Genomic DNA, 57,671 nt, shown 5'->3' with positions numbered 1-57,671 from the left:
TAATAAACCCTTAATAACAGCAAGGTGTTTTACACTGCGATCGTTTGCAAAATGGCAGCACGCAATTCTTCCAAACCGAATGCTTTTTCTGAGGATGTTGCAAGAATTTCAGGATAAGCTGCTGGACGTTTGAGAAGCTTTGTTTTTGTGGTTATTATGCGTTGTTCAAGAACGCTTGATTTTATTTTATCACTTTTGGTCAAAACAATCTGATAAGAAACGGCTGCTTTATCAAGAAGCTCTAGAATCTCTGCATCATTCTTTTTAATACCATGACGTGAATCAATCAACACATAAACACGTTTTAGTGTTGTGCGCCCCCGTAAATAACTATAAATCAAATCTGTCCATGCATCAACCAAATTTTTAGGAGCTTTTGCAAAACCATAACCCGGCATGTCCACCAGTGCTATAGGGGGGAGATCCTCTGGGCGCCCACTGAAACCATCAGGTACAAAGTAATTAAGTTCTTGGGTACGTCCTGGCATATTTGAGGTACGCGCTAAACTTTTTTGTCGGACGAGTGCATTGATCAAAGATGACTTTCCCACATTGGAACGTCCGGCAAATGCGATCTCTGGTGGTCCTTCGGGAGGAAGAAAACGTATTGTAGGGACACCGCGAATAAAAACCCAATTGTGAAAAAAAATTCCAGAAAGGGAAGAATATTCTGTCATTCATGCGCTTCTTTTTTGGGTGATTTTCTCCACATGGCTTTAAGATTATCAAAAAGCTCAATTTTTACACCTTGACGTTTCATCATAATACCTTGCTGAATCATAGACAATATATTGTTCCATGCCCAATAGATGACTAGACCAACAGGGAAGGATGCGAGCATAAAGGTAAAGACAATTGGCATCCATGCAAAGATCATAGCTTGCGTTTGGTCTTGAGGAGCCGGGTTCATACGCATTTGTAAAAACATTGTTATGCCCATGATCAAAGGCCATGCACCAAGCATCAGAAATGCCGGAACTGTATAAGGCAAAAGACCAAACAGGTTAAAAAGAGAAGTTGGATCGGGTGCTGCTAAATCTTGAATCCAACCGAAGAAGGGTGCATGCCGCATTTCAATGGTGATATACAGAACTTTATAAAGAGCAAAAAATATTGGAAATTGAACCAACATTGGCCAGCAACCTGCAAGAGGATTGATTTTTTGGGTTTTATATAATTCTATTATTGCTTGTTGTTGTTTGGTTCGGTCCTCTGGATATTTTTCTTTTATTTCCAGCAACATCGGTTGTATGAGTTTCATACGCGCCATAGATTTATAAGATTTATTTGCTAGCGGAAAGAGAAGTGTTTTCAAGAGCACTGTGACAAGAAGAATGGCTATACCAAAATTGCCTGTTTGTTTATAAAGAATATCAATGAGCGAAAACATGGGTTTGGTTATGAAATCAAACCAACCCCAATCGATTAAAAGAGCAAATTTCTTAATTTTCAGGTCATTTTGATAGTGATTAATAATTTCAACTTGTTTTGCACCGGCGAAAAGACGATTTGTAATAGTTTTTGTCTCATTTGGAGCAACTGTTAAAAGCGAACCGAGCAAGTCAGATTGATAATGCGTTTGTAGGCGATCAAAATAAATAAAGCGGCTTGTATATTCTTTATCTTGTGGGGGAATAACCGCTACAGCCCAATATTTATCGGTAATACCAACCCAACCTCCTATGACTTTGGAGAAAGTCATACTTTTTTGACCATTATCGGGGTTTGGATTAAGTTCTGCTAAAGTTTTATATTTTTCCGTTTTGAGAGAATCGCCAGCGATCCCTATCATACCTTCATGGAGCAAATAGGTTGCATTTGTGTGTTCTGGAGGAGCTGCACGTGCAACGCGCGCATAGGATGAAAGATATATCGGTTTATCACTTTCATTTGTAATAGAATCCTCAATGGTAAACATGTAGTGGTCATCGATGGAAAGAATGCGACGAAAGGTTTGACCTTGTCCGTTATTGTAAATTAAAGTGACGGGTGTTGAAGGGGTGAGTGTTGTATTGTTTCCTTCTATGTGCCACCGTGTATCCGATTGTGGCAAAGCATCTTTTGACAAGGATGAACTTGTAAAACCAAATTCAGCAAGATAAGTTTCTTTGAAGCCTTTGGGGTTTAGTAAAGCAATTTCTGACGATTTTTTATCCACTGTCAGACGATATTTTTTAAGCAAAAGATCATCAAATTGTGCGCCAACAAGATTAATAGACCCTTCAAGTTCATTGGTTTTTATGGCAACACGATTTGTTTTGGCTAATTCAGCATCACGAATTTCAGGGCTCATTGGATGATTAATGATAAGTGCTGATTCATGCGTTGATGCACTGTCAGAAAAATTTGCAGTTGGAGAAGAAACTGCTGACTGTTGTTTTAACAGTTGCTGTGCGATTAATTGTTTTTGTTGTAACTCAGTCTGTTTGGGAGCCACATAAAAAAAATGCCATGCGATAAGCACTCCAAAAGACAATCCAATGGCGATAAAGAAATTCCTGTTATATTCCATTCGTATTACCCTGTTGCCGTTTCTGGTGTTTTGTTTTTGGTTTTATCCGCCGGCTTAATTCATTGACTAAAGATGTAAAAGGTGCATGAAGCGCATCAGGATGCGCTACAATAACATAGTCTGTTCCTGCTTCCATATCGTCTGTTAAACCAACCCTTACTGCTTCGCGCAGACGCCTTTTGATACGATTGCGTTTGACAGCATTGCCATTTCTCCGTGTAACAGTAAAACCTACACGTGCAACAAGAGAAGATTCCCTTTCTGCTGTTTGTTCCCTCGACTTAACTTCGAGCAAAAATAAGGGACCACGTCGTTTTTCTCCTGTGCGTACAGCCAAAAAATCCGCTCTCTTGCGAATGCGGCAGGGATGTTTTTTCTTCATAAAAAGCATTTCGCAATTTTACTAAATGCCTGCAAAAGCAGGCATTGAAGGTTCACAACAAAAATTTCACAACGAAGAAATAAATAAGGACTGTTCAATGGTTGTGAAAATTTAAATGCTTAAGCGGATAACCGCTTACGTCCACGAGCACGCCTTGCTGCAATGACTTTACGTCCACTCGCTGTTGCCATACGTGCACGAAAACCATGGCGGCGTTTACGGACAAGTTTAGAGGGTTGGTAAGTACGTTTCATTTATTTAAATACCGCGGAGTACGGCCCTTCTTAGCTCTATGAGCAGTTATGTGCTAGATGAAAAAACTAATCCTATTATAAGACTGTTAATCCATAAGGAAAAACATAAAAAAAGTCAATCTTAGATTATTTTTCTCTCTCTTGAAACAATACAAAAAGCTTCGTGATGGATATACATTTTGTTCATGACACTTTAAAGTTTAAGGAAGATAATACGTGGTTGTAATAACTTGGTTGATCGTTATCTCTTCTGTACCGCAAGTGAACGACCAAGAAGCAAGGAGTAAAGAAAGAAGCGTGATTTTCTGTTGGATGATTATAATTAAAGTGTTCTTTGAGGTAATTTTAACATGAGAAGTTTGCCAAGTCTTATAAAAAAAATTTGTGAAGTGCTTGTACGACAAGCATGTTTGATGGGAATTTATAGAAGTTTTGCGCTTGAGTTTTTTTAATTTAAGATTGGTTTCGTGTTTTAAAGAGATAAGGTATTAGATATTTACACTTTAATAAGGCGCATTAAAGTGGGAAATTTTGGATGATTAGTTTTAAATGCTGTCCTATTGTTGTGTTCGTTGGCATTTGTAGAGAGAGGGAAGGGCGTGGTTTCTATCACAAGCGATGCTATTCGCAATGCGTTACATAAAGTTAAAGGACCGAATTTTGAAAGTGATATCGTATCTTTGGGGCTTCTTTCAGAAATATTGGTTGTTCATGGCAAGGTTTTCTTTTCCATTACGGTTCCTGATGGACGTGTGCAAGAATGGGAATCGTTGCGCCGTTCTGTCGAAGAAGTGGTCTCTGCTTTGGACGGGGTTGAAGCTGTTTTTGTCACACTTACGACAGAAAGAAGACCAGAGATGTCTTCTCAGTTGCAGAGAGATGAAGTTTTTTTTGCACCAAAACGGAGAGCAAATAGATTGCTTGAGAAAATGCCGATAGAAGGTGTACGGCATGTGGTTGCGGTTGCTTCTGGAAAGGGGGGGGTTGGTAAATCTACAATGGCGATAAATATCGCTTTAGCTTTACAAGATTCTGGTTTCAAAACAGGTTTGATGGATGCGGATATTTATGGTCCTTCTTTGCCACGTTTGACAGGACTTGTTAACCAAAAACCACAGTATATTGACGGGAAAAAGCTTCATCCTCTTGAAAAATTTGGCCTTAAATTGATGTCGATGGGATTTTTGGTGGAGGAGGAAAATCCCGTGGTATGGCGTGGTCCCATGGTGATGGCTGCTGTAACACAATTGCTAAGAGATGTTTTATGGGGGCCTCTTGACGTTTTGGTGGTTGATATGCCACCGGGTACAGGGGATGCTCAATTGACGCTTGCTCAACAAGTACAGTTGACGGGGGCACTGATTGTTTCTACTCCGCAGGATCTTGCTTTAGTTGATGCTCGTAAGGCGATGGAAATGTTCATGAAAGTCAATGTTCCCATTTTAGGACTCATTGAGAATATGAGTTATTTTATTGCTCCTGATACAGGGAAACGCTACGATATTTTTGGTTATGGTGGTACGCGTGCAGAAGCCAGACGTCGAGGAGTCCCTTTCTTAGCAGAAGTGCCGCTTGATGCAGCTTTACGATCTTCTTCAGATGACGGTATCCCCATCTTTGTTGCTAAGCCTGATGAGGAGCATACTAAGCTTTATCGTTCGATTGTTGGGCAAATAAAAAACAAATTTTTTTAAATTTATCTTTTTCTCATAGGTTTTGCTAGGAGACAATCACTCAAAACATAAACAGTTGTTTTGTTGGTAACTGTAATGTGCGAGTGTTTCATTGTTGCTGAGAGGGATAAAGGTTAAATAAATTGCAAAACTGTCACGTAATTGGGTGACTTAAAGGGGGGTAAATCATATAAATTATATAGATAATGCAGTGAAATGGAGAATAAAGAGAATTAGTATTTATGTCAAAGAAAACTATAATGAGAACAGTTTAGACTAAATTGTCTAAATCGTAAAATATTTTTCCAAATAGAGAGTTTTAAAGCGGTCAATTAAAGAAAAGAACAATATATTTTAGATGTTTATAAAATAAAAAACACCTTATTTAGGTATCAATAAAATGTTTTTCCTCTATGAAATATTACTGGATATTCATCAGAGCTTTACGAAGGTTTTTGAGAATCTTGCAAAATTTAAGAATTTTAAGAGTGCGTTTATACTTTTTAACAATGATGCAAGCAGTTGTTCGTGTTGCTAAAAGGAACGATTCATCTTTATTGGGGGTAATATTTTTTACATCAATGAATAAGGTAGGTTTGAAAAAAGTCGGTTATAGGCATGTGCTGTAAAACTTAGTCTTAAAAGAGTCGAATAAGCGTAAGAAATAGAAATGGGAAAAATTGTTGCTTTGCCTTTTAGAGAAGAGGTTTTGTGAAAAGTTATGGGGGTTGATATGGCGTTGATTACATCAAAAATTTATTCTACTGGACGCAATAATGATCATCAAAATGGGTTATAATGCCAAAAAAGGCATTGGATTTTGAGGAAAGTCATCTTATTGGAGTGCATGCTTCGAGCTGTTGATATTTTGGGGGCGGTAAAGAAGATTTTGGTGGATATAGCTTAATTAGGTGCAAAGCTTATAGCCACGAGTTGAGGGAGAGAGGTTAAGTGGATATGAAAGAAAAACATGCGTGAAAGAGCATATTTTATAGGTGCTCATGCTTATTCTGCACCTATTATAGAACCAGCGCTTTATCTTGTTGCAACGCCTATAGGAAATCTTGCAGATATCACTCTTCGTGCTTTACAAGTGCTTGCAGGAGTTGATATTCTAGCGTGTGAGGATACGCGGGTAACGCGTGTTTTGTTGGAACGCTACGGTATTCAGAAAAAAACCTTTCTTTATCATGAATATAATGCACAAAAAGCAGGACCCAAGTTATTAACAGCTTTGGAAGAAAATAAAGCTATAGCGCTTGTATCCGATGCGGGAACACCGCTTATTTCTGATCCTGGATTTCGACTGGTAGAAGAAGCACGCAAAGCTGGTCACAAAATCGTTCCAATTCCTGGCGCATCAGCTCTTTTAGCAGCTCTTGTTGCGACGGGGCTTCCGACTGATAGTTTTTTCTTTGCTGGTTTTTTGAGTGCGCGTAAGGCACAACGCCAAAAGCGATTGGAACAATTAAAAACCATCCCTGCGACTTTGGTGTTTTATGAATCACCCCATCGTCTTGTCGAGACTTTACAGGATATGGTTGCTCTTTTTTCGGCTGATCGTCCTGCTGCAATCTGCCGTGAATTAACAAAAAAGTTTGAAACAGTCGATGTTTCCAATTTAGGTAATTTGTCGGAGAGTTACGGGAAACAAGCCCATATTCGTGGGGAAATTGTTGTGCTTGTTGGACAAAAACTTTCCTCTTTGAATGTGATGAGTGATCACGAAATTGATGAAATGTTATTAGAATTGGCGCGTACTTATTCTGCTGCTAAGGCGGCTTCTTTGGCGTCAAAGAAAACGGGCTTAAAAAAGCAAGAACTTTTTCAGCGGTTAAATTTTTTAAAAGATGCATAAAACAATGGGAAAGACTACGCAAAAAGGACATAGACAAAAGTCTTTCTATCGAGGCGTTCGTGCAGAAAAATGGGCAGCTTGGTGGTTGCGTTGCAAAGGGTTTCATATTGCTGAAATTCGTTTTAAAACGAAATGCGGTGAAATTGATTTAATTGCGCGGCGTGGAAATCTTGTTTTAATCGTTGAGGTAAAAGCGCGTTCAACACTAGCTGAAGCGATGGCTGCTGTTTCTCGGGTGAATGAGAGGCGCATTGAGGCCGCGGCCGATATTTGGTTGGCACGGCAAAAAGATCGTGCTCTTTTATGTGTACGCTTCGATTTGATCGCCATTTTACCGTGGCGTTGGCCGCAGCATATTCCAGCATTTTTTATGTCTAATAAATAAGAGTTTCTCTATCGTTTTAACCATGGTAGATGGAAAATATCTTGTTTATACACATGCGTTAGAAAAAGTGCCTAATAATTTGAGCGCTATGAGGAGTGAAAGATGGATGATTATGAAAAGTTTGCAACGGGTTTGTTGATTGTTTTTGGGGCGCTGATTATTGGTGGTTTAATGGCAATGCATATCGTGCTTATGAATAAACCAGGTTTTTTATTTGCATTAGCGGCTGCGATTGTTGGTTGGTTTTCCGCTTTTGCGGTGCTCTTTGATAAACCTAAAGTTTATTTGACATTGATTATTCTTGCCATGCTTTGTGTTGCATCTTCAATTAGTATCTATGTAAGTTAAAATGGCAAAGCGTTGGTTGGGTGTCCTTGGAAATTTTGAGAGCGAGGAGTAAAAATGACAATTGGCTTTTTAGGAACAGGTAAAATCAGTGCTTCAATGGTTGATGGTTTAATGAGAAGCGTTTTTGATGTTCCTTCCATTATCCTCTCACCACGCAATGCAAAAAGAGCAGAGCATCTTTCACGCAATTATGATAAGGTTATCATTGCTGAGAATAATCAAGCGTTGTTAGATGTCTGTGATTGTGTTTTTCTTTGTCTTCCCAACCAAATTGCAGAAGAGGTCTTGCGTTCTCTTCGTTTTCGTCCAGAGCAGCTTGTTGTTTCCGTGCTTGCCATGGCAAAAGCAGCAGAAGTTGAAGAGTGGATCAACCATAAGGTTTATCGTGCTGTTCCACTTCCTTTTGTGGCAGAATGTAAAAATTTGACGCCAATTTATCCTGATCATCCATTTTTACGAAGTTTATTTGATGCCTTGGGTGGGACATTGGTGTTGGATGCGGAGGAGCAGTTTAATCTTTTCATGACGGCTGGTTCACTTATGGGCGTTTATTTTAATTTTATAGAAACAGCCCATAAATGGTTTATAACACAAGGGTTAAAGAAGCAGCAATCAGCAGATTTTCTTGCTATGATGTTTGGAAACCTGACTGATGAAATGCGTAAGATTATGGATCAGGATTGTTCTACATCTCTTGATTTTGCACTGCTTGAGAAAGAATTTTCAACGAAGGGGGGAACAAATGAGCTTTTGTCACACTGTTTTTCTCACCAAGGGGGAAGAAGTGCTTTAACTACAGCTCTTGAGACTACTTTGCAAAAAATAAACGCTCCATTTACATATTAAAATGTTGGATAAAGATTTGCTTTCTGATCTCAGGAAAGCGATATTGCTGCGTTTGTTTCAACCTTACGTGAATACAAGATCTATAAAATTGTCTGCTCTATATATTTTCAGAGTAAGCAGATTGATATTCAGAATTTTTCTACAGTAATAAGTCATTTAGAAAGATCATTCATTGTTTGCTGCTTGCGTAAAACGCTTAATACAGTAAGATTTTCTTATTTCAATTTCTCTTATCATGAATCAAAAAGACGTTTGCTTGTACGTTTACAAGAGGGATAAATGTATGGATAAAATTGTTTAAAGATGCAAAATATGCTTTTTATGGACTGACTGTATGCAAGAGAAGGACCAACATTTTGAATTGGTAATCATATATTTTATCACATTCAAGCACTAAGAGATTTTAGTGATGTTACAACTGGTCGATCTTAGAGAGTTTTATTGAAAAGGAAAACAAATTTTCTCATGAAGTTTGTGTTTCTGAAAATGCCAAGGTCTATGATAACACTGCTATAAGGTGGTGAGGTTTTTAGCAAATCATGTATGTATGTCCATGCCAATGTTTATGATTATGCGTTGATTTTAAATTATGTACGTATCTAGATAATGCTGTTATTGACGATAAAGTTTGGTAAGACTGAGATTTAAAAAATAAACCTTATTGGAAAAAATATCCTTGTGAAAGTCTCACAAACGCTCCAGGTGATGCGGAGCGTTTCTTTCTAAAATTTTCTATTAAAACTTTACCAAATTATATTGCAACTTTATTTATGGCTAAAAAATATGAAATCGAATAAATTAAAGATGCCACAATATATTAACACCCTTTATTGTATTAAAATCTTAAAAGATTTTGCTGATGTTAAGGCGCGTGGCCTTAGGGGCTTTATTGAAAAGGAAAGTAACCTCTCTCATGAGGGTGACTGTCGGGTTCATGAGTACGGCCGAGTGTTTGGTTTTGTCCGGGTTTATGAAAATGCAAAAATATGCGGCAATATTAGGATTTGTGTTCAAGTTTATGGTCATGCTGAAATTTTTGGCAAAGTTTTCATCTCTAAACATTTGAAATTTTATGACAATGCTAAGGTCTATTATGATACCAGGATTTTAGGCTTTGTTTGTGTTTATAGGCATGTAAAATTTATGATCATGCTAAGATTTCTAGCTCTGTAAAGGTTTGAGAGAGACTATGAGGATGCAAAACAAGCAAATACACTGAGATAAGATATGTGGACATAAATCGTGAAGCTTAGAAGGGCGATAAGAGGGTAAATTTTGGTCATAAAGAGAATAAATGATAGATGCAGGGGGATTTTTTGTATATCATCATATCCATGAAAAAACGCGTATATTAAAGATATTGAGTGGGATTCTCATTTGAGAGAGAGGAACAATATTTACATATTGAGATAAAGTGGTCCCTCATTGCCTTGTGGACAGGTCCAATTAATATTTTGATTGGGATCTTTGATGTCACAGGTTTTGCAATGTATGCAGTTTGAAGCGTTGATCATATAAGTTTTGTGATCCTTATACTCTGACCATTCGTAAACAGCAGCAGGGCAATAGCGGGTGGAAGGACCTCCATAGATTGCATATTCAGAATTTTTTTGTTTTTCTAATGAGGCTATTTTTAAATGGCAAGGTTGGTTTTCTTCATGGTGTGTATGAGAAAGCGCAACACTGGAAAGGCGGTCAAAAGTTACCATACCATCTGGTTTTGGGTAAGCAATGGGTTGAAAATTTTCCGCTGGCTCAAGACATGCGTAATCTGCTTTTCCATGTGAGAGTGTCTTAAATAAGGAAAATCCAAATAATTGTTGCCACCACATATCAAAGCCGGCGAGCTTAATCCCGTATTTTGTGCCGTACTTTGCCCAGAGAGGTTTGACATTTCGTGCTTTATAAAGATCCTTGCCAATAGGACCTTTGCGCCAGTCTTCTTCGATTTCTTTGACTTCATCATGGGCGCGACCTTGCGCAAGAGCTGCTACAATTTTATCGGCTGCCAATATGCCAGATAAGATGGCATTGTGTGATCCTTTGATCCGAGGGACATTGACCAAACCAGCCGAACAGCCAATAAGTGCTCCGCCAGGAAAGGTCAGTTTTGGAACAGATTGCCAACCACCTTCGCTGATAACACGTGCACCATAGGAAAGGCGTTTTGCTCCTTTGAAGATTTCATAGAGTTTGGGATGTGTTTTAAAACGTTGAAACTCTTCAAAGGGAGAAAGGTAAGGATTTTTATAATCTAAATGTACAACAAAACCAACAGAGATCAGATTGTTTTCTTGGTGATAAAGAAAACCACCACCACTAGTATTATTATCTAAGGGCCAACCGGCAAAATGTTGAACTAAACCAAGCTTATGTTTTTTGGGATCAACTTCCCAAAGCTCTTTGAGACCGAGACCAAACTTTTGTGGTTCACGGTTTTTGCTAAGATCAAATTTTTGTATCAGTTGTTTTGCGATGGAGCCACACGCTCCTTCCGCAATCAGCGTATATTTTGCTAATAACGCCATACCAGGCGTATAATTTTTTCCAGGAGTTCCATCTTTGTTTAAGCCTACATCACCTGTGAGGACTCCAATGATGGCTCCGTTATCGTTTTCTATGGTTTCCGATATGGAAAAACCAGGATAGATTTCAACACCGAGCGCTTCGGCTTTTTTGCTTAGCCAGCGACAGACACTCCCGAGCGAAACGATATAGCATCCGTTATTTGATAAGATTTTTGGATTAAAAACATTGGGAAATAATGTAGCATGTTTGGGCTTTAGAAAAAAAAACTGATCACTGGTGACCGGTGTCTTGAAAGGATGATTCTGTTCCTTTCTCCATTCTGGCAAGAGTGTATCAATACCGATAGGATCAACAACTGCACCAGAGAGAATATGTGCACCAACTTCAGTGCCTTTTTCAACGATTGTGACAGAAAGTTCTGGATTAATTTGTTTCAGACGAATTGCAGCGGAAAGTCCTGCAGGGCCGGCTCCCACAATTACTATGTCAAATTCCATGCTTTCGCGTTGATGCATAGGTGCATTCATGGTTTATAAAGCTTTCTCTAATTCAGGAAGAATTTGGTGAAGATCGCCTACAAGGGCGTAGTCAGCAATTTGCATGATAGGAGCTTCCGCATCTTTATTAATAGCTACAATAACCTGTGCATCCCTTATGCCGGCTAAATGTTGGATTGCACCGGAAATGCCAACTGCGATATAAAGCTTAGGGGAAACAACTTTGCCTGTTTGTCCAATTTGCCAATCATTGGGAGCATAACCTGCATCAACTGCTGCACGGCTGGCACCCAAAGCAGCTTCTAATTTGTTTGCAAGTGGTAGAAGGAGTGCCATAAACTGCTCTTGTGAACCAAGACCACGTCCGCCTGATATGATAATACGTGCTGAAGTAAGATCAGGGCGATTGCTTTTATTGGTTTGTGCTTTTACGAAAGAAGAAAGGTTTGGATTAAGAGCTGGTGTTATTGTTTTAATGGGAGCAGCATTGTTTTGGGAAGATGCTGGGGTGAAAGAAGCAGTGCGGACTGTTATAACTTTTTTATTATCATTGCTACGTATAGTTTCAATGGCATTTCCTGCATAAATTGGTCTTTTGAAGGTATCGGATGCAACAACGGCGATAATCTCTGAAATTTGCATAACATCAAGAAGAGCTGCTACGCGCGGCATGACATTTTTTCCGATGCAGTTAGAGGCGGCTATGAATACATCATAATCATTCGCTTGTTTGATGATCGTGTCCGCTACAGGTTCAGCTAATTGATGTGTTAAATAATCAGCTTCAGCGACAAGAACTTGCCGCACACCAGTGAGTTTTGCACTGTTCTCGGCGATTTCTTGAACATTTGTTCCACAAACTAAAATATCGATATCGTTGCTGATTGCGTGAGCAGCGTTTAGCGTTTTTGCCGTTTCTTCTGTATTATGTTCGGCCAATAAAAGAATTGCCATACGTTTTACCCTTTTATGCAGTGTTGCATTTGATCCATTGATTATCGAATATTAAATGCAATTTGTTTGTTTTAGCGCACTGACCAGCTCTGCTACATTTGCTACTTTAACACCGCATTGACGAGGTTTTGGTTCTTCTACGCTTAAGACCGTTAAACGTTTCCGTGTTTCTAAGCCAAGATCAGAGAGAGCTTTTTGTTCAATGGGTTTTCTTTTTGCCTTCATAATATTAGGCAGAGAAGTATAACGCGGCTCATTTAATCGTAAATCAGCCGTCATGACGATGGGGAGGGGTAAGGAAAGGGTTTGGGTTCCATCATCGACTTCGCGGACGACTATAGCATGTCCATTTTCTATGTCTAAGTTTGAGGCAAAAGTTGCTTGCCCCCAACCAAGAAGGGCGGCTAACATTTGACCGGTTTGATTGCTCTCGTCATCAATGGCTTGCTTGCCTAAAAAGACCATATCTGGTTTTTCTTCCTGGACAATGACCTTGAGAATTTTAGCAATTGCTAAAGGTTCGAGTGTTTCTTGTGTTGTTACAAGGAGTGCGCGATCGGCACCCATTGCAAGTCCTGTTCGTAGGGTTTCTTGTGCTGCTTCTGGTCCAATTGAAACAAGAACAACTTCTGAAATTTTGCCGGATTCTTTTTGGCGGACTGCTTCTTCTACGGCAATTTCGTCAAAAGGGTTCATAGACATTTTTACATGGGATAGATCAACGCCTGTGCTATCCGGTTTGACGCGTATTTTGATATTATAATCAACAACACGTTTGACAGCGACAATTATTTTCATGATGATCCTCTTTGTTTTTATGATCACAAGTTTATAGTAAGAGCAACAAGAAGCCAAATCGTTTAAAACTGAACTTCACTTATAATTGGTTTTTTCATGCTATAAACTTTCTCTGTTTTCTTGTACTCTTTTTTCATTATTCCCAATCTCCATTTTGCATTTTCTTGCGTTGTAATCATTGCCTTTTTTCCTTGAATAAAGAGTAAAAAAACAATGTGCATTTATTTTCAATGAATGTGTTTATCATAGTTTGTAAAATAATTTTGTGAAAAGAACCTGAAAGAAAAGGAGTATAAAATGATTAAATGTTATACAAATAGAAAAATGAGAATATCCTTTTTTAGTTGCATATACTTAGTTTATAATGAGGCAAGAGGTCTTTAATGTCATGTAAAAAGAGAGAAAAAAGTAAAAATGGGGCATGATTTTTCAATTCAAATTTTGAGAACAGGAAAATTAAATATCACTCTTTCAAATTATTTTTGAAAGTTTTTAAAGCTCTATTTACTAAAATAGAACATACTTTTCACTCATTTGTACGATTCTTTGCAAAAAATTAATGCGGCTTAGCATTTGTTGAAGACAATGAGGGGTAATTTTTGTGAATAAGAAGAGCCATATTACAAAGCAGGTGAGGGATGATAAACTTTCTTCTTTTGTTGTGGAGCAAAAGGAGAAGGCGTACACACCTGCTGAAGTAACAATGTCCGACATCGCTAAGAAATTACGTTCTGTTCATACACAAATGCAGATGAAGCATTCGCCTCATAATGTGATATCGCGCAGTTTCATGGAAGAAAGTTTTAAATCTTACTTGGATGATATTAGTCGGGCAATTTTAGCGGAGCATTATATACGCCGCCAAAAAGAAAAAAAGCTTTTTGAGTCTTTAGAGAAGATTATAATGCTTGTTCAGAGCTTGCAGAACCAAAAGAAAAGCATAGAAAAAACAATGGGAACAAGGCTTATAGACCGTTCAAAATCGCTTGTTTCTGTTGTGCAGAAGCTTGCTGATATAGAAGGTGAAGGGAAGCAAGAATGCTCGCTGCTCCAAGAGATATCAAATTGTTCAAAACAAAACAGCATAACTGCAAGCCAAACAAATTTTGAAAATGCGTTGCAACACGAAAATAAAAGCTCTTTACAAAATGATGCTCTAAAGCCTTTTTCAAAAAAAACTGGAGAGCTCGCAACACATTCTACAATAAAAAAAAGGTATTCTGATGTTAAAGAATCTGGTCATTGCATTGAGTATGATCGCTCGCTTTCCTTAAATATGAAACCTCAGAGAACTTTCTTTTTTTTGTATTCTTCTCTTAAAAAAATTTTTCGGTGTTTTTTAATCATTGCATTTATGGCAACGATAGCGTTATGTTTTTATAGCTTTTTAAGAGGAGCTCGTTTTTTTGATTTTTGATGTTAGATACAGTGATATGAGACGTGTTACACATTCGTGATTTTATAAAGGTATGTGGGGTATCTAAAATTATCCTTTTAAATACGTGACAATAACTGTTGTAGAAGAGGCTTATTGGAGAGGAGCTCTCGAATTATCTAAAAAATTCAAATTATCTTGAAGGTTCTGTAAGTGAGTATTTATTTACCAATTGCTGAAATGTCTCTCAACATGCTAATCTTGATTGGCATGGGGGTCGTTGCTGGTTTTTTTTCAGGTCTTTTTGGCATTGGTGGTGGTTTTCTCATTACGCCTTTATTGATTTTCTATAATATTCCTCCTGCTATTGCTGTTGGAACAGGGGCTAATCAGATGATTGCTTCCTCTGTGACAGGAGCGATTACACATTTTAGAAGACGCACTCTTGATATCAAACTTGGTATTCTTTTAGCGATTGGGGGGGGGGTTGGCTCTTTAGTCGGGATTCAGATTTTTTCTGTTCTGAAAAAATTGGGACAATTAGACTTAATGATTTCATTTCTCTATGTGCTTCTTCTTGGAAGTGTGGGAAGTTTGATGATTATTGAGAGTTGGCGCGATATGCTGCGTCAACGTAAAGCTCAAAAAGTCAATACTCGTCTTATTGGTCGGCATAATTGGATCCATCGGTTGCCGTTAAAAATGCGTTTTCGGACATCAATGATCTATATCAGCATTATTCCAGTTTTAGGGATTGGTCTCATTGTTGGATTGTTGTCTTCTGTTATGGGAATCGGTGGCGGATTCTTCATGATACCAGCATTGATTTACCTTTTGCGCGTTCCAACTAGTGTGGTGATTGGGACTTCACTTTTCCAGATTACATTTGTATCTTCTTTTACTACAGTTTTGCAAAGTGTGACTAATCAGTCAGTGGATATTGTTTTGGCTTTTTTACTGATGCTTGGGGGAAGTATTGGTGCGCAATATGGAACACGGGCTGGAAGAAAATTAAAGGCTGAACAATTACGCTTGGCGCTCGCATGTTTGGTGTTGATTGTATGTATGCGTCTTGCTTTCCAGTTATTTATACGCCCTGATAATCTTTTCTCTCTGGATATTGTGATGAGATAAAAATGGGTAGATTATTTTCTTTATGCATCATTGCAAGCTGCTTTTGTGTCGTCTCTTTTTCTACGTGGTCACATGTTGGCGCAAAAGCTGCATTCATTGAGCAAGTTGATCACGAAACTATCCAAATTATCGTAACAACGAATAAAATTACGGTTGATGCACATTTTGATGGTCGTGATCTTTATATTGCTGGTGTTTTGGAAAATATCGATCCTTTATATTCTCGACAGAACCGTTATGATATTGTTGTGAGCTTGGAGGGACAAACTCGGCCAATGGTTATGCGGGAAAAGAAACGTAATGCTGGTGTTTGGATTAATGCAGACTCCTTGATTTTTAAAAATGTTCCTCTCTTTTATTCTATGGTCACAACGCGTGAGATTGATGATATTACAAATAGTGAAGGTTATAAACGCTTAGGGTTGGGATTATCTTATTTGTTGCTGCAAACGGATGAACAAGATCAAAAAAAAGTGCAAATCTTTCGTGATGAACTTATAAGGTTACAAAAAGCTAAAAATCTTTATCATGAGGAGATAGGCGGCGTTCGTTTTGGCTCTGGTGCACTTTTTACAGCACATTTTCGTTTGCCGGCAAATACGCCTGTTGGACATTATCGGGTTCGTGCTTATCTTTTTCGCGATGGGCAGTTTATTGATAGTACAACCACAACTCTTGAAATCGTTAAAGCCCATATTGCTTATACAATTTTTCATGCAGCGCACAAATATAGCTTTTTCTATGGTATTATTGCAGTGATTGTGGCTGTTAGTACAGGCTTGTTATGCCGTTTTGTTTTTCGAAAAGATTAGTGAGAGAAAAACTCTATAGTTTTTATTTTTTGCGGAAAATACGTAGAAAAAGAAAAGTAGGGACAACAACGATTGCTCCCATTACAACCATATGGAAGAAGTTGGAAAAAGTTGTAAATCCTGTTGCCCATAAAAATTTAAAAAATTCTATTATCTTTTGCACAAGACCAAGAGGTGTCCAACCAAGAAGTTTTAACACGATACCAACAAGGAGTGAAAGAAGGAGTAATTTTAGAAATACATATCCTAATGTTCCTCCAAGAAATGAATGAAAAGAATTGGACAACTTTTCCCTTTTTTTCATTATAATATACTTTCGAATATATTACATTTTAGCAGTATAATTGTTATAAAGGAAGCAAGAAGGAAAGCTTTCTATTTATTTTCCTTTTTCTTTACTTTCCTTTCAAGTTTACCGCCTTGCAATACTGGTGTAACATCTGTGCTGGTTTCTGAAACGCGTTCGTGTTCTGTTGGCATTTTACGTAATATTTTCATAGTATTCCTTTCATGAAATTTAGGGATATTCTTTTGTTGGACAAGAATATGCAGGAAGATATTTAGAACATTTCGACATTTTGCATGATAGTAAAACTTTTTCAGTACGTCGAAGGTTTCATATAAATTAATATGTTGTGTATAGAATGGAATTTCAAGATATCTTATTTTAGAGAGAGGTTATCCATCTTTATAGAATACGTAATATATACATTAAGATTGCATATTTCAATCTATATGAAGAGATGATAAAAAATAATAAGTTTGTTTATTGAGAAAACAGGCGCAATAGGTAGAGCAGAATTTAGTGTTTCTGAAAGAGCGTGGGGCTTTAAAGTGTGTTGTTGAAGAAAAATTTGGTTATATGCAGGTACGTGGGAGAATATCAGGTTACTGTGGAGTTTATGCTTCAAATTATTCCATCTTTCCTTAAAAGATGATGAAGTGTGGTTGGGGAGAGTTCTTCTTTAGTACTGGTTCATGGAAAAGCTCGAATTTTCCTCTGAAGAAGGGTGAACATGGCCATTGTTAGCAGCTACACTTATCTAGAATCATCAAAATATCAAATTGTTATTGAGGTTTTTGAATCAACCTGAGTTGGTGCTTTGATGATTTTTCTCAAAAATCGCAAGAAGAAGTCTTGTTTGATGAGACAAAGAAGACTTCTTTGCCTAATATGTTCTAGAATTATAGTCGTTGTGATATCCTCAGTGGTGACGGTTATTTGTGTGGGTATCATTCATCGTACCTTAGATCGTTTTTCGTCGCATATTTTTGTTTAGCCTATACGGGTTTAGGGGGTGAGATGTTATTGTTCTTTAATGTTTTGATATGTTATCTCTGAGAGGTATGTTTTCAAACCTGATCTACTGATTTATGGGGGAATTTATATAATAAACTTTAAAAGGAAAAATCTATGAACTTGAAAAGAAAGATATTAAAAGGGAGAAAATCTTTTGTTTCTGCTATTATTGCAATGGGGATGTTTGTGCAACAAGTTTCAGCAAAAACACCTGCAGATACTCTCGTGATGGCTTTGAATCTCGATTCAATCGAGACCTTTGATCCTGCACAGATCAACGAACGTTATGGAAATGAAGTTATTACCAATATTTGTGATAATTTAATCGATTCCGCTACAGACGATCCAGCTAAAATAGTTCCTTCTTTAGCAAAGAGTTGGGATGTTTCAAATGATGGACAAGGTACAGTAATTACTTTTCATTTGCGCGATGGTTTGAAGTTTAATGATGGTCGGCCTGCTGATGCCCATGATCTTGTTTGGGGCATGAAGCGGGTTGTCAAATTAAAGTTGTCTGCAGCGGCAATATTTAACGAATATGGAATTACAGAACAAAATATTGATTCTACTCTTCAAGCACCAGATGAGAAAACCGTTGTGATGAAATTTGACAAGCTTTATCCAGCAGAGATCATTCTGGGTCATATTGTTACTGGTCGTGTTGCTGCCTTGCTTGATCGTGAGACAATTATGAAACACGAACAAGATGGTGATATGGGGGATCGCTATTTGGCAAGTCACGCTGCTTGTGTTGGTCCTTATCAATTAAGTAGTTGGCGTTCTGGGGAAGCGATTTTTTTGCGTGCAAGTTCCAATTATTGGGGAGCGGCACCCAAATTGAAGAAGATTTTAATTCGCCATGTTGCAGAACCAGGAACGCAGCGTTTATTATTGCAAAAACACGATATTGATGTTGCACGTAATTTGATGCCAGAAGATATTGCAGATCTCCAAGCAACAACAGATATTAAGATTGAAAAAAGATTGACACCCTCCGTAATCATGTGGGGATTTAATACGACAAACCCAATTTTTGCTAATGAAAAAGTGCGTTTGGCAATGCGCTATCTTATTGATTATGAAGGTCTTGGAAAAACCCTTCTGAAAGATGTTGGTATTCCACGTGCAAGCTTTATTCCCATTGGGAATCTTGGGGCTTTGGATGAAAAAGAAGGGCAACCCTTTAAACTTGATCTTCAAAAAGCTAAACAGCTTTTAACAGAAGCAGGTTATCCAAATGGTTTTGAGGCTAATATTTTTGCAGGGAAGTCTCCTTATCCTTTTGCTTTGCCTATGGCTCAGTCTATACAAGACAATGCAAAAAAGATAGGAGTGCACTTTAAAATTGAAAATTTTGTAGGAACGCAGTTGTTCTCAAAACTTTATGCACGTAGCTTTGATACCATTTTTATGGGATGGAATAACGATTCTGCGGATCCTTATACAATGGCTTCACGCCTTATTTACAACCCTGATAATCGGTTTGAGGCTAAAAATACGGGCTATCCTAGTTGGTGCCATGGGTATTTTGATCAAAATATGAATCAAAAGGTTGAAGATGCGTTGTTTGAAAAGGATTCACAAAAACGGGCACAAATCTATGCGGATTTGCAGCGTGAATTTATGCAAAAAGGACCCTATGCTTTTATTTATCAGACATATAATATTATCGCTATGACAACTGATGTCAAAAAGTGGGTTTGGAATAGTGCCCCACGTATTTTTTATAGTGCCATTGAAAAATAAGCACAGTGTAGGCAAGGTAAAATATAAAAAAGCGTGATTATGATATCTTCGGCGTTTCGCATAGGGTTAAAAACTTTGCAATACGTCGAAGGTTAACTGTGATAAATTAAAGTTCCATAATCGGTTAATATATTGTGTATAGACTGAGATTTTGAGCCATCCTGTTTTAGAGAGACTATTCATTCCGATAAAGATGTGTTTGTGTGGCTGTGAGGATTGAATGTTTCAACGTCTGTGAATGAAAAAAATGATGAATTTGTTTTTTGAAAAAACAGGAGCAACAAATGTAGCAGAATTTAGTGTTTCTGAAATAGCGGGTGCTTTAAAACGCGTTGTTGAAGAAAAGTTTGGTTATGTACGGGTGCGTGGGGAAATATCAGGTTATCGTGGTGCTCATGCTTCAGGTCATGCTTATTTTGCCTTAAAAGATGATAAGGCGCGGTTGGAAGCTGTTATTTGGCGCGGAATTATGGAAAAGCTTAAATTTCCTCCTGAAGAAGGGATGGAAGTGATCGCTGTTGGCAAGCTTACCACGTATCCTGGGTCATCAAAATATCAAATTGTCATTGAAGCTCTTGAGCCAACAGGTGTTGGCGCTTTGATGACTCTTCTAGAAAATCGCAAGAAGAAGTTTGCAGAGGAAGGCTTATTTGACGAAGAAAAAAAGAAGCCTTTGCCTTATATGCCTAAAATTATAGGCGTTGTGACATCGCCAACAGGTGCTGTCATTCGTGATATCATTCATCGTATCTCGGATCGTTTTCCGTTGCATATCTTGGTGTGGCCTGTACGGGTTCAGGGGGAGACAAGTGGTCGTGAAGTGGCCGCTGCTGTTAAAGGTTTTAATGTGTTGCCTTTAGAAGGGCTTATTCCAAAACCTGATCTCCTTATTGTTGCACGGGGAGGAGGAAGTTTAGAAGATTTGTGGGGATTTAATGATGAGGTCGTTGTTCGTGCTGTTTATGAATCTTCCCTTCCGGTTATTTCTGCTGTTGGGCATGAAACGGATTGGACCTTGATTGATTATGTCGCTGATTGGCGCGCTCCGACTCCCACAGCAGCAGCAGAGAAGGCTGTGCCCGTCAAGATTGATCTCGAAGTATATGTGGTATCGCTTGGTGCACGTTTGCGCACCGGACTTGCACGTTATTTTGATTTTCATCAACAAAAATTGCGGGCTATTATACGTGCGCTTCCCACTGCCGACCAACTTTTTGCTCTACCACGGCGTGGTTTCGATGAAATTTCAAGTCGATTAGAGCGTGCTCTTTGTGTAAGCTGCGATAAAAAACGTCTTTATTTTCATACACTTGCTATCCGTTTTACTCCGCGTTTACTGAATACTGAAAAAGCTCAACACAGTGCAAAGGAATATACTGCACGTCTTCATCGTGCTTTTGTGCACATTGTGGAAAAACAACGCGCTCAATTAGAGATCGCGTTTAGGCTTTTAAAAAGCACTTCTTACCAGAATATTTTAGAACGTGGCTTTGTTTTGGCTTTGGGGCAAAACAATAAACCCATTAAACGGTTGGCGCAGATTCCTGAAAAAGAGCAGATAAATTTACGCTTTTTTGATGGTGAGATCAGCGTTATAACACAGGAGTCTTTTTTCAATCGATCTTCAAAATCTAAACGGATCAAGTCGAAACAAGATGATCAAGGAACGCTCTTTTGATACGGTAAATATACCGCTTGCTGAAGGACTTCTCATGGGAACAGATGGGAAAGTTCGTTGTTCATGGGCTGGTACAGATCCACTTTATTGTGCTTATCATGATAATGAATGGGGAAAACCTGTTTTTGAAGATCGCCGTTTGTTTGAAAAAATTTGTCTTGAAGGTTTTCAAGCAGGACTGTCTTGGTTCACAATTTTGAAAAAAATCTCTTCTTTTCGCGATGCATTTGATCACTTTGATTTTGAAAAAATTACTCGTTATGATGAAGTAAAAGTGCAAATCTTAATGCAGAATAAAGATATTGTTCGTCATCAAGGGAAAATTCGATCGGTACTTAATAATGCATTGAGAGCACAGGAACTTATAACAGAGTGGGGGAGTTTATCTCAGTATTTTTGGTCTTTTCAACCACCACAATCGGAGCGTTATGAAGCAGTAGATTTTCAGACATTCTTGGCTAACCCTATAACACCTGCTTCTCTTCGTCTTTCTAAAGATTTGAAAAAACGCGGCTGGACATTTGTTGGTCCTACAATTTGTTATGCTTTTATGCAGTCTGTTGGGATTGTTAATGATCATCTTGAGGGATGTTTTTGTCGATAAGGGTGAAAAGCCAACTTTTTTAGAGGGGAAGTTATTCAGTAGAACAATAAAAGAATGGGGAACAGTTTTTTGATTGTTTAATATACTTGTTGTCATTGGATTATCGCTTCTGGGTGCAGTGGATGATGTTGGATTTTATCAGAGTTAGCAATATGGTTTCAGGAAAAGTGAAGAAAAATTCAGTGAGTTATTTTTCAAGAATAGTGTTTTAAAATTTTTTATTTCTGAAATCATTATAAGTGCAATTTGTATTATCAGTTTTAAGTCCTTATTATTGATATGGCAGTTATATAAGGTAAATATCAAGCTCTTTTATTCATGGTTTTTGCTGAAGGTAAAGTAGTTTTCAGTGTATTGTTCTATTTTTGTATGGTGTTCTCTTCTCAAATGCTTGTGCATGTAATACAGAACAAAATGGTATTATGGAAAACAGGTTTTAAATCGCTTAGGTTGCTTGTGTTACGCTTTATTATTTGATAGCTTTCTTTTTCCGGAAGTAATTTTACTACATATGAGTTCCAGTTTTTTAGGAGAAGTTTAAGATCAGATAAATTTGTATCCATTATTTAGTTCATTTCTAAAATTTTCTTTTGGAAACAATATTTTCCAGTGGAAGCGATGTTGAAGGAATGTATGATTTTAATGGATATACAGCGATGATGAACGTCAAAATTGGAAAGGACCTATAGTTAGTCATGTCTTTTTGGGGGTAGATAATGAATAATTTTGTTACTCATGAAAAGATTGCGTTTATTATGTACTTTCTCATTAGCTCTGACATCCTCAGAAAGATGGAGTTTAGAAAAATCGATATTTCTCATTGGAGTTTTATCTCTGTAGGTTTGTTTTGTATTGTAGATAAAAAAGAAAGGTTTCTTTTTAAGCGGAGCTTTCAAAAGATTAAACAGCTTTTTACGATGGTAGAGTTCTAACAAGGATGTTTTCTTTTGTTTTGCTGTCTGTTCAGTTCAGTCTTGAAGAAGGTATATGGTAAGGGTGAGTGTGCACTTTAAGATTGGGTGTCTAAGGGGTAATTGTTTTTAAATTTTGTACATTAATTATTTTTGATATAGTTTAAGGAAATGATAAATCTACAAATTTTTGTACGATGGCTTTTCACTTGGCTTACACCTTGGATAGTGGGGTTGAGTCTGAAATGTGGCTTATTATAGAGGGGGAAAAGAGATGTCATACGGATGTGATATTAGTTGCTTGAAGCTATGTTGCATATTTGTATAGTTTAATTGCAATGTAAGCTAGTGAATTTAAACGTGAAAGTTTCTGTAGGGGCGTCAAAGCGTATTTGTTCAGTCTTTATTGTTATATACTATCTTATTTCAAAATAATTAATCGTCGCAATAGATTTAAAAGGAAAAATTTATGAACTTGAAAAAAAAGATATTGAAGAGCAGCAGTTCTTTTATTTCTGCTCTTGTTGCAATGGGAGTCTTTGTGCAAGAAGTGCAAGCAAAAACACCTGCCAATACCCTTGTGATGGCTTGGAATATTGATGCAGTCGATACATTTGATCCCGCTAAAATCAATGATGTTTATGCAAATGAAATTATTCTTAATGTTTGTGATAGTTTGGTTAGTGCTGCTACAGATGATCCCGCTAAAATGATTCCTTCTTTGGCAACACATTGGGATGTTTCAGGTGGTGATCATAATACAATGATTACTTTTCATTTGCGCGATGGTTTGAAGTTTAATGATGGTCGGCCTGCTGATGCTCATGATCTTGTTTGGGGCATGAGGCGGATTGTTAAATTAAAGATGGCCAATGCCGCAATATTTAATGAATATGGTATCACAGAACAAAATGTTGATGATGCTCTTCAAGCGCCAGATAAGAAGACGGTAGTCATGAAATTTGATAAACCTTATCCTGTAGAACTTATTCTTAATAATATTGTCGCAAGTCGTGCTACTGCTTTGCTTGATCGTGAGACAATTATGAAGCATGAAAAAAATGGTGATATGGGAAATCAATATTTAGCTAATCATGCTGCTTGTGTTGGTCCTTATCAGTTAAAAAGTTGGCGCCCGGGGAAGCTATTTTGTTACGTGCAAGTTCTCATTATTGGGGAAAAGCGCCTAAATTGAAGCAGGTTTTAATTCGTCATGTTGCTGAACCAGGGACACAACGTTTATTGTTGCAAAAGCATGATATTGATGTTGCACGTAATTTGACTCCTGAAGATCTCGCAGATCTCCAAGCAAAAACAGATGTGAAGATTGAAAAAGTGTTGGAACCGTCCATGATGTATTGGGGATTCAATATGACTAATCCAATTTTTTCTAATGAAAAAGTGCGCTTGGCGATGCGCTATCTTATTGATTATGAAGAACTTGGAAAGAGTCTTCTCAAAGGTGTTGGTGTTCCACGTGCAAGCTTTATTCCCATTGGGAATCTTGGCGCTTTGGATGAAAAAGAAGGACAGCCTTTTAAACTTGATCTTCAAAAAGCTAAACAGCTTTTAACGGAGGCGGGTTATCCAAATGGCTTTGAAGTGAATTTTTTAGTAGGGAGCTCCCCTTATGCTTTGTCTATTGCTCAGTCACTTCAAGATAATGCAGAAAAAGTGGGGGTACACCTTAAAATTGAGCGTTTAGCAGGTACGCAGTTGTTTTCAAAACTTTATGCACGTGCTTTTGATACGATTTTTGTCGGATGGAATAATGACTCTGCCGATCCCCATACCATGGCTTCACGTCTTATTTACAACCCTGATAATCGGTTTGAGGCTAAAAATACTGCCTATCCTAGTTGGCAGTATGGGTATTTTGATCAAAGTATGAATCAAAAAGTTGAAAGTGCGTTGTTTCAAAAGGATTCAAAAAAACGAGCGCAAATCTATGCTGATTTGCAGCGAGAACTTATGCAAAAAGGACCTTATGCTTTTATCTTTCAGAAGTATAATGTTGTCGCTATGACATCTGGTATCAAAAAATGGGTTTGGAATAGCTCACCGCGTATTTTTTATAGTGAAATAGAAAAATAAACGCGTCTTAAGTACTGTAAAATATAAAAGAAAGTATAATCATGATGTAATTGATGACAATATTCTCCTGAATGAGAGTGGTTTTAACGCTATTTAACGTATAAAATTGGAGGGAATTTGTTATCAAGTACTGTTAAAGTGCAAGTTTATGTGTAGGGGTGGTCGATATTAAACAGTATGAAGATAATTTTTGAAGATATTTATTGACTGTGATACAGGTATAAACATCTCAATTATAGGTTTATGTTTGAGAATCTATCTTAATCGAAGTTAGACAGGAGAGTTAGCAGTTATGCTATCTATGCTGTTGAAAGATGAAATCGATACATCGGAAATATTTTAGGTGTGCAAAAGGTAAAATAAAATGCAAAATACAAAAAATGAAAAATAAGGAAGGAAAATGAGAAAGAAAGGGATGTTGAAGAATTTTTGTATTTTATTAGGGGCAATTGGGTGTTTGAATATATTCATACCAATAGCACTTGGTGCATCATCTAAAGATAGATTGGTGATGGCTTGGAATATTGATTCAATTAGCAGTTTTGATCCAGCGCAATCGGTTGAGGTTGTAACAAGTGAATTGTTGACAAATATTTGTAGTGCCTTGGTGCAATATGATCGGAATGATCCTACAAAAGTGCGTCCTGCTATGGCTCAGTCGTGGAATGTTTTTGATGGCGGAACGAGAATTGTTTTTCATCTTCGTCATGATTTAAAGTTTAATGATGGAAGGAAGGCTACTGCGCAAGATCTCGCTTGGTCAATGCAGCGTATTGTTAAGTTAGGGTTGGGCTATGCCCAATCTTTGATAAACTATGGGTTTACTAAAGACAATGTCGAAACAAATATTCAAGCTCTTGACGATAAAACTTTACAACTAAAATTGGATAAGCCTTATCCTATCCAACTTGTCTTGACTGTGATTGGACAGTCTTATGCCTCTGCTTTGCTTGATCGCCAAACACTTGAAGCAAAGAGTGTTGATGGCGATATGGGCAATGAATATTTAGCAACGCATTCGGCTTGTGTTGGCCCTTATAAATTAGAGCGTTGGATTCCAGGGGAGAAAGTTGTCTTACAGGCTAGCCAATATTATTGGGGAGATGACGTACCCAAAACTAAACAGATTGTAGTGCAGCATGTCGCTGAATCAGCAAGCCAGAGATTGCTTTTGGAAAAAGGTGATGTGGATATAGCGCGTGATCTCTCTTCAGAGGATATCTTGGATATTGAAAAAAAAGGCGGGCCTGTCAAAATTAGTCGTGTTTTACGACCGCAGTCTATTTATTTATCGTTGAACAACAAAAATGCAATTTTTGCTAACGAAAAAGTAAGATTGGCACTTCGTTATTTGGTTGATTACGAGAGCCTTGGAAAAACTGTTTTAAAGGGTGTTGCAATTCCACGTGCAAGTTATATGCCACTGGGTATACCTGGAGCTTTGGATGAGAAAGAGGGATTGCCGTTTAAATTGGATTTAGAAAAGGCAAAGCAATTAATAAGTGAAGCAGGTTACCCTAATGGTTTTAAGGCTAATCTTTTAGTTGGTAGTCTTACATATATGTCATCTGTTGCGCAGTCTATCCAAGAAAATGCACGCAAAGTTGGTATTGAGTTTACAATTGAAAAAATGGCACAAACCCAATTGTTAAGCCGCGTGCGTGGTGGAAATTATGATACGGCTATTATGGGTTGGGGGAGTGCTGATCCTGATGGACATCCTGCTTCATTAAATCATGTTTTTAATCCTGATCCAACATTTACAAAAAAGCACAATATGTATTTGGCTTGGCGTGCTGGTTATTATGATGAAAATGTCAACAAAATGGTGATGGATACGTTGTTTGAGCAAGATCAAAATAAGCGTATTACACAATATCGTGCTTTACAGCGTTATATGCTTGAGCACGGTCCTATGGTTTATTTATTTCAGACATATTATACAGTTGGTATGGGCCCAGCAGTAAAAAAATGGGTTTGGAATAGTTTTAGGCTTTACTACAATGATGCAGAAAAATATGCGCAGTCATATAAGTAAAGAGTGTGTGGAGTGCTTGATTATAAATTTTTGACTGTGTGGCAAGAGGGGTGCCACACTAATATTTTATTAAGTGTATGGGGATTTTATCAAGATGATTTTATCATTTCCAGAAGCAAGTGGAGAAATGTCACTACGGCAGAAAAATCTGCATGTATGGGCATTTTTTTTCAAGGCATTTAAGCTGTTGGCTTCAGTCTTTATTACGTTGCTTGGTTTGGTGACTATTACTTTTTTTATTGGTCATCTTCTTCCTTTAGATCCAGTTCTTGCTATTCTTGGTGATAATATCAGTCAGGAAGCTTATGATGCAATGTTTTATAAGTTGGGTCTTGATAAGCCATTGATTGTCCAATATTGGAATTATCTTCATAATATAGCTTTGTTTGATTTTGGTGATGCTTTAACTTCGGGGCGTCCTGTCTTAACAGATATTATGCGTGTATTTCCTGCAACCTTAGAGCTTGCAACAGTTGCTATTGTTATTGGTACGAGTTTTGGTATTCCGTTTGGTGTCTTTGCCGCGATGTATCGCGATTCATTTATCGATTATTTTGTTCGTGTTTTTACACTCCTGAGTTACTCAACGCCGACTTTTTGGCTTGGATTGATGGCGTTATTGGTATTTTATGCTAAGCTTGGTTGGATTGGTGGACCAGGCCGTCTTGATTTTCTTTACGAATATTCTTTTGAACAGAGAACAGGCTTTTTTCTTTGGGATACTGCAATGCAGGGACAGTGGGAGGCTTTTGGCAATGTTTTTAGTCATATTATTATGCCTGCTTTAATCTTAGCTTTCGGTGCTATGGCCTATATTAGTCGTATGACTCGTGGATTTATGATTGAACAACTTAATCAGGAATATATTATTACTGCACGTGTGAAAGGATTATCTTGGATGCGAACGGTTTGGTTCCATGCTTTCCGCAATGCTGCTGTTCAGATTATCACTGTTGTTGGGCTTTCTTATGCTTTTTTATTAGAAGGTGCCGTATTGACAGAGACAGTTTTCGCTTGGCCTGGTTTCGGACGTTACTTGACCAATGCTCTTTTGGCAGGAGATATGAATGCAGTTGTTGGGTGCACGCTGCTAGTAGGGGGGCTCTTTGTTGCCATTAATTTATTTTCTGATTTACTTTATCGCATCTTTGATCCAAGGACACGCTGAATATGACTACTTCAATGAATCATCATAAACCGCAATCTTCATTTTCTTTAAGTTATTGGTTATATGAAGCTGTTCCGCGGTCAATAGTTCAAGCGAACATACAAAAAATTTATCATTCAGTGATCAAATTCTTTCATAATTTTTCGGCCGTATTCGGTCTAATTATTATTTTTGTTATTATTTTATGTGCAGTTTTTGCTCCTTGGATTGCTACCCATGATTTTATGAGCAATGATCTTGCTCATCGGTTGCAGCCACCATCTATGTTGCATTATTTCGGAACAGATGAATTAGGGCGTGACATTTTTAGTCGTCTCGTTTTTGGTGCGCGGATTACTCTTTATATTGTTTTTCTTACTACAATTATTGTGGGGCCGATAGGGCTGATTGTTGGAACTCTCTCTGGTTATATAGGGGGATGGGTTGATACGCTTCTTATGCGCATGGTTGATATTTTTCTCGCTTTTCCAGCTTTGATTTTAGCTCTTGCTTTTGCAGCAGCATTGGGACCCGGCATTGAAAATGCATCCATTGCTATTTCAATTGCAGCTTGGCCACCAATAGCCCGTTTAGCGCGTGCTGAGACTTTGACGATACGTTCATCTGATTATATTTCTGCAATTCGCTTGCAAGGAGCATCTCCTTGGCGCATTATTTTTTTTCATGTTATGCCGATGTGTATTCCTTCAGTGGTGGTACGGTTAACATTAGATATGTCTGGAATTATTTTAACGGCTGCGGGTCTTGGTTTTTTAGGGTTGGGAGCTCAACTCCCAAGTCCTGAATGGGGAGCAATGCTTTCGACCGGTCGTGAGTTTATGATGACAAGTTGGTGGTTGGCAGCAATGCCCGGGTGTGCAATATTGTTTGCAAGCCTTGCATTCAACCTTTTAGGTGATGGACTTCGTGATATATTGGATCCACGCAATGGATAAAAAATTATTAGAGATAGAAGATTTACGTGTTTCTTTTCCTACAACGCGCGGCGTTTTAGAAGCTGTACGTGGCGTTAGCTTCTCCGTGGGGAAAGAAAAAATCGGAATTGTTGGGGAGTCTGGGTCTGGAAAATCAATGACTGGACGCGCAATACTCAAATTGAGCCCAAGAGCAGCAATCGTCAAAGCTAAAAAAATGCGCTTTGATGATGTCGATTTATTGTCAGCAAGTGAATCGCGGATGCAGACTATTCGCGGTAAGCGTATTTCGATGATTTTACAAGATCCTAAATATTCGCTTAATCCATTAGTGCGTATTGGGGATCAGATCATGGAGGCGTATTGTATTCATCATCGTGTTTCAAAAGTTGAGGCACGGGAAAAAACAATTTCTATGTTGGAATCCGTTCATATTCGTGATCCAGAACATGTGATGAGGCTCTTTCCTCATGAAATATCAGGTGGTATGGGGCAGCGGGTGATGATTGCTATGATGCTTATTCCTGAACCTGATTTAATTATCGCCGATGAGCCAACTTCTGCACTTGATGTTACGGTGAGATGTCAAGTTTTGTCAGTGTTAGATGAACTTGTAACAAAGTCTGGGACAGGACTTATTTTTATTAGCCATGATTTGAATATGATTGCTGATTTTTGTGATCGTGTTTTGGTGATGTATGCCGGTCGGGTATTAGAGGAATTGCCTGCGCGTGATTTATCTTGCGCTTGTCATCCCTATACTAAAGCTTTACTAGCTAGTTTGCCACGGCTTGATAATCCTGTTGACGTTTTAGCTGTTCCTGAACGCGATCCTAATTGGTTGCATAATCCTACGATTGTTAATGGTGTTGAAGGAGTTACTTCGTGACCAATTGTGACAATATACTCGATATTTCTAATTTATCTGTAACCTTTGGGCATAAGCACAAGGCAGTAACGGTTGTAAAAAATGTTAATTTTCATATTAAGCGTGGTGAAGCTTACGGTTTGATTGGTGAATCCGGATGTGGAAAATCAACCATTTTGAATACATTGGTTGGGCTTATACCAGACTATAGTGGGCGTTTGATTTTTGATGGAAAAGAAGTCGCCAAAAAAAGAGATAAGGGTTTTCTACGTCGTATTCAAATGGTTTTTCAAGATCCTTATGCTTCGCTTCATCCAAGAAAAATGGTCCATACTGTTCTTTCTGAATCTCTCAAAATTCATGGTATGGATAATCCAAAGGAGCGGGTATGTGATGCTTTAAATTCCGTTGGTTTAAATTCTTCATTTCTTTATCGTTATCCGCATGAATTATCTGGAGGACAACGTCAGCGTATTGCTCTTGCACGCGCTTTAATTATTGAGCCAGAGGTTTTGCTGCTTGATGAGCCAACATCTGCATTGGATGTTTCGGTACAAGCTGAAATTTTAAACTTATTAAAATCATTACGAGAAGAAAGAAAACTCACTTATTTAATGGTATCTCACGATCTTGCTGTTGTTGCACACATCTGTGAACGTGTTGGAATTATGCATAAAGGGATTATTCTTGAAGAGCTGAGCAATGATGATTTGCGCAATTTACATGCAGAAAATGACTACACAAAGATGTTTTTTGAAGCCAGTATTGAACCTATTGCTCATAGAGAGAAAAGAGTGTGATAGGTTTTACAAAAAAGAGAGAGATGTTTTTTTCTATTTGAGGTTTTTGTTTCTGAATGTAGAATTTCGTTGTTTTTGTTCTTAGAGTTCTTATATTTAAAGAAATTTATTGGTATAAATTGATTGAGCAACGTTTTCGCTTAATTATTTTTATCCTAATATGCGTACAACGTTGTGAAATGTAAATGTAGCGTATAAAATACGTCCCTTTCTGATATTGTTTATCATATTTCTTTGCGATTATAAATTTATATTCAAGAGTTTTTATTGGGATTTTGAGTTTCTGAATTATAAGAAATAACAACAGGTCGTTAGGATAATGGCTTTGTATTTCATTGGAAAAAAATTTAATTTTTTATAACATCTGTTTTGTTTTTATTGTTTTAGCGCCGTTGCATTTTTAAAGTTTATTTATCCAGTTATGCCGTGAAACACTGTAGTTTAGGACAGTGATATAAGGTGTGTAAGACTTTATACATTAAGTATTTTGAGATAACGTGGTAGGTATTTAAGGCATGGCTTGCCCGTAGAGCTTATGAAGTGAATCATACAAATGGTTAACAGTAGAAATCTGCCAAGAGAAGCCGGGTTGTTTACAAACCGGCATTTTTAGGAACCTTTGTTTTTTGAGGTATGAGGAGGAGGTTAGTCACAAATATTGAGCGTGATTGTTTGAAAAATAAAAAGATTTTGTAAGAATCTTTCAATTACAAATGCTCATTATTCAAATTTTTTGGTTGTTTTCTGTTACTCGAAAAGAGAAAATTTCTTTTAATGAAAAAAGACAGATTTTAATACATAAAAGGCAACATCCTATGCTGCCTTTTGTTAAAATAGACGGGCTATTATACGCGTGTTTTTATAGTTTTGTCTTAAAACTGATAGCGTATTCCACCTGAAAAACTCGCTCCCGATATACCGGTTTTTTGAAGCTTTTGTTGATAATTGACATCGCCATGAAGCGAGATATCTGGTGATAATTGCGCACTGATACCAAGCTCGCCTTCAAGGAAAGAGCCCATAGGATCAAGTTTATAGTCTTTATCAATATGGATTGTCTGATCTTCGCCAAAAGTTTTAGTTGCATTTACTTTTCCATAGAAGGAAAAAGAACGTCCATTTTCAGTGGTGGTAACGGTTTTGGTTAAACGCCCACCAACACGGATCATCCATTGATGAGGATTGTTCATATCAACTTTAAAGCCATCAGCATCTGCAAAAGTGTCAAACATATCAAATGTTGATAGGCAAGTTGTGCTTGTGGTTCGAATGTTACCTTTTCCATACCGGTTGCAAATTGTTTGCTAATGGTGGTAGAGATGCTCCATATCTTTGCATTTTTCACTTTTGCGGTTTTGCCAATGATGGCATTGTTGATATCTCCTTTTAGGATTCCATAGAACAACAACGTATCAAGATAGAAACCCCTGTCATCCTGCATACTGCCATAAGCTGTGAGGGACCACTTATCCACCGTGTTCTTACTTACATCTTGCATATCCTTTGGAATGAAGGACAGTTGTCCATAGGTTCCGATAAGGCCGAAATATGTGCTGGTATTTTGCCCTTCTAGCGCTGCGAAGTTAACACCTCCTTGGAGAGCAGTGTAGTGAAGATGAGTACCGCTATAACCATATTGACGAGGAGCACTTTCAGAGGAGAAGTTTCCTGTACTTCCATAGGTGTGTATAAGAAGAAACCGCTCTGTTTTTCTTGCTCTTTTCCCAAGAGAGATATTCTTCTATTGGCTAATAGCACATTCTGTTTAGCCATATCGGTCAATCCTGTATAGAAGAGGGCATTTGGCATAACAAAATAGCTTGCCATTTGTAGTGCAATGGCATGCACATGTAATCCAGGACTGGGGTTAGGACCAGGATTAGAGCCAGAGTTTGGATTAGAATTAAGAAATTCAGGTTGCAAACTGAAATTCCAGAAATTTTCATCATTGTTATCAAACAGGTTTTGTTCAATATTGGCTTTGCCATGGCTTGATTCTGGTCCATAGGCATGTAGCCATATACTTATCAGGTGATCCATTGATTGTGGTATAATCATTTACCAATTTGAAGGAGTCTTCTTCGGCTTTTCCAGAAACTTGAATCAATGAAATGCCGCGTGTATTTAAAGGATCAGAGGTATTTACAACACTATTTTTATCTCTGAAATCGCTTTTGATATAAACTGTTGTGGAACCTTTTAAATCTCCATGGATGAGAAGACAATCAGTTTTTTGATTGGCTATTGGCTTATCATCATTCCATGCAGTGTTGAAATAAATTTTTGCATCCCCAGAGGCATTATAAACTGCTGTGGTGTTTGGCTTTCCAGAGCCTATATGCAATGTTTGATAATGATCCTCTGTTGGTGAATCAAAAATAATAGAGCTGTTATTGAGATTAAGTACAGACACTTCAGAGTGTGCTCTTTGAGCAATATCAAGCAAATTGCCATCATCATCTTTTTCCTGTTTATTGATTTTCAACGTCTATATTGTATTATTTTTTAGATCAAAGCTTGTTCTACCGTTTTCATCATTTCTTACACCGCCTTGTAAGATAGAATGGTCTGTGGTTAAAATAAAAGTTCCATCAGGCTCTGTCTTCTGCATTGCGTTTTTGAATAACGTATCAGCAAGGATTTTTGAGTTTTTGAGATTAACTTTACCGATTGATTGATTTGTATTTATTCCAATACCATTTTTAACAAGCAACTTCGTATCCGTTAAATTAATTTCTGAGGTTTTATCGTTTTTGAGATGCTTTAAATTTTATGCTGCTGTTCTTTGTTATTACCGATGTGTTTATTGTATCAATCTGTCCACCATCTTCTAAAACAAAAGTAGACTCGTTTGGCAATGATTGTTCATCCTGTCATTGTAATTTTGGATTGAAAACCGCTTACGTATAGCCTATCACCTGGTTCCCCATTTTTTATTATATCATCCTTGAATGATGTTATTTTAACATCGTCTTTTAAAATAATAGTGCTACCATTTTTTGCCCATATTTTTCCTCCAAAGAAACCACCCGAAACTGTTGTTTCAGAATGATACTTTGCTTCTATGCTACTTTATGCCTCTGTAACAGTTACATTTTTCAAAGTGAGTTTACTTTTTTCATAAGTAGTTATTGCGCGTATTAGTATGTCATCAGCTTCAGAATTCGTTATTATGACATTTTTAGCTTATTTTCATCGCTGTCATTACCAGATAGGCTAACGGCGTTTGAATAAACGTTGATAGAGCCTCCTGTCATTTTAAATGTACCGCCGTTGCTTACCATAATACCGTATCCATAGAAAGGTTCAGTTCCAATTGGGGCACCAATCATGGTATCTTCCAATAATTCAATAGAACTGTTGGTTTTTTCGTCATGATAATGGTTGCAAAATATGATTCTCCTTCTGGAGCAGCAATACTGCCTAGCCTTAAATGCTTGCCAATGATTTTTCCACCCTTTGTTGCCAGAAGATTATCGTAGTTTTTGTTTGATATCTTTTTTCTATTTCCATCAGAAACTTTAAGAACTTTCGCATGTGCATTGAGATGAGTTCCGAAAAATACGATTGCTACAGCTGTTGTACGCAATAGAAGGAATTTTTTATCATCAGTATTTTTCTTTGCTTAAATTATAACTTTCATTTTCTATAGCTTTTTATATAATATAATAAATAAAATAAAGATAAATTATTTTTAATTTTTATATTTATTAAAATGAATTATTTATTATACTATGAAATATTATTAAATTAAATTTAAAAATAATTTATTTATATTAATTATTGTTTTGAATTGACATTAATGGTCTTATGCTTATAGAGAAAATAATGAGGAATTCTCTGAAAAGAAAAGATAACATGCTTTTAAAGAGTATATGAGTCCTTATATACTCTACAATTGTATCTGTTTTAAAAAAGATTTTGGTTACTGCCATTTTAGAAACAGTGAAGGGATAGATTTTAAAGAAGCTTTTATCAAAAATACAAAAACTTTAGAAATTTAAAGAAAAGCTTGGTAGCTCTGTAGCTCTTTTAAAGCTTTAAATGAAAAATCGTTATAATCGATACAAGCTAAAAAGGTATAAAATTCCCCAACAATTATGAAGAAAATGGTAGCGGAGGAGGGATTTGAACCCCCGACACAAGGATTATGATTCCTCTGCTCTAACCTACTGAGCTACTCCGCCAAATAAAAATATGATTGTAATTTATTTCATCTTCTGCGGATATAAGAGGTAGAATAGTCAGATGTCAAGCATCGTTTTTAAGCTTTTCTCTTGTCATTCTATTTTATCATCGATATGGAGTATAGAGAAGTATAATTTATATGATGAGTAGGGTAAGGCATAAAAATGGTGCCACGTATAGCGGTTTTAGGGTGCGGTCATTGGGGTGGAAATCATATACGGACACTCCAAAGTCTTAGAGCTTTAGCAGCAGTTTCTGATGTTGATAGTGATCGTGCTGCAAGTTTTGCAAGTCTTTATGGCGTTGATGCTGTGGCGCCTGATGATCTTTTTACTCGTAGAGATATTGATGCGTTGGTATTAGCTCTGCCTCCACAATTTCATACAGAAAATGTGTTGCGTGCTGTAAAAAATGGTAAAGATGTTCTCGTTGAAAAACCAATTGCTTTGGATGTTGTTGATGCTGAATGTCAAGTTCAGGCGGCTAGAGAATACGGACGGATTCTTATGGTGGGCCATATTTTGCGCTTTCATCCTGCTTTTGAAAAAATATCTGAATTAGTGGAAAATGGAGAACTGGGAGATGTGTGTTATATTTATTCTCATCGATTAGGTTTTGGAAAATTTCATACACAAAGCGATGCTTTATGGGATCTTGCTCCTCATGATCTTTCAATGATTTTGGCTTTGACAGGATGTGAACCTTCTGAAGTTCGTGGAGAGGGGGCTGCTGTAATTGATCAGTGTTCTGATTTCGCTCATATTCATATGGCTTTTCCAAATGGTATCCGTAGTCATCTTTTTGCTTCACGCCTTAGCCCCTATCGTGAAAGGCGTTTAATGGTTGTTGGGACAAAGGCTATGCTCGTTTTTGATGATATGGAACCGTGGAGTCGTAAAGTGGCATTTCATCCTTTTGCCGTTTGGAAGGAGAATCAAGAGTGGGCTTTTAGCACTGATGAGCTGAGTTATATTAATATTTATGAAGATTTACCGCTTACTTGCGAATTAAAGCATTTTCTTCATTGTATTGAAACGCGTCAATCGCCTCGTACAAATGGCGATGATGCTCTTGCTATTTTACGGATTTTAACTGCTGCTGGTGTCAATTATCAGAAATAAAAGAGATTAGTAGCACTTTTATATTTTTGTCATTATCAATGGAGTTAATATGCAATTTATCGACCTTGGGGCGCAGCGTGCGCGCATTGAAGATAAAGTGAATGCTGCAATTGCGCATGTGGTTGCCAGTGGTCAATACATTTTGGGGCCAAAAGTAACAGAATTTGAAGAGCAATTGGCAGATTATCTTGGCGTTAAACATGTAATTGCCTGTGCCAATGGAACGGATGCCTTGAAGATGCCTCTTATGGCTAAAAATATTGGGCCAGGTGATGCTGTTTTTTGTCCTAGCTTCACGTTTTCGGCAACTGCGGAAGTGGTTGCTTTGGTGGGAGCAGAACCTGTTTTTGTTGATGTTGTGTCTGATACATTTAATATCGACGTTGATAAACTTTGTGAAGCAATTGAGATGATTAAAAAAGAGGGACGTCTCAAACCAAAAGCAATTATTGCTGTGGATTTGTTCGGGCTTCCTGCCGATTATGCGCAAATTGCTCAAGTGGCTGCAAAGGAAAATCTTTTTGTGATTGAAGATGCTGCTCAATCAATGGGGGGAAGAAGCGGTAGTATTATGTGCGGAGCTTTTGGTGATGTGGCTGCGACAAGTTTTTATCCTGCAAAACCATTAGGGTGTTATGGCGATGGAGGCGCTATGATGACCAGTGATGATGATTTAGCAGCGCTTTTACGTTCTATCCTGTTTCATGGAAAAGGTGAAACGCAATATGACAATGTGCGTATCGGTTTGAATTCACGCTTGGATACAATTCAAGCTGCAATCTTGCTAGAAAAGTTCGTTATATTTGAAGAGGAGATGGAAAAGCGTGTTGCGATTGCGCAATATTATGCCAATAATTTAAGAGATATTGTTACAGTTCCAGAAGTGGCAGAAGATGCTCGTTGTGCCTATGCACAATACACTCTTAAAGTGAAAAACCGCGATAGATTACAAGACTATTTACAGAAAAATTCTATTCCTACAATGGTTTATTATAAAACTCCTTTGCATCAACAGCCAGCTTATAAACACTTTCCTTATGTCAACGGTTCTCTTTCTGTTTCTGAATCTCTGAGAGATTGTGTTCTCAGTTTACCAATGCATCCTTATTTGACAAAAAATGATCAGGATATGATTATCCAGAAAATAAGAGATTTTTACCATTCTTGAAAGAATGCTTTTACTTTTCAAGCTATTTAAGAGCAGGCTTTGATTGGGGGGATATCTTTGAAGGTGTTTTAGAAAAGTAGTAACTTAAAAAACAAAGTTACAAATTACATGAAGCACTTTTCTTTAATCAACAAAGCGCATATTTAATAGCTTCTTTGTTTCTTTCTCTTAATACGAAAACAAATTCTTTGTAATTATGAAAGATGAAGTTAATATGAGCACTCATTGATGCAGAAAATTATACTCAGTCGTTTTTAAAAGACAGCTCATGTAAGGGATGTGTTTTTTTAGAGGTTATTTTTTTGCGAATACGTGACGCTAGGTCGTCTTTGCTTTTAGAATTTTGGATCAATGTGTTTATGGGTGAATCTTCTCTTTCTTGCAGAGCTATTTGAGCAGCTAATGTTGCCGCTAATTCTTTTGTTTCTTCGCGTAGTTTATCCAGGAGTTTATGGTGACAAGTAGCGTCATTATCGATTTGAATTTCTTGTAAAAGTTGCTGATAATATGCAATTTTTTCACGCATGGTTTTGATCTCCATTAGGAAAGTGTTTTTTGTAAGAGCACTGTTTTCATTCTTTATTGCGATAGTTTCTTTTTCATGAGAGGAATAAGACGTATCTTGTGTGGGGAAATGCAATTGATACAGCTGTTCTATTACTTGACTGAGTTGTATTTTTTGTTGGGCGTATTTTTTTTGTAAAGATTCGTATTTTTGTTCATTTTGCGCTAGTTCTACAGCATGTTGTGCACAAAGAAAATCGTAGTTTGCTTGTATTTCATTCAAGGATAATGGAATTTGTGCAGAAACAACTTTATGCGCAAAGTGGAGCGCTCTGCGCCAAATAAGAGGGGAAAGAAGTATTAACAACCAAGAAGTTGCGGCAACGCCAAGAATAAAAAAAAGAAGTGATTGGATAAACATGCATCCCCTTTTTAATTGAAAGTCCATTTAAAATGGATTCCATGTTGGTTTAGGTGTTAATTTTAAATATCCTATATTGATACCAAGACGTGCGCCAATCCCTGTACGTATTGGGACTAATAAAACATTCTGGCGTTTCAGGACGTGAAAACCAACACCTGCTATTAAATAGGCCGAACCTGAAATACCGCCATAGCGTCCCCATAAATTATTTACGTTATTAAGATCATAAACTAAGATCATTAAACGAGAACCTTGTCCACCAAAATCCCATCCTACAGAGGGTCCTTGCCAAAAAACTTTATGCTGACCGTAGATTTTGGTAAAAAGCTTTCCTTCGCCGTAGGTTAATCCAGCAAAAAAGGCGCCAGAAGCTTCTTCACCTAAAATATAGGCATTTGGATAACCGTATTGCGAAAAGATATTTTGAATTGCTACTGCTATACCGCTAGTAGTTTTTCCAAAAAAAATATGACCGGAATCAATAATTTCTTGCAGCGAATAATGGGGTTCTTTTTGTTCTATTGATTGAGCATATACAGTATTTATTGTGATGAATAAAAGGAACATCGCAGATACAATGTTTTTGTAGCAGCGTGTTAGGAGAGAGAAAGCCATAGAAATTTTCCCTTTTATTTAGTTACAAACAAAAAGATAATATTAGCATTTTTATTCGATTCAAATAAAAAATAATACGTAAGGTTGTTTAAATTCTTGAATTTGTTTCTAAAAACCATTTAGCGTGATTGTTAAAGTTTCTATATGTATGCATTGGATGTTAAGAGTTTTCTTTTAAAAAAGAGCTTGTTTTTAAATTTAGGAGTTCTCAATCATTATGACGCTAGCTGTTTCTTTGGAGTCTACCGATTTGGCTGCTTTACTTTGTAGCCGTATTTGCCATGATTTGATTTCACCTGTTGGTGCTATTCAAAATGCTATGGAGCTCTATGATGAAGGAGGAGCTGAAGAAGATGCTTTGCAATTGGTGCGTTGGTCTGTTGCAAGCGCTTCTGCACGTCTTCAATTTGCCCGATTGGCTTTTGGTTTTGCAGGAACGAGTAGAGGACAAATAGATACACGTTCCGTTGAACAGGTTGCTCAACAATATATGAAGGAAGAAAAAGCAACTTTAAAATGGCAAATTCCTGCTTTGCTTTTACCCAAAAATGAAGTCAAACTTTTGCTTAATTTGTTATTAATTGCAAATGCAACAGTTTCGCGTGGGGGTGAAATCGTTGTTATGATTGTGCAGGGTGAGAATCAACATTCTTTTCGGTTTGAGATTTGCGGTAAAACTCTCCGTATTCCTTCTCATTTTATTGCGCTATATAATGGGGAAATTCAAGAAGAATTTATCGATGCACATGTTATCCAGTTTTATTACACAATGTTACTCGCTCAGATGACAGGTATGAAAATAAATATCAATGAAACTGACAGTTGTGTTATTTTGGAAAGTACGAAGAGACTTTGATAAAATATAAGCACTTAAAATATGCTGGGAAAGAGAGCTTAGATTGTTTCCGTGAGTGATAAGATTATATTCGCAAACAGGAAGGGTGGGGACTTTTAAAGGAAACGCATTGATTTATAAAAATAATTTAGCGTTATTAAACTTGAATAAGAGCTTCGAATATCGTCAGATTTTCTCATTTCAAGTCCTCTTATGGTAAATCAATCAAAACCATTCGTTTGCATATCACAAGTGGGGTTGCCATGTGGATAAAAACACTTCAAGAAAGGATTAAAAATGTCTCTTATGAACCGCTTGAATGCAAGAGCTGTCGTATATTTTGAGCTGCAAAGAGAATGAGGATGCTGGTTTATAGTTTCATAAGCTAAAGATGGTGGGCACAATGAATTTTACGTCATATCCTTCACGTGCGTTGTTATGAAATGGGTGTGGTATGTTGAGAGATGTCTCTTTAAAAAAAACCGTGAATTTGCAACACAATAGCATTTTTATTTGTGTAATGGGCATGTCCGCATTAAAGTTTTAACTGTTCTTTCTATACAAGAGGTTTTTTTGTGCCCGAGTCTTTTACTGTAACAGAGAAAAACCTCGGCCCGCTACACCCCGAGATTTTACAATGTGCATTTCACTGTTTAAGCGGTTTTACGTACGTTCTCTTCAACTGGATCACGTAACACATAACCACGTCCCCAAACTGTATCAATGTAGTTTATGTTAGAAGACACTGCTTCCAATTTCTTGCGCAGTTTACAGATAAAGACATCGATAATTTTAAGCTCTGGTTCATCCATTCCACCGTAGAGATGATTGAGAAACATTTCTTTCGTCAATGTGGTCCCTTTGCGCAAAGAAAGAAGCTCTAGCATTTGATACTCTTTACCAGTTAAATGGACGGGATGTCCAGCAACTTCGACTGTTTTGGCATCAAGGTTAACAATGAGATCGCCGGTAACAATAACCGATTGCGCATGGCCTTTAGAGCGACGAACAACCGCATGAATACGTGCAATGAGCTCATCCTTATGGAAAGGCTTCGTCATATAATCATCCGCACCAAAGCCAAAGCCACGGACCTTGTCTTCAATGGCATTCATGCCCGAAAGAATGAGAACAGGAGTTTTTATTTTTGCTAATCTTAGGGTTCGCAAGACATCATAGCCTGACATATCAGGAAGATTCAGATCAAGCAAAATGATATCGTAATCATAAAGCTTACCTAAATCGACACCTTCTTCACCTAGATCAGTGATATAGACATTAAAATTTGCTGATTTTAGCATTAACTCAATGCTTTGAGTCATTGCTTTATCATCTTCAATTAATAATACGCGCATTTTAGATCCCTCACTTTGTTCCTCCCGAATCAAGAGGAACATCTCTATTTTATAACAGCTGGTAAAATCACAGCTGATAAAAAATAACTCATAACATCAAATGCTTATAATAAAAGCATTTATGAATATTTCAGTAGTACGCGTAACAATCACCACTGAATTCCCCACTATCTATCATAGTGGTTAACAAAATATTTTTATTTTTAAAAGAGGTTAACAAAATTATTTTAGAAAAATCGTATATTTTTTCACTGAATAAAAAAGAAAATGTTTTTTGCTAAATTTAACTTTAAAAAAGTTCGGTAAAAGACGATTTTAAATTACTTTTTTACAATTTCAGTATTTATTTACTGAGCTTTAAATCTCTGCATTTTATAGTGGAGGCGAAAAGTAAAAAAATGGTTGTTGCTTTTTAAAGCAGGGTGTGTTCGCAAATGCTTTAAGGAGGAGCAGAAACTAGAGTTTCAAGTTTTAAAAATGGACTTTTTTCGTCAGAAAGAGTGTAACTAAAAATTATACGTTAAGGGTGCGAATACAAGTTTTGGGTTGGCGCAAACAAGGAGTAGTGAGTATGAAGCCACGGGAAAGTATGGTGCGATTGAAGATGTTTCAAGTGCGTGGGAAACGCCGTGAAATCGCACAGCTTGAGATGATGATCGCAGAATTTGAGCGAATGGTGTTAGAGTTGGAAGCACAAATTGTTCATGAAGAATGTAAATCTGGAAACAGTGACGTTCACCATTTTGCTTATTCTGCTTTGGCTCGTGCGGCGCGGCAAAGGCGCGATAATCTTATAAATTCGATTCGTGATTTGCAGCTTCAGAAAACAAATGCTGAAATTGCTCTCCATGAAGTCACTACAGAGTTACAACGTGCACAACTTTTGGAGGCACGGGAAAATGGCGGTGTAGCAGGTGAGAAGGATATCTTCATGCAATCTCGTTCGATGACTGGATAATCTTAAAACGTTCAGGAGAAAAATAGAAAACTTTACTTAAGTATGTTGCTCCTTTTCTAAAATGAAAATGTCGTTTGAAGGTCAATTCTTTGAGAGATTTGTCTGCTGAAAGAAAAAAATAGCCAAACTTGATAATTAATTTGGCTATTTTATATTTTAATAGTATTTTGAAGCCAGCTTCATGACAATTAATGTCTGTAGTGTTGAATTCTAGTTATCCGTAATCCAGCTAAGCCGTGTTCATCGATTAAACTCTGCCACGAAAGAAATTCTTCTACGGTCAAAGTATAGCGTTGACACGCCTCATCAAGACTTAACAATCCACCTCTGACAGCCGCAACAACTTCAGCTTTGCGACGGATCACCCACCGCCTTGTTGTTTTTGGCGGTAGGTCGGCGATTGTGAGTGGACTTCCATCTGGCCCAATAACATATTTCATTTGTGTTTTTATCAAGTTTGTCATTTTATCGTCTACTTTTGTCAAAGACTTGATTCGGTTATAAAACATGAAATTTAAAAAAGAGCTAAACGTGTTGAAAGAAAAAATTAATAAAATAATCTAAAACGTAAAAATATGGCTCAAAGTGAAAAGAGGCAAAGAGCTTATTGCGATGTTTTCGTTGGATTTTTAAAAAGAGCAAAAGGGATTTTTATTATGTCTTATTTTGGTTGCACTTTTTTCATTTTCAGCCGCTTTAAAAAAGCTGATGCTATTTGGTTGTGAAAAGGGTAAAAAAACAATATAAAACGACAGTGAATAGCATAAAAATAGCAAACGACGTGCATAAGAATATGAATGCATAGGGTGCACATTAAATAGAGAATGAAGAGATGTTTTTAAACAGTCTTGATTTGCCGGGACAACCTGAGAATTCGCGTATTGTTGTAGCAATGTCAGGGGGGGTTGATTCATCGGTTGTTGCAGGTCTTTTGAAAAAGGAAGGCTATGATGTTATTGGAATTACGTTACAGCTTTATGATCATGGTGCTGCAACACATCGAGTGGGGGCATGTTGTGCTGGACAAGATATTGAAGATGCGCGCTGCGTAGCAGAAACATTGGGGATACCTCATTATGTTCTTGATTATGAAGAGCGATTTCGTGAAGCTGTGATTGATCCTTTTGCAGCAAGTTATGCACACGGGGAGACTCCTGTGCCTTGTATAGCGTGTAATCAGACTGTTAAATTTGCTGATCTCTTAGCAACTGCGCGTGAATTAGATGCAGATGCTTTGGCAACGGGCCATTATATTCGTTCCCGTTCTCATGGCGCGCATCGAGCGCTCTTTCGTCCTCTCGATAGCGATCGCGATCAGAGTTATTTTCTTTTCGCAACAACACAAGAACAGATTGATTATTTGCGTTTTCCACTTGGTGACCTTCCCAAAGCACGTGTTCGTGAAATGGCGACAGAAATGGGCTTTGTTGTGGCCAATAAGCATGACAGTCAAGATATTTGTTTTGTTCCGCAAGGAAAATATTCTGATATTATTACAAAGCTGCGTCCAGAAGCTGTCAATCCGGGGGTTATTGTGCATGTCGATGGACAAGTTTTAGGCAAACATTCGGGAATTGTTCATTATACTGTTGGACAACGTCGTGGCATTGGTGTTGCAACCGGTGAAGCGCTTTATGTGGTTTATCTCGATGTGGAAAATGCACGTGTCATTGTTGGTCCGCGTGAAATGTTGGAAACACATAAGCTTTTTTTGCGTGATGTGAATTGGCTTGGTGATGAACGGTTGGATAATTTCCCTCCCGATGGTATTGAGATGGCTGTAAAGGTTCGTTCAACGCGTCCTCCACATCTTGCTCGTTTACATTATCAAGAGGGTGTTTTTTCTGTTGACTTTTTAGAGTGCGAAAATAGTGTTGCACCAGGGCAAGCTTGTGTTTTTTATGATGGAAATTCTGATGGAGCACGTGTTCTTGGGGGTGGGTTTGTAACCCATTCAGAACGTGCTGCTGAAACTGAAATGATGTTGAAACGTGTTTTGTGCAATTTGGAAACAACATCTGCTGTGGCTTCCGAATTTAAAACAAAAGTCTCTTATACATAAGAATGATAGACATCATAGGATTTTTTACAACTTAAAATATTATCCTTTTTAGCAGAGTTTATCAAGATCGCTAAAATGGGTGAGTGCAATACCTGATGCTGTGGCAACATTCAGACTGTCGAAGCCGTCAACCATAGGAATCCGTAAAGCATCTGATTTTTCTAGTATATCAGTTGACAGTCCATCACCTTCTGTTCCTAAAATAAGCGCTATCCTTTTTGTTATTTTTGCTTGCTTGAGAGTGCTATGGGGCAGAAGGGGAAAGGGCATAAAGATGAAAATCTGCATCATTAAGAGCTGCTATAATGTCATTTATATCAGCACCTTGCGTATAGGTAGGGTACCTTTAGAGCAGCGCCAGCAGAAACTCTGATTGATTTCCGGTAAAGCAGATCGCATGAGGTTTTGTCAACGATAATGCCATTGACTAACAAAGGCGGCTGCGTTGCGAAAAATGGCGCCCATATTGTCATGATTAGAGATACTACATAAAACCAGAATCAGAGCTTCTTTCGGAAAATCATGTAAAAATTTTTCCAGCGATGGTGGTGTTTTGCGTTCACCGATACCGAGTATTCCACGGTGAACATGAAAACCTGCAATATCATCCATAATTTTTTGTGGAACCTGGTAAATGGGACAGGTTGGCTGGGTTGCTTCTAAAAGGGGCATAACTCCTGGAAGGCGTTCTCTCACCATGAACAAGGACAGAGTAGGGAATTCTTTTGAATGCAGCAATGTGGATAAGATGACTTTACCTTCAGCAATAAATTTGTGTTGCCGTCCAACAAAATCTTTTTCACGAATGTTGCGATAATCTTTTAGACGGAGATCATCAGTTTCGTAAATTGTTGTGATATTTAAATGCATATGGGGTTTTAACGTTTTTTTCTCAATTATCAGAGATTAAATATTTGTTTTATTTTGAAGCGAAAGACAAAAAAATTTCATTATTTTAAAACTTATAGTAGAATCTATGTTGACAAAATACAACTATAGGTATAGTATAAAAATACCGAGTGCGGCACAATGTAGTGTTTTCGTGTCGGGTGCAGAGTTTTGGGTCCCCGCTATTTCCTAAGCTCTGTATACCCTTAATTCCTAAGGGAAAAGAATCTGGGTCCCCAATGCCCAGATTCTTTTTAGGGAATAATCATTTTTCTTTCCTGAATAGTTTTTTTCAGGGTGTTTTAGCGTACATGGTGTTTTTTGAGGCATTCTAAGAACGAGGTTACTGGTGAATGGTCAGGGGCCTTTGGGTCTGTACACAATTATATTGATTGGTTTGGTGCTCATAAAAAAATTGATAAAATAACTGTATAACTATGATGTTAATAGATGATTTTTCAATTATAAGGCAGCAAAATTCTTAGGCAGCTAAAGCGCTATTGATAAGTAAAATGACCTGTCTTTTCTATTGGAGAATTTCTTGTTTCTTTTTTAAGTCATATCCATTTTATTCTGGTTGTTATGTTTAGCGTGTAACAGTGCAGTTTTTGGAAATGGCAATGGTAAGCTATAAGAGGTATTTCTTATATTGTGAAGCTTCCGTGATATTAAGAAATATTGGCGACATATCAAAAATATCATTATACATTTGAAAGTATTATTCCTTATTTTATGAAGAAGAAGGTATGGTTATGGATGTAAAAATCAATATACAGCGCTTAACCTTATACTCTATTTTCGTTGCTTGTATTGTTTTTGCTTTGAAATATTGGGCATATCATATTACTGGTTCGGTTGCTCTTTATTCTGATGCATTGGAATCAATCGTCAATATTCTTGCGACTTTGGCAGCATGGTGGGCTGTTAAAATAAGTATGAAGCCGGCAGATCACGATCATCCTTTTGGACATCATAAAGCGGAATATTTTTCCGCTGTTCTTGAAGGAGTACTGATCATTGTTGCGGCAATTATAATTTTAAGAGAAGCATGGATTGCTCTTTCGAGCGTTAAACTCTTGCAAAAGCCGGGAATGTGGCTTGTTGTTCATTTAGCCTCAAGTGTTATAAATTATCTATGGGGTTTTGTTTTGATTCGGCAGGGAAAAATCCATCGATCACCGGCTCTTAAAGCTGATGGAATGCATTTCATAACAGATGTTTTTACTTCACTTGCCATTTTAATTGGTTTGGTTGCCGGTTTTGTAGGGGGATGGGGGATTTTGGATCCGATTTTAGCGATAATCGTTGCTATTAATATTCTTTTGCAAGGATGGAAGGTGATTAACAGTGCTGTTCAGGGGTTAATGGATGTTGGCGTTGAATTGAATGAAACCATGCGGATTCGTGAGCTTATTTCTGCAAACGCGCATGGTGCACTTGAAGTGCATGACTTGCTTACGCGTGTTGCTGGTAGAGTTACTTTTATAGAGTTTCATTTGGTTGTGCCAGCTGCAATGCCGGTAGGGGAAGCACATCAGATTTGCGATAAAATTGAAGGTGTTCTTCAAGCAGAATTTGATAATGTACGCATTTCTATTCATATAGAGCCTGAAAATGAAGCTAAGTTGCCTCCTGGCACAATAGTTGTTCCTTTTATATAAAGAGATTTTTTCTCAATTATATTATTGTTTAAAGATATATAAACCAAACAATATTTGTATTGTTGGTGCTTTTACAATTTCGTTTTTTTCAAAGTGTTAAAGATCAATTGTTTCGGTACACGCCACTTCATTATTTTGATTAATAAGACTATAGCGTTGCAACTGGCAGTGCCATTGTTGATTAAACTGTTCAATGGAAAAGAAGTTAAAGCCTGCCGGGGGAGGGGTATCGCCAAAAGCTTGTGCTGCAGAAGCAACACCCACAATAGGAATTTTTCCCATTTTTCCTTTAATAATATTCAATGTGGGCAGGTGAGTATGTCCATGAAGAATAAGTTCGCAGCCGTGGTGTTTGATAACCTCTAGAAAACGCTCTATACCCCATAATTTTTTATGCCAGGAGGTTGCATGATGAAAAGGGGGATGATGTATCATGATGACACGAAAAAGATTGCGCCTTGCTGCTTCGTTTAAAAGTTGTGACAAAGCTTGTGCTTGCATTTTGCCAAAATAACCAGATGCTTGAAAAGGTGGTGTCGCAATGGCCGAAGAAGCACCTATAATAGCGACATTCTTGCGAATGCGTATATAAGGAAAGGGAGGGGCATTCTTTTGTGGGAAATCTCCTGTGATCCAAGGTTGGAAAAGAGTACAGGCCTTTTGGAATGCTCCACGGACATAGGCATCATGATTGCCAAATGTTAAAGAAATATTTTGAGGCTGACCTTGGTTAAGTAACCAATTGCGTGCTTGTTCAAATTCTTTATCAAGAGCAAGATTGACGAGATCACCAGAGATCACAAGATGATCAGGGTTTTTCTTTTTTAAAGCTTCTATTAAAGTTTCTAGGGTGTTTGTAGCCATTTGGCCTTTACGTTTTTTTTGCCAATTAAGGTAGCCGGTAAGGCGCTTTCCAAAAAGCTCGAAGAAGGAAGGTTTTGGCAGAGGTGAAAGATGCATATCCGATATGTGGGCAAGACAAAACATGGGCGTTAGCATAACGTTGAAAACAATTTAAACAATAAAAAGAACATAAGATAGGTTGTTTCATTTGGGAAGGCAAAAAAGAATTTGTACCGAAAAACAGTATGTCGAAAGTGTGATAAAAATCTTGGGATAATTCATATCTTACGAGTCTTTGAATGGCAAAAAGTGCATGATAGAGTGCGTTATTGTTTGTAATATTATATTGATTTATAATGATAACTTATCATTTTGCACGTTGAATGAGCGCTCTGAAGTTCGTAAGAATTTCTCATTTCAAATTTCACATTCAGAATCAGAAAAAATATTCGTTTGCATCTCATAAGTGGGATTGGTGTGTGGATAAAAATTACTTAAGAAAGGGGTGAAAATGTCTTTTATGAACCGTCTCAATGCAAGGGCTTTTGCAATATTAGGAGTTGGTAAAGAGAGTAATAGTGCTGGTTTGACTTTTCATAAATGTAAAGTAAAGATGTGCGTACATAATAGCTTTTATATTTTTGTATTATACCCTTTACAGTTACTGTGAGATTGATTTAGGAGAAATGAGAGATATTTCTTTAAAGCAAATGCATGAATGGTAATACAATGGTGTTCTGTTTTATGGTCAGAGACTGTCTTCATTAAAGAGCACAATAAACACAAAGCGTGAGCAATTGCGTACTTTCCATTACTGAAAAGATATTTTCATGGAGATTGTTGAGAGTTGTAAAGTCGAATTCAAGAATGATGGGAAAGATTAGAATTGTTTTTACCTTTACACTTTTATATTCTTTTTCAATCAAGCTTTTTTCATATTTTCGATTACCAAAACAAAGATACGCAAGATTCTTGCCCCAATCTGGCATAGGAAAGTTGGAACGGCTTGTTTTGTAAGGAATCATCTTAATGTATGTCTTTAAAATGCATCTATGTTAGACTTGAATGTTGATTTTACAGAAAAACATTAAAACACAAACTTTATAAGGCAAACAAAGCTAATAAAATTCCCCATAAACCAGCAATGGATTGGGAAAGTCTTTAGGCTTTCTCTTAAATACTCTGCAAAACAACATTAATAATAAATCTGACTTTATCTCTGCTTATTCTTATAGATGTTTGCACAATTTCTTTGCCTCATATTTGTAAAGATCAAATTGAAGGGAATGTATGGGGCATTCCTTTTGAGAATATGAAAGAGAGGTAGGAAAGCACGACAGAAGCCTGTCTTTATAATTGAAAGTTATGAAAGTTTTCCAGCAATTGCATTCTTTATTCTATTTCGCAATGTTTTCTTTTTTCTGCTAATGTCCTTGATCTCCTGGCTGAGACTTGTATACACTCCATGAAAAAAATGGGTGCGTTATGTATTACCTTGCCTGTTTTTCCATAAGATAGATTTTATTTTAAAGTGGCTGCACACTTTTTTAGGATTTTTAAAACGGTTTTCACGATACGACACGCTATTCAAGAGCACAAAGGACAAAGAAACAGCGCCAAAAAGAACACTGCAAAAAGATGCATTATATTTTAAAGTTGAGACAAATTCTTAAAACTTTTTAACGGCTTTCACGATACCACATACTGCTTAACAGTAAAAGACAAGCGAGTAGTGCAAAAAAACCAGAAAATATTGCAAAATAAAAGCTCTTGATTAAGCGGGTTTCTGTTGCTTCTTTCAGAACAATGGAACGCGAAAAGGAAGAGGAGGGATCTGCTTGTGATCGAATCAGTTTGAGTGGAGGAAGATTAATGCTTTCTGTTTTCCCTTGGTGTAACCGCATGATGTGCCCACCAGTGTGTTTAATGATAGGCGCTAGTTTTTCTTCTGTTGAAATTAAGTCAAACAATTCGAGATTATCGAGCATTCCCACAGAAGAAAGGACTGTTAAATCACCGTTTTGGATGGTAAAAATTCCTGTTTCATCGGTATTAATAGCTGCTATAAAGACACCTTCTTGCTCTTTGGTAAGAATAATATTTTCTTTTTTTCCAGAGGGAAAGGTTATTTCGGCTGGTTCTGGATGATCTTTGAGCGTTTGGCGACGAATGGTTAAACGATGATGATCGTTGGTGACACTTAATTTTTCTTCTTCAAGTTCTGGTTCTTTCATAAGCCAATGGGCAATTCGGCGATAAAGAGCTGCATAAGGGCCACCGCCCTCGAAGCCTCGTGCCCAAAGCCAACTTTCGTCGGAAAGTAACATACCTACACGTCCTTTTCCTTCATGGGAAAGAAGCAAAAGTGGTTGTTCATCTGCTCCTTTCATGAGGGAGATGCCTTTATGTGTGTTTTCAATTGCAATTTGTCGTAGCCACTGTCCCCATTGAGAGGCTGGATGAGTTGATGTTGCAAGACCTCTTGTGACAGGATGACGTTCGCCTTCTTTTGTTAACGTAGGGCGGAAAGGCTTTTGAATAATAACACCATTGGGTAATGCAGGGAGGATGCTTATTAATGGTGTTTTTGCAAGCGAATTTTTTTGGGTAAATTCAGGTCCTGTTACCATCAACAATGCACCACCCTTTTGTACATATTGGGCGATATAATCATAATAAATTAAGGGGAGAACAGTAGAGTGTTGGTAGCCATCTAAGATAATCAGATCAAAATTATCAATCTCTTCAACAAAGAGCTTCCTTGTAGGAAAAACTACGAGTGATAGTTGGCTTAATGGCGTATTATCTGCTTTGTTGGGAGGACGCAAAATAGTAAAATGAACAAGATCAATATTTGAGTCACCTTTCAAAAGATTACGCCATGTCCGTTCACCATTGTAAGGTGCGCCGGAAATAAGAAGAACACGTAAATTTTCTCTAATTCCTTCAATGGTAGCTATGGCACGGTTGTTTTCAAAGCTTAGCTCACCTTTGTGTGTATCGGTTGCAACTTGAATAATATTTTTTTCAGCATGCGGAAGAGTGATTTCAGTTTCAAAAATAATGCCAGGGGTCACAGAATAATGGCCAACTTCTTGTCCATTAACGCTTACAGTAATATTTGCTTGCTTTGGGAGATATTTTTGCGGTTGGCCTTTATCTTCTACTAAGATCGAAAGCTTTTGTGGTTTATTGATAAGAACAAAGCGAGGGAGAGAAATAAATTTGATTTGACGATCAAATTCATCCGATTTCCCGGTTATAAGAGCATTGAGTGGCGCATTATGATGAAGGTCTGAAATGTCAGGAATATCATGCACTTGCCCGTCGGTGATGAAAATTGTGCCTGCATAACGAGATGGTGGGATATCCGATATTGCTTGTGTTAAAGCATGAAACAAATTTGTTGAGGGAGCATATTGGTTATCAGAAAGTTTTCCAGCGTCAATAAAGCGTGGTTCAAATTGTGGATAGTGTGCCAATGCATTGGTTAATTGTGCACGTGCTTCGTCACTGTCGTTTGTACGCGTACCAAACGTTTGGCTTTTGCTGCGATCAATGACAATGCCTACGGTGCTTTTAAGTGGTTCCCGTTGCTCTTTTATCATCATTGGATTCAGTAAAACAACGATCAATGAGGTCAATGTCATAAGACGCAAGACAGATCCTTGATGCTTTGTCATGAGGCCAATAACCACAAAAAGGGCCGATATCCCCCCTAATAGGAAAATCCAAGAGAGAGGCAAAAAAGGCTGAAAAGTGAAAAATGGTATCATTGCCTTCTTTCTTTGTTAAAGCGCTCTAAGAGTGCAGGAACGTGAACTTGGTCAGCTTTATAGTTTCCGGTAAGAACATAGATAACAATATTTAATCCTGCTCGAAATGCCCATAGGCGTTGCACCGGATCATTAGGAATAAGTGGGTATTTCCACATGCCTTTTTCGTCTAGTGCCCAAGCACCCGCAAAGTTATTCGCGGTGATAAGAAGAGAACTTACGTTATCACCGAAGCCAAGAGGGTTGTTGTTTTTTTTATTTATTGATGATGATTCAATCCATAAAGGTGAACCACGATAAAGACCAGGAAAATCTGGCATAATATAAAAAGAACGCGCAATAACGTGATCAGCTGATGCGGGCTCAATGGCTGGAATGTTCAATCTCTTTAAAATGGCGCGTAATTTTTGTGTAGCTGGGGTGGCAGCGCCTTCAAGACTGAGGTCGGTCTGTATTTGATCGCGCGTGTCAAATAAAACTGTACCTCCGTGTTTCATAAAACTATTTATTTTTTCAAGACTTTTTTGTGTTGGCAAAGAACTATGAGAATCAATGGGCCAATAAATGAGAGGATAGAAAGCGAGCTCATCTTTCTCAAGATTAATTGCTGTTACAGAACCAGGTGAAAGCATTGTACGCTCTGCAATAAATTGACTGAGTGCTTCTAGCCCGCTCTTACTCGTTGCATCGATTTCAGAGTTGTTGGTTATAATATAAGCAAGATGTGTTGCTCCAGCTGCTTGTACTGCGGTTTCATCATGATTTTCTGTTCCTTGCGCATATAACATTGGACTGTCTGAGAACAAGACGATAAGACTTATTGCCAGGGGAAGAAAAAGGAACATATTACGGCGTTGATTGAGAAAAAAAACGCCCCCCATCCATAAAATGAGAAAATGGTCCAAAGCGAATAATAAGATGGCTAATCCTAAAAGTAGACCAGTGAGATGTTTCTCTTTTGTATCGTAGGATAAGGGATTCTTACTTAAGGAAGATGGCAATGATGATTGTTTCATCAAGCGCGATGAAGAATTTAAGAGATTGAGTGCATAAAGATTATTTTTAAAGCCGTAAAACCCAGGTGGGTTATGAGAGGAGGCAAGAATTGGATTTTGTGCATCAATGACTAGTGGAACAACATCAGAAGGAGGGGATTGTAGTTTTCCATCAGCGGTTAATGTTTTCCAAGGATTTTGTACTGTTGTTGTTTTTCTTTGTGTTGAGTTTTTATTTTCATAGGCACTCAATGTGACGAGTTTTTGCAACATTTGTGCAAAAAAACCAGAAAGAGGAAGATTTGACCATGTGGGATCAGGTGCAATATGAATAAAAATAACTGTGCCTTTACCACGACTAGCCGCTGTAATAAGGGGCGTTCCATCAGCAAGACTAAGCCACGTTTTTTCAAAAAGATCTGAGCTCGGTTCTGCTAGAATTTGTCGTGAGACAGTGACATCTTTTGGAAACGGAAGATCAAAGAAAAAGCTATTTTTGGTAAAAGGTGCAAGTTTTTGCGGCTTAGCCCAAGACATGATACTTCCAAGCAAACGTTTGCCAGGACGTAAGGGGACTGGCAAGAGGCTATCATGGTGTTCTGTAGCACTTAAATTTTCTCCTGCAAAACGGATGAATGCTCCCCCTTTATTGATAAAATCAGAAAGCTTTTTTTCTGCTTCTTCTGACATGTTGACAATATCACCCATGATAAAAACAGATGGATTTTGTTTGAGTAAGTGATCAATATCGACGGAAAGCTCTTTTCCTCCTGCTGTTATAATCTGCGCATGGCCTTGCAATGCCTTGATAATGTAATAAAACGGAGAAAGTAGCGGTTGTGTCATTTCATTGACACTTGGTGATAGAAGAGCAACGCGGTTTATTCGATTATGGCTATCAACTAAGAAAGTGGCTGCGGCGTGGGCATGGTTTTCAATTTTTATCCATGCGATATCGTTGCGTAATTCAAGTGGTAGGTTAAAAGGAACAAAAGCTGTTGTTTCTCCGGCATTGAAGTTTGTCGTAAAACGGCCAAGGAGTTTATTGTTTAAATCATAAAGGTTTAATACGACCACTTTCTTTCCGTGTGTGGTTGCACGAATGATGCGTGCTGCGAGGAGTCCATTGTTATTTTCTATGGCTGTTATGCCGGTTAGGTCGGAAATATCAGCAAGATACCACAACAGTGTTTTGGGTTTCAATTGTTCGATGAGAGCAAAAGCTTGATCATCTTCGTTTGTTTTTAATCCATCGCTTAAATAAGCAATATCAAGAGGTTTATCTTTGGTTGTTTCAAGAAGTTTTTTTAGTGCACGTACACGGTTTATAGGCCAAGGTTGTGGTTGCAAATGCATTAAATGTTGTTTTACAACTTTTGCAGGTAAGGGACCAATATTGAAAATATCACTTTCGGCTGTTGCAAGAAAATAAACATTTTTTTGCTGTTTTTCTGCTTGTGTGAGGAGGTCTTCGGCGATAGTAATACGTTTTTTCCACTCTCTCGTAGATGCCCATCCATTATCGATAATAAGTGCAAGTGGTTGAGATCCGGAGAGTACAATTGGCTTTTGATTCCAGGTGGGTTTTGCCAAAGCGATAATAATGAGTGCAGCTATGGTTAATCGTAACAACGATAACCACCAAGGTGTGCGATGTGCGGCTTCCTGCTGATTATTTGATTTCGGCAGAAAGCGTAAAGGGGGAAAGAGCTCTTTACGCGGCGTTGGAGGTGTTATCCGCAACAACCACCAAATAATCGGTAAGGATAAAAGCCCTAGTAAAAGGAGGGGAGCAGCAAAACTCAAAGTGACCTCCTATTGTGGGATGGAGAGATCCCTATTTTGTTTGCAAGTCGTAGAATGACTTCTGTTAAGGGACGGTCGGTTTTACTCACATGATAAGTCCAACCTTGGCGTGTGCAAAAATTTGTCAATTCTTGTCGCCGTGCTTGATACAATTTGCAATAATGCTCACGGGAGTTTTCTGCTTTTCCTAAAATGCGTTTTTCTTTCGTTTCCGGATCAAAAAATTCTGTATGGCCTGCATAGGGGAAGTGCTCTTCTGCGGGGTCAGCAACTTCAATTAAATGCACTGTGATTTGTTTTGCGGACAAAACTGTTAAATTTTGGATGATCTTTTCTGGAGAATCGAGAAAGTCACTCATGATGATCACATGTGAAAAACGTGTTATAGTTGAAAAATCTGGAAATGGATTTTCTGTGTGACGATTTACCAAAGCGAGCGCCATACGTTCTACGACATTTGGAGCCATTGTAGGTGGCATTAAAGTGGGGATAGCAATATTTTCTCCACTGCGAGCAAGAAGTGTTGCCAATGTAAGAGCAAGAATGATGGCGTAATTGTCTTTAGAAGTTTGCGAAAAACACGAACAATAATGCATAGAGGCGCTCTGATCAGGCCAAATCCAAACTGTTTGTGTCTTTTCCCATTCGTGTTCACGTAGGTAAGTATGTCCATCACGCGCTGAGCGGCGCCAGTCAATGCGTGTAATGGATTCCCCTTCAACATAAGGACGAAATTGCCAGAAATTTTCACCGTTACCGCGTTTACGTTGTCCATGCCATCCTGCTATCACTGTATTGGCAATACGGTGCGCTTGTAAAAGAAAACACGGCATTTTAGCGGCATTTTTATGCGAATCGGCAGCGAGTAACAGTGGAGTTTTTTTTGAAACTTTTTTGCCAATGGCCATTAGAGGGCATCTTTCACAAGATTATCGATAATGTCTTTGATGGTTATATTTTCAGCACGTGCAGAAAAATTGAGTGCCATGCGGTGTTGTAATACTGGGCACGCCAATGTTGCAATATCATCAAGAGAGGGACTTAAACGTCCATGATAAAGAGCACGAGCACGAGCACAAAGGGAAAGTGCTTGTGATGCTCGAGGACCAGGTCCCCATGCAACATAAGTGTTTGCTAGGCTATTTTCTTTATGAGGGCGAGCCGAACGGACTAGCTTTAAAATGGCTTCGACAACATTTTCAGAGATAGGCATTTTGCGGACAATTTTTTGAATTTTTTGTAGCGTTTTTGCTGATAGAACCGGTTTTGCATTTTGGTTTTTTCCTCCTGTTGTGTCTAGAATAATACGCCTTTCTGTGGTGAGATCAGGATAATCAATATCGATTTGCATCAAAAAGCGATCTAGTTGGGCTTCAGGAAGTGGATAAGTTCCTTCTTGTTCAAGAGGGTTTTGGGTTGCAAGAACATGAAAAGGTTGTGGTAAATCATAACGGGTGCCTGCAACGGTAACATGATATTCTTGCATAGCTTGTAAAAGCGCTGATTGCGTGCGCGGAGAGGCACGATTGATTTCATCGGCCATAAGAAGTTGGGTGAAAATAGGGCCTTGAAGGTAGCGGAAAGAGCGTTTACCACTTTTATCTGAATCCATAATTTCAGAACCAATAATGTCCGATGGCATCAAGTCAGGCGTAAATTGAATGCGTTTTTCATCAAGCCCCAATACTATTCCTAACGTTTCAACAAGACGCGTCTTAGCAAGTCCTGGAACACCAACGAGAAGGGCGTGTCCTCCAGCTAAAATGCTTGTTAAAGCGTATTCAATCACATGATTTTGACCAAAAATAACTTTGTCAACTTCTTGTTGTAGGATATCTAATTCTTTGTGTGCTGTATCAATATCATCAATAATCACGTGGGCTTCGTTATTGATAGTAGCCTGTTTCATAGAATTAGATAATACATCGCTCTGATTCATATTTATTCCTTAAGGCGATTTGTAGAGAAATTAATGATTTTTTCTCTATGATAATGAATATTTTATGATTTGTAGCAGAAAATGACGAGAAAAGAAGTGTAATATGCTGTTTTTTTTAATATTCGTGCACAAATACAGAGAGAAAGCTCTCTTTTAAGGAGTGCTGTGTATCTTATAAAGGATGTCGTGGAAAACTATTGTCCTATAAAGATACCAGTTTGAGAGAATGATGGCGATTTGTTTGAAAGGTTAAAGAGTGAGCATAAGACAAGATTTCAAACAGGTTGATTGGTTGCAGCATAGTCATATCCAAAAACTGCTTCATGTTTTATCTTTAGACGGTGAAGAGGCGCGTATTGTGGGGGGGGCGGTACGTAATCAGCTGTTAGAGCAACCTATTAGTGATGTTGATATTGCCACAACCTGTTTGCCACAACAGATTATAGTGCGTGTAGAAGAAGCAGGATTTAAAGCTATTCCTACTGGTATTGCTTTTGGAACAGTTACCGTGGTTTCTCAGTCATGTTCTTACGAGGTTACAACTCTTCGCTCTGATATTGAAACGGATGGTCGTCATGCAAAAGTGGCCTTCGGTCGTGATTGGCAAAAAGATGCTGAACGGCGTGATTTTACTATGAATGCGCTTTATTGTGATGCTGCTGGCAACCTTTATGATGCAGTGGGAGGCCTGGACGATATTGCCAGCAGAACAGTACGTTTTATCGGTATTGCAGAGAAGCGTATTCGTGAAGATTATCTGCGTATTTTGCGGTTTTTTCGCTTTTTTGCTTGGTATGGGGCGGGACGACCTGATGTACAAGGGTTGAAAGCATGCGTTTGTTTGAAACACGGTCTGCAAAAACTCTCATCTGAGCGTATTTGGGGGGAAATGAAAAAACTTCTCACTGCGCCTAATCCTATACGTGCTCTTCTATGGATGCGCCAAAGCGGAATTTTGACACTCATTTTTCCTGAAACAGAAAAATGGGGGATTGATGCGATTCATTCACTTGTGAAAACAGAACAGGATCTTGGTTGGAAAGTAGATCCATTGTTGCGATTAGAAAGTCTTCTTCCTCCTGATCCTGTACGTCTTTATGAAATGGCGCATCGCTTGCCTTTATCTCATAAGGAAAAAACGCGGTTAAAAGAATGGGCAGAGTTGGAAATTATTTGCCAAAACTGTTCAGATCATTTTTTGCAAAAATTGATTTATTTTCATGGTCGACAACCGGTTTTAGATCAATTGTCCCTCTCTTTGGCCGCAGCCCATGTTGATGTTTTAAAGGGAAATGAAGCTTTGCAAAAAGTAGAAGATTATATGAGGCTTTATCAGTTTGCTCAAAAATGGCAGATTCCAACTTTTCCTATTAGTGGTAAAGATTTGATGAAGAAAGGTTTTTCTAAAGGCGTGCTTTTAGGACAAAAGCTCAAAGAACTAGAAACACTATGGATTGAAAGCGGATTTTTAATAGATCGCAATAGCTTATTAGAAAAAATTAATTTATAATATTAATATTTTCGAAGAGTTTTTTTCTTTTAATGATGCCCCTTTAGAGTTTTTGGGAGCAAAAAGAGTATGAAATTTTTAGGAGTATTACGACGTTTTTTAAAGATGTAGTGATTTCACTCTTTTGAAAACCATTGGCGATGCGCAATGTATCACTATTTTTATCAATATATTGAATCCTTTAATAAGGTTTTTGTATCTTTTTTATAAAGTTTTTCTTTTTTTATAATAACCAATTTGACGAAGCGCTTCTCCTGTTGTTATAGCTACACTCATTGCAAGGTTTAAAGAGCGTGCATATGGTTGCATGGGAATTTTTAATGTTTCATTAACGGCTTCGTAAACATAGTTGGGAACCCCTGCCGATTCACGACCAAAAAGTAAAACATCGTTTTCTTGATAGCATATCTGCGTATAGCATGTTTCTGCTTTTGTGCTTAAAAGCAAAAGACGACGGTTAAACTGTTTCATGGTGTGTATAAAATGTGGCCAGTCAATGTGTCGTTCTAGCGAGGCATATTCCAGATAATCCATGCCCGCTCGCT

Annotated in this window: 45 protein-coding genes, 1 tRNA gene and 4 pseudogenes (1 of these 50 running past the window's edge); 26 read left to right on the top strand and 24 right to left on the bottom strand. The window is 37.7% G+C overall.

Features of this window, described 5'->3' with window-relative positions; genetic code table 11:
• Positions 1 to 29: 29 nt before the first annotated feature.
• The 4 genes from yihA to rpmH all read right to left on the bottom strand — a co-directional run bounded on the left by yihA (position 30) and on the right by rpmH (position 3,148).
• Positions 30 to 677, bottom strand: a complete 648-nt coding sequence (yihA, locus tag AYT27_RS06300) for a ribosome biogenesis GTP-binding protein YihA/YsxC (RefSeq protein WP_011181072.1) — start codon at positions 675 to 677, stop codon at positions 30 to 32.
• Positions 674 to 2,512 carry a membrane protein insertase YidC gene (gene yidC / locus AYT27_RS06295; protein ID WP_011181071.1) on the bottom strand — a complete coding sequence of 613 codons (1,839 nt, stop codon included), beginning with the start codon at positions 2,510 to 2,512 and terminating at the stop codon, positions 674 to 676. The genes yihA and yidC overlap by 4 nt, the downstream gene beginning before the upstream one ends.
• On the bottom strand, positions 2,502 to 2,894 hold the full coding sequence (gene rnpA / locus AYT27_RS06290; protein WP_034448170.1) for a ribonuclease P protein component: 393 nt from the start codon (positions 2,892 to 2,894) through the stop codon (positions 2,502 to 2,504). Before rnpA ends, yidC begins: the two co-directional genes overlap by 11 nt.
• 119 nt (positions 2,895 to 3,013) lie before the next feature.
• The gene (gene rpmH / locus AYT27_RS06285) at positions 3,014 to 3,148 is read right to left on the bottom strand and encodes a 50S ribosomal protein L34 (RefSeq protein WP_011181069.1); all 135 of its coding nucleotides are present in this window, start codon (positions 3,146 to 3,148) and stop codon (positions 3,014 to 3,016) included.
• 599 nt (positions 3,149 to 3,747) lie between these two features.
• Here rpmH and AYT27_RS06280 point away from each other — a divergent pair.
• The 6 genes from AYT27_RS06280 to AYT27_RS06255 all read left to right on the top strand — a co-directional run bounded on the left by AYT27_RS06280 (position 3,748) and on the right by AYT27_RS06255 (position 9,431).
• Entirely contained in the window at positions 3,748 to 4,842 is a 1,095-nt protein-coding gene (locus AYT27_RS06280; RefSeq protein ID WP_011181068.1) for an Mrp/NBP35 family ATP-binding protein, read from the top strand.
• 949 nt (positions 4,843 to 5,791) lie between these two features.
• Entirely contained in the window at positions 5,792 to 6,679 is an 888-nt protein-coding gene (gene rsmI, locus AYT27_RS06275) for a 16S rRNA (cytidine(1402)-2'-O)-methyltransferase (RefSeq protein WP_011181067.1), read from the top strand.
• Positions 6,680 to 6,683: 4 nt separating this feature from the next.
• Complete coding sequence (locus AYT27_RS06270; RefSeq protein ID WP_011181066.1) at positions 6,684 to 7,064, top strand: YraN family protein; 381 nt, start codon at positions 6,684 to 6,686, stop codon at positions 7,062 to 7,064.
• 102 nt (positions 7,065 to 7,166) lie between these two features.
• Positions 7,167 to 7,412 (top strand): hypothetical protein, encoded by a 246-nt coding sequence (locus AYT27_RS06265; RefSeq protein ID WP_011181065.1) that lies wholly within the window; start codon positions 7,167 to 7,169, stop codon positions 7,410 to 7,412.
• A 54-nt stretch (positions 7,413 to 7,466) separates the two neighbouring features.
• The gene (locus AYT27_RS06260; protein WP_011181064.1) at positions 7,467 to 8,258 is read left to right on the top strand and encodes a pyrroline-5-carboxylate reductase; all 792 of its coding nucleotides are present in this window, start codon (positions 7,467 to 7,469) and stop codon (positions 8,256 to 8,258) included.
• Between the two features lie 783 nt (positions 8,259 to 9,041).
• Complete coding sequence (locus tag AYT27_RS06255) at positions 9,042 to 9,431, top strand: hypothetical protein (protein WP_049784554.1); 390 nt, start codon at positions 9,042 to 9,044, stop codon at positions 9,429 to 9,431.
• A 224-nt stretch (positions 9,432 to 9,655) separates the two neighbouring features.
• On the opposite strand, the gene AYT27_RS06250 is transcribed toward AYT27_RS06255, so the two are convergent.
• Genes AYT27_RS06250 through AYT27_RS06240 form a run of 3 tightly spaced genes read right to left on the bottom strand, consistent with a single transcriptional unit; the run spans position 9,656 to position 13,036 of the window.
• Positions 9,656 to 11,314 carry an electron transfer flavoprotein-ubiquinone oxidoreductase gene (locus tag AYT27_RS06250; protein WP_011181062.1) on the bottom strand — a complete coding sequence of 553 codons (1,659 nt, stop codon included), beginning with the start codon at positions 11,312 to 11,314 and terminating at the stop codon, positions 9,656 to 9,658.
• Between the two features lie 3 nt (positions 11,315 to 11,317).
• The gene (locus tag AYT27_RS06245) at positions 11,318 to 12,238 is read right to left on the bottom strand and encodes an electron transfer flavoprotein subunit alpha/FixB family protein (protein WP_011181061.1); all 921 of its coding nucleotides are present in this window, start codon (positions 12,236 to 12,238) and stop codon (positions 11,318 to 11,320) included.
• Positions 12,239 to 12,289: 51 nt separating this feature from the next.
• Entirely contained in the window at positions 12,290 to 13,036 is a 747-nt protein-coding gene (locus AYT27_RS06240; RefSeq protein WP_011181060.1) for an electron transfer flavoprotein subunit beta/FixA family protein, read from the bottom strand.
• A gap of 601 nt (positions 13,037 to 13,637) precedes the next feature.
• Between AYT27_RS06240 and AYT27_RS06235 the strand changes: the two genes are divergently transcribed.
• The 3 genes from AYT27_RS06235 (at position 13,638) to AYT27_RS06225 (ending at position 16,357) form a co-directional block, all read left to right on the top strand.
• Positions 13,638 to 14,453 (top strand): hypothetical protein, encoded by an 816-nt coding sequence (locus AYT27_RS06235; RefSeq protein WP_034448001.1) that lies wholly within the window; start codon positions 13,638 to 13,640, stop codon positions 14,451 to 14,453.
• A 171-nt stretch (positions 14,454 to 14,624) separates the two neighbouring features.
• On the top strand, positions 14,625 to 15,545 hold the full coding sequence (locus tag AYT27_RS06230; RefSeq protein WP_011181058.1) for a sulfite exporter TauE/SafE family protein: 921 nt from the start codon (positions 14,625 to 14,627) through the stop codon (positions 15,543 to 15,545).
• Between the two features lie 2 nt (positions 15,546 to 15,547).
• Complete coding sequence (locus AYT27_RS06225) at positions 15,548 to 16,357, top strand: TIGR02186 family protein (protein ID WP_011181057.1); 810 nt, start codon at positions 15,548 to 15,550, stop codon at positions 16,355 to 16,357.
• 22 nt (positions 16,358 to 16,379) lie between these two features.
• Here AYT27_RS06225 and AYT27_RS06220 read toward each other — a convergent pair whose 3' ends face one another.
• A complete protein-coding gene (locus AYT27_RS06220; protein WP_011181056.1) occupies positions 16,380 to 16,661 on the bottom strand; it encodes a DUF6460 domain-containing protein in 282 nt (93 codons plus the stop codon).
• Between the two features lie 71 nt (positions 16,662 to 16,732).
• The gene (locus AYT27_RS09570; protein ID WP_263283912.1) at positions 16,733 to 16,855 is read right to left on the bottom strand and encodes a hypothetical protein; all 123 of its coding nucleotides are present in this window, start codon (positions 16,853 to 16,855) and stop codon (positions 16,733 to 16,735) included.
• A 258-nt stretch (positions 16,856 to 17,113) separates the two neighbouring features.
• On the opposite strand from AYT27_RS09570, the pseudogene AYT27_RS09290 reads away from it, so the two are divergent.
• The 10 genes and pseudogenes from AYT27_RS09290 to AYT27_RS06170 form a co-directional block, all read left to right on the top strand.
• Positions 17,114 to 17,634 (top strand): annotated as a pseudogene (locus AYT27_RS09290) (exodeoxyribonuclease VII large subunit); the annotation flags it as partial.
• Between the two features lie 137 nt (positions 17,635 to 17,771).
• Positions 17,772 to 19,403 (top strand): ABC transporter substrate-binding protein, encoded by a 1,632-nt coding sequence (locus AYT27_RS06215; RefSeq protein WP_011181055.1) that lies wholly within the window; start codon positions 17,772 to 17,774, stop codon positions 19,401 to 19,403.
• Between the two features lie 250 nt (positions 19,404 to 19,653).
• Positions 19,654 to 21,081, top strand: coding sequence for an exodeoxyribonuclease VII large subunit (gene xseA / locus AYT27_RS06210; RefSeq protein WP_011181054.1), 1,428 nt, complete (start codon positions 19,654 to 19,656; stop codon positions 21,079 to 21,081).
• Entirely contained in the window at positions 21,059 to 21,685 is a 627-nt protein-coding gene (locus AYT27_RS06205) for a DNA-3-methyladenine glycosylase I (protein ID WP_011181053.1), read from the top strand. The genes xseA and AYT27_RS06205 overlap by 23 nt, the downstream gene beginning before the upstream one ends.
• 1,380 nt (positions 21,686 to 23,065) lie before the next feature.
• Positions 23,066 to 24,690, top strand: a pseudogene (locus AYT27_RS06195) (ABC transporter substrate-binding protein).
• A gap of 400 nt (positions 24,691 to 25,090) precedes the next feature.
• Positions 25,091 to 26,728: an ABC transporter substrate-binding protein gene (locus AYT27_RS06190; protein WP_011181051.1), complete on the top strand. Its 1,638-nt coding sequence runs from the start codon at positions 25,091 to 25,093 to the stop codon at positions 26,726 to 26,728.
• Positions 26,729 to 26,822: 94 nt separating this feature from the next.
• Complete coding sequence (locus AYT27_RS06185) at positions 26,823 to 27,896, top strand: ABC transporter permease (RefSeq protein WP_011181050.1); 1,074 nt, start codon at positions 26,823 to 26,825, stop codon at positions 27,894 to 27,896.
• 2 nt (positions 27,897 to 27,898) lie between these two features.
• A complete protein-coding gene (locus AYT27_RS06180) occupies positions 27,899 to 28,831 on the top strand; it encodes an ABC transporter permease (protein ID WP_011181049.1) in 933 nt (310 codons plus the stop codon).
• Positions 28,824 to 29,699, top strand: a complete 876-nt coding sequence (locus tag AYT27_RS06175) for an ABC transporter ATP-binding protein (protein WP_011181048.1) — start codon at positions 28,824 to 28,826, stop codon at positions 29,697 to 29,699. The genes AYT27_RS06180 and AYT27_RS06175 overlap by 8 nt, the downstream gene beginning before the upstream one ends.
• Complete coding sequence (locus AYT27_RS06170) at positions 29,696 to 30,478, top strand: ABC transporter ATP-binding protein (protein WP_011181047.1); 783 nt, start codon at positions 29,696 to 29,698, stop codon at positions 30,476 to 30,478. The genes AYT27_RS06175 and AYT27_RS06170 overlap by 4 nt, the downstream gene beginning before the upstream one ends.
• An 872-nt stretch (positions 30,479 to 31,350) precedes the next feature.
• On the opposite strand, the pseudogene AYT27_RS06165 reads toward AYT27_RS06170, so the two are convergent.
• From AYT27_RS06165 to AYT27_RS06155, 4 genes and pseudogenes are all read right to left on the bottom strand, one after another.
• Positions 31,351 to 33,224: pseudogene (locus tag AYT27_RS06165) on the bottom strand (autotransporter outer membrane beta-barrel domain-containing protein); the annotation flags it as partial.
• 424 nt (positions 33,225 to 33,648) lie between these two features.
• Positions 33,649 to 33,810 (bottom strand): hypothetical protein, encoded by a 162-nt coding sequence (locus AYT27_RS08805; RefSeq protein WP_155245596.1) that lies wholly within the window; start codon positions 33,808 to 33,810, stop codon positions 33,649 to 33,651.
• Positions 33,807 to 34,067, bottom strand: a complete 261-nt coding sequence (locus AYT27_RS06160) for a hypothetical protein (RefSeq protein WP_034447989.1) — start codon at positions 34,065 to 34,067, stop codon at positions 33,807 to 33,809. The genes AYT27_RS08805 and AYT27_RS06160 overlap by 4 nt, the downstream gene beginning before the upstream one ends.
• A 521-nt stretch (positions 34,068 to 34,588) precedes the next feature.
• A tRNA-Met gene (locus AYT27_RS06155) sits at positions 34,589 to 34,665 on the bottom strand.
• Between the two features lie 165 nt (positions 34,666 to 34,830).
• On the opposite strand from AYT27_RS06155, the gene AYT27_RS06150 reads away from it, so the two are divergent.
• Together AYT27_RS06150 and AYT27_RS06145 are read left to right on the top strand one after the other, a co-directional pair.
• Positions 34,831 to 35,787, top strand: a complete 957-nt coding sequence (locus tag AYT27_RS06150) for a Gfo/Idh/MocA family protein (protein WP_011181046.1) — start codon at positions 34,831 to 34,833, stop codon at positions 35,785 to 35,787.
• Positions 35,788 to 35,836: 49 nt separating this feature from the next.
• Positions 35,837 to 36,955 carry a DegT/DnrJ/EryC1/StrS family aminotransferase gene (locus AYT27_RS06145; RefSeq protein ID WP_011181045.1) on the top strand — a complete coding sequence of 373 codons (1,119 nt, stop codon included), beginning with the start codon at positions 35,837 to 35,839 and terminating at the stop codon, positions 36,953 to 36,955.
• Positions 36,956 to 37,199: 244 nt separating this feature from the next.
• On the opposite strand, the gene AYT27_RS06140 is transcribed toward AYT27_RS06145, so the two are convergent.
• Positions 37,200 to 37,880: a hypothetical protein gene (locus AYT27_RS06140; RefSeq protein WP_011181044.1), complete on the bottom strand. Its 681-nt coding sequence runs from the start codon at positions 37,878 to 37,880 to the stop codon at positions 37,200 to 37,202.
• Between the two features lie 27 nt (positions 37,881 to 37,907).
• Positions 37,908 to 38,498 carry a DUF1134 domain-containing protein gene (locus tag AYT27_RS06135; RefSeq protein ID WP_011181043.1) on the bottom strand — a complete coding sequence of 197 codons (591 nt, stop codon included), beginning with the start codon at positions 38,496 to 38,498 and terminating at the stop codon, positions 37,908 to 37,910.
• A gap of 217 nt (positions 38,499 to 38,715) precedes the next feature.
• Here AYT27_RS06135 and chpT point away from each other — a divergent pair, with 217 nt between their 5' ends.
• Entirely contained in the window at positions 38,716 to 39,354 is a 639-nt protein-coding gene (gene chpT, locus AYT27_RS06130; protein ID WP_011181042.1) for a histidine phosphotransferase ChpT, read from the top strand.
• A gap of 632 nt (positions 39,355 to 39,986) precedes the next feature.
• Here chpT and ctrA read toward each other — a convergent pair.
• Positions 39,987 to 40,688: a response regulator transcription factor CtrA gene (gene ctrA / locus AYT27_RS06125; protein WP_011181041.1), complete on the bottom strand. Its 702-nt coding sequence runs from the start codon at positions 40,686 to 40,688 to the stop codon at positions 39,987 to 39,989.
• A gap of 571 nt (positions 40,689 to 41,259) precedes the next feature.
• On the opposite strand from ctrA, the gene AYT27_RS06120 reads away from it, so the two are divergent.
• Positions 41,260 to 41,646: a hypothetical protein gene (locus AYT27_RS06120; protein WP_011181040.1), complete on the top strand. Its 387-nt coding sequence runs from the start codon at positions 41,260 to 41,262 to the stop codon at positions 41,644 to 41,646.
• 188 nt (positions 41,647 to 41,834) lie between these two features.
• On the opposite strand, the gene sciP is transcribed toward AYT27_RS06120, so the two are convergent.
• A complete protein-coding gene (sciP, locus tag AYT27_RS06115) occupies positions 41,835 to 42,110 on the bottom strand; it encodes a CtrA inhibitor SciP (protein WP_011181039.1) in 276 nt (91 codons plus the stop codon).
• A gap of 368 nt (positions 42,111 to 42,478) precedes the next feature.
• Between sciP and mnmA the strand changes: the two genes are divergently transcribed.
• The gene (gene mnmA / locus AYT27_RS06110; RefSeq protein WP_011181038.1) at positions 42,479 to 43,708 is read left to right on the top strand and encodes a tRNA 2-thiouridine(34) synthase MnmA; all 1,230 of its coding nucleotides are present in this window, start codon (positions 42,479 to 42,481) and stop codon (positions 43,706 to 43,708) included.
• Positions 43,709 to 43,756: 48 nt separating this feature from the next.
• On the opposite strand, the pseudogene AYT27_RS06105 reads toward mnmA, so the two are convergent.
• Positions 43,757 to 44,578, bottom strand: a pseudogene (locus AYT27_RS06105) (TrmH family RNA methyltransferase).
• A 770-nt stretch (positions 44,579 to 45,348) separates the two neighbouring features.
• Here AYT27_RS06105 and AYT27_RS06100 point away from each other — a divergent pair.
• Positions 45,349 to 46,257: a cation diffusion facilitator family transporter gene (locus AYT27_RS06100; protein ID WP_011181037.1), complete on the top strand. Its 909-nt coding sequence runs from the start codon at positions 45,349 to 45,351 to the stop codon at positions 46,255 to 46,257.
• A gap of 96 nt (positions 46,258 to 46,353) precedes the next feature.
• On the opposite strand, the gene AYT27_RS06095 is transcribed toward AYT27_RS06100, so the two are convergent.
• The 5 genes from AYT27_RS06095 to AYT27_RS06070 form a co-directional block, all read right to left on the bottom strand.
• On the bottom strand, positions 46,354 to 47,256 hold the full coding sequence (locus AYT27_RS06095) for a metallophosphoesterase family protein (RefSeq protein ID WP_011181036.1): 903 nt from the start codon (positions 47,254 to 47,256) through the stop codon (positions 46,354 to 46,356).
• 1,523 nt (positions 47,257 to 48,779) lie between these two features.
• Positions 48,780 to 50,876, bottom strand: a complete 2,097-nt coding sequence (locus AYT27_RS06085) for a glutamine amidotransferase (protein WP_011181035.1) — start codon at positions 50,874 to 50,876, stop codon at positions 48,780 to 48,782.
• Entirely contained in the window at positions 50,873 to 53,677 is a 2,805-nt protein-coding gene (locus AYT27_RS06080; protein WP_011181034.1) for a DUF4159 domain-containing protein, read from the bottom strand. The genes AYT27_RS06085 and AYT27_RS06080 overlap by 4 nt, the downstream gene beginning before the upstream one ends.
• Complete coding sequence (locus tag AYT27_RS06075; protein ID WP_011181033.1) at positions 53,674 to 54,585, bottom strand: DUF58 domain-containing protein; 912 nt, start codon at positions 54,583 to 54,585, stop codon at positions 53,674 to 53,676. Before AYT27_RS06075 ends, AYT27_RS06080 begins: the two co-directional genes overlap by 4 nt.
• Positions 54,585 to 55,616, bottom strand: a complete 1,032-nt coding sequence (locus AYT27_RS06070; RefSeq protein ID WP_011181032.1) for an AAA family ATPase — start codon at positions 55,614 to 55,616, stop codon at positions 54,585 to 54,587. The genes AYT27_RS06075 and AYT27_RS06070 overlap by 1 nt, the downstream gene beginning before the upstream one ends.
• Before the next feature lie 256 nt (positions 55,617 to 55,872).
• On the opposite strand from AYT27_RS06070, the gene AYT27_RS06065 reads away from it, so the two are divergent.
• The gene (locus AYT27_RS06065; RefSeq protein ID WP_011181031.1) at positions 55,873 to 57,126 is read left to right on the top strand and encodes a CCA tRNA nucleotidyltransferase; all 1,254 of its coding nucleotides are present in this window, start codon (positions 55,873 to 55,875) and stop codon (positions 57,124 to 57,126) included.
• Positions 57,127 to 57,330: 204 nt separating this feature from the next.
• Here the strand turns inward: AYT27_RS06065 and AYT27_RS06060 are convergent, their stop codons facing one another.
• Positions 57,331 to 57,671: the 3' portion of a tRNA (cytidine(34)-2'-O)-methyltransferase gene (locus AYT27_RS06060; protein ID WP_011181030.1), read on the bottom strand. Its footprint extends 136 nt past the window's final position; only the last 341 of its 477 coding nucleotides appear in the window; the start codon falls outside the window, past its right edge; the stop codon is at positions 57,331 to 57,333.

The organism is Bartonella henselae str. Houston-1, assembly GCF_000046705.1.
GTDB lineage: Bacteria > Pseudomonadota > Alphaproteobacteria > Rhizobiales > Rhizobiaceae > Bartonella > Bartonella henselae.
This window is presented reverse-complemented; position numbering and strand designations above follow the sequence as displayed.

Bases quoted from the DNA above. Each gene is read 5' to 3' on its own strand.
- yihA (WP_011181072.1), bottom strand. From the start codon at position 677: ATGACAGAATATTCTTCCCTTTCTGGAATTTTTTTTCACAATTGGGTT.
- yidC (WP_011181071.1), bottom strand. From the start codon at position 2,512: ATGGAATATAACAGGAATTTCTTTATCGCCATTGGATTGTCTTTTGGA.
- rnpA (WP_034448170.1), bottom strand. From the start codon at position 2,894: ATGAAGAAAAAACATCCCTGCCGCATTCGCAAGAGAGCGGATTTTTTG.
- rpmH (WP_011181069.1), bottom strand. From the start codon at position 3,148: ATGAAACGTACTTACCAACCCTCTAAACTTGTCCGTAAACGCCGCCAT.
- rsmI (WP_011181067.1), top strand. From the start codon at position 5,792: ATGCGTGAAAGAGCATATTTTATAGGTGCTCATGCTTATTCTGCACCT.
- AYT27_RS06270 (WP_011181066.1), top strand. From the start codon at position 6,684: ATGGGAAAGACTACGCAAAAAGGACATAGACAAAAGTCTTTCTATCGA.
- AYT27_RS06265 (WP_011181065.1), top strand. From the start codon at position 7,167: ATGGATGATTATGAAAAGTTTGCAACGGGTTTGTTGATTGTTTTTGGG.
- AYT27_RS06260 (WP_011181064.1), top strand. From the start codon at position 7,467: ATGACAATTGGCTTTTTAGGAACAGGTAAAATCAGTGCTTCAATGGTT.
- AYT27_RS06255 (WP_049784554.1), top strand. From the start codon at position 9,042: ATGAAATCGAATAAATTAAAGATGCCACAATATATTAACACCCTTTAT.
- AYT27_RS06250 (WP_011181062.1), bottom strand. From the start codon at position 11,314: ATGAATGCACCTATGCATCAACGCGAAAGCATGGAATTTGACATAGTA.
- AYT27_RS06245 (WP_011181061.1), bottom strand. From the start codon at position 12,238: ATGGCAATTCTTTTATTGGCCGAACATAATACAGAAGAAACGGCAAAA.
- AYT27_RS06240 (WP_011181060.1), bottom strand. From the start codon at position 13,036: ATGAAAATAATTGTCGCTGTCAAACGTGTTGTTGATTATAATATCAAA.
- AYT27_RS06225 (WP_011181057.1), top strand. From the start codon at position 15,548: ATGGGTAGATTATTTTCTTTATGCATCATTGCAAGCTGCTTTTGTGTC.
- AYT27_RS06220 (WP_011181056.1), bottom strand. From the start codon at position 16,661: ATGAAAAAAAGGGAAAAGTTGTCCAATTCTTTTCATTCATTTCTTGGA.
- AYT27_RS09570 (WP_263283912.1), bottom strand. From the start codon at position 16,855: ATGAAAATATTACGTAAAATGCCAACAGAACACGAACGCGTTTCAGAA.
- AYT27_RS06215 (WP_011181055.1), top strand. From the start codon at position 17,772: ATGAACTTGAAAAGAAAGATATTAAAAGGGAGAAAATCTTTTGTTTCT.
- xseA (WP_011181054.1), top strand. From the start codon at position 19,654: ATGAATTTGTTTTTTGAAAAAACAGGAGCAACAAATGTAGCAGAATTT.
- AYT27_RS06205 (WP_011181053.1), top strand. From the start codon at position 21,059: ATGATCAAGGAACGCTCTTTTGATACGGTAAATATACCGCTTGCTGAA.
- AYT27_RS06190 (WP_011181051.1), top strand. From the start codon at position 25,091: ATGAGAAAGAAAGGGATGTTGAAGAATTTTTGTATTTTATTAGGGGCA.
- AYT27_RS06185 (WP_011181050.1), top strand. From the start codon at position 26,823: ATGATTTTATCATTTCCAGAAGCAAGTGGAGAAATGTCACTACGGCAG.
- AYT27_RS06180 (WP_011181049.1), top strand. From the start codon at position 27,899: ATGACTACTTCAATGAATCATCATAAACCGCAATCTTCATTTTCTTTA.
- AYT27_RS06175 (WP_011181048.1), top strand. From the start codon at position 28,824: ATGGATAAAAAATTATTAGAGATAGAAGATTTACGTGTTTCTTTTCCT.
- AYT27_RS08805 (WP_155245596.1), bottom strand. From the start codon at position 33,810: ATGATTGGTGCCCCAATTGGAACTGAACCTTTCTATGGATACGGTATT.
- AYT27_RS06150 (WP_011181046.1), top strand. From the start codon at position 34,831: ATGGTGCCACGTATAGCGGTTTTAGGGTGCGGTCATTGGGGTGGAAAT.
- AYT27_RS06145 (WP_011181045.1), top strand. From the start codon at position 35,837: ATGCAATTTATCGACCTTGGGGCGCAGCGTGCGCGCATTGAAGATAAA.
- AYT27_RS06140 (WP_011181044.1), bottom strand. From the start codon at position 37,880: ATGTTTATCCAATCACTTCTTTTTTTTATTCTTGGCGTTGCCGCAACT.
- AYT27_RS06135 (WP_011181043.1), bottom strand. From the start codon at position 38,498: ATGGCTTTCTCTCTCCTAACACGCTGCTACAAAAACATTGTATCTGCG.
- chpT (WP_011181042.1), top strand. From the start codon at position 38,716: ATGACGCTAGCTGTTTCTTTGGAGTCTACCGATTTGGCTGCTTTACTT.
- ctrA (WP_011181041.1), bottom strand. From the start codon at position 40,688: ATGCGCGTATTATTAATTGAAGATGATAAAGCAATGACTCAAAGCATT.
- AYT27_RS06120 (WP_011181040.1), top strand. From the start codon at position 41,260: ATGAAGCCACGGGAAAGTATGGTGCGATTGAAGATGTTTCAAGTGCGT.
- sciP (WP_011181039.1), bottom strand. From the start codon at position 42,110: ATGACAAACTTGATAAAAACACAAATGAAATATGTTATTGGGCCAGAT.
- mnmA (WP_011181038.1), top strand. From the start codon at position 42,479: ATGTTTTTAAACAGTCTTGATTTGCCGGGACAACCTGAGAATTCGCGT.
- AYT27_RS06100 (WP_011181037.1), top strand. From the start codon at position 45,349: ATGGATGTAAAAATCAATATACAGCGCTTAACCTTATACTCTATTTTC.
- AYT27_RS06095 (WP_011181036.1), bottom strand. From the start codon at position 47,256: ATGCTAACGCCCATGTTTTGTCTTGCCCACATATCGGATATGCATCTT.
- AYT27_RS06085 (WP_011181035.1), bottom strand. From the start codon at position 50,876: ATGATACCATTTTTCACTTTTCAGCCTTTTTTGCCTCTCTCTTGGATT.
- AYT27_RS06075 (WP_011181033.1), bottom strand. From the start codon at position 54,585: ATGGCCATTGGCAAAAAAGTTTCAAAAAAAACTCCACTGTTACTCGCT.
- AYT27_RS06070 (WP_011181032.1), bottom strand. From the start codon at position 55,616: ATGAATCAGAGCGATGTATTATCTAATTCTATGAAACAGGCTACTATC.